Source organism: Bacillus cereus group sp. RP32, assembly GCF_040459735.1.
Lineage (GTDB): Bacteria > Bacillota > Bacilli > Bacillales > Bacillaceae_G > Bacillus_A > Bacillus_A wiedmannii.
The window spans coordinates 4,815,001-4,872,671 of the sequence record NZ_JARVHO010000001.1; the positions used below are offsets into that span (position 1 = coordinate 4,815,001).

Consider the following 57,671-nt stretch of genomic DNA (forward strand, 5'->3'; position numbering starts at 1 on the left):
AATTAGGTTCTTCACTGAACGTTTTAAATCCTCCTGAACCTAACGTAATTCCCATATATAATAAAGAAAGAGGGAGACGTAAACGTCTCCCTCTTTCTTTATTATATATTACGCCTTATGACACTCTGGACAAACGCCATAAATTTCTAAGCGATGACTATTAATAACGAAGCCTGTCGTTTTCGCAGCTTCCTCTTCAAGTTGTTCCAAACCTCCATAAGGAAAATCAACAATCTTACCACATTTTTCGCAAATCACATGATAATGTTGACTTGTAACATAATCAAATCTACTTGAAGCGTCTCCATAAGTTAATTCCTTTACAAGTCCAACCTCTTTAAATACACGTAAGTTATTATAGACAGTTGCAACACTCATATTTGGAAACTTACCTTCTAATGCTTTATAAATGTCATCCGCTGTTGGGTGCGTCATAGATTCCACAAGGTACTCTAAAATAGCATGACGCTGTGGAGTAATGCGTACACCCGTATTTTTCAGCATTTCTAGCGCTTCTTTTAATTCTTCTTTGACCACCGTCATGCACCCCGATTCTATACGGATTATTATTTTATAATTCTTATAAAGAGTGTACTCCTTTTCTTATAAATCGTCAATATTTCTACTATAAGTATGTGGTTTATTTTTGTATATAGCCTTATTCTTATATATCCTTCCCCATTCTCTATACATTTACATAGAAAAAAAGTGCGACATAATCGCACTTGGAATACTATCATCTGAGGAGGTATGCCCTACACTTCACTTTATGTAAGACGATAAAATATGTATAGACACTCGCCTTACTTCTATATATTTTATCTCCACAATGAATTTACTTTATATAAGAAAGAACCTCTTCAGTATGTCCCTTCACTTTCACTTTACGCCACTCTTTTACAAGCTCACCGTCTTTATTAATAAGGAATGTAGAACGCTCGATTCCCATATACTCTTTTCCAAAGTTCTTTTTCAATTTCCAAACATCGTATAATTCCGCTACCTTATGATCTTCATCTACTAAAAGTACAAATGGAAGCTCATGCTTCTCAATGAATTTCAGATGTCTGTTCGCTGAATCAGGACTTACACCTAGAATAACTGTATCTTTCTCTTGAAATAATCCATACGCATCGCGAAAATCACATGCTTCAGTTGTACACCCTGGAGTCATATCTTTCGGATAAAAATATAGCACTACGTTTTTACCACGAAAATCAGTTAAGCGAACTTGTTCCCCGTTACTTCCCTCTAATGTAAATTCTGGAGCCATTTCTCCTACTGTGATCATTGTTATCACTCCTACTCTTTTCTTTTACTATATCAAATGCTATCTTATTTTTCATTGTCTATTACAGACCTCATTACAAAAGCAAACGGTAATGTATATCCAATTAGCGCTTCTGCAATCGCAATCCATCTCCCTATTCCAACCGGAGCTATATCACCGTACCCAACGGACAATAAAGTAACCGCGCTAAAATATAAGCAAATTTCTACAAGTTGAAAAGATTGGGCATGCAAGCTTTCTCCATCTTCCTTCAAAACTGCAAAACCCATTTCTTCTAATACAACATAACTTAACCCAAACGCAATCAATACCGTTGTATAAATTAAAAATAAGGAGGCTAAATTATAAAGCGAAAAGAAACGCCTAGAATCTGAATATGAACTCCATAACAATTGGACACTTCTCAAAATAGCAATTGCTGCAATTAATAGAATAAATCCCCATAACATGTCCTCCACCTCATTTTATATGTATGAGACAGCCATTGGATTTATCCCTTAGAAACAAACAAGCTTCTATAATTAATTCCCAGCACCACGGTACCTTTTTACTCCTTGATTCCAAAGAGTAATTGCAATCGTAAAACAGATAACACCAACGAGTGGTGTTGCAAATGCATAGCTATTCCACTCTGTTTTTCTTAAAAAGTATGCTGCTGGATACACTCCGACAAACGCAAATGGTAAAACAAACGTTAAAATGAAGCGAATCACACGGTTATAAATGTTAACAGGATAGCGACCATAGTTACCTATGTTATACATTAGCGGCATAATTGAACTTTTCGCATCCGACCAAAAACCAAGGCTCGCAAGCGTAACAAATATCCCTCCGTATACAAGTGCTCCTCCTCCTACCATCAGTAAGAATAAGAAGAAATCGTACCAGTAAAAAGATAATTGCAGCTCCACTGCTGCATATCCCATTACAATTATTCCTGTAATCGCTCCAATTAAAGATTCAAGTTCCATTCTTTCTAATATAATTTGAAATAAACTATGAATCGGTCTCGTTAATATACGATCCATTTCTCCTTTAATAATGTAACGATCATTAAAGTCCCATATGTTAAAGAAAGCTGAGAATATGGCAAACGGTACTAAAAAGAAACCATAAATAAAGATTACTTCTTCTCTACTCCAGCCCTTTAATGCTTGTGTATGCCCAAACACAACGAGAATAAAGATTAAATTAACAGCCTGTAGTGCTAAATCAGAAAGTAATCCAACGATAAAATCGCCCCGATACTCCAATTTTGTTTTTATATATTGGCTTGCATATTGCAAAAATAGGTTTATATATATCATCTCATCATCCCCCTTGTACAATTAGACGTTTTCTCGCCGTTCTCCACATGAGTACAATTGGAATAATAAGTACAATTGCCCAAATTACTTGGAATAATAATGCCTCATACAATTTACTTCCTTGTATACCTTCTGAAAAAATCATACTCGGAATATAACTAATAGCCTGAAACGGTAAAAATACCATTGCTTTTTGGGCCCATAACGGATAAAAACTAATTGGTAATAATAGACCTGAAAATAAATCAATAACAACACGTTTTGCATACATAATTCCACTATTATTAAATAGGAAGAACGTGAGCATTCCAGTCATTAAATTAATTTGTGTATTAATAATAAAACTAAATATTAAAGATAAGAAGAAATATAACCACGTTTGAAAATTCGTTGTAATTTGCAATGAAAATAATAAGGTAACGATAACCATACCTGGAATTGAAAAGAAAGCAAAACGAAATATTCCTTCACCAAGACCTTGCATCACTTTCATGCCTAAATAGTTATATGGACGAATGAGTTCTACTGCTACACGTCCTTCTTGAATCTCCATCGCAATTTCCCTGTCTATATTATTAAAATAAAAGGCACGTGCCATCCACGCAATTGCGATATAAGTAGTCATTTGCGAAATAGATAAACTTTCAATATTCTCTTTTCCACTATAAATTGCTTGCCATAAAAAATAATACGCACCGATATTAATTGTATAAATTAAAATCCCGCTATAATAGTTTGTACGATACGCAAGCATCATTAAAAAGCGAATCCGAATCATTTCAATGTACTTACCCATGTTTAATACCTTCTTCATAAATGTTACGAATAATTTCCTCTGTAGACACTTCGTTAATTTTTAAATCTTTAATTTGAAAGGCTTGTACTACTTTAGAAATAAGCATTGAAATGATAACTTCTTCATTCGGTATTTTTGCAACCCACGCGTTTTCCTCTTTCGCTTTCGACCAAACGACATGACTATCTGGCATAACCATTGATAAAGCCTGATAGGAAACTGGTGCAATAAATTGAAAATGTATTTCCTTCTCTGCTCCCCACTGCGTACGAAGATTATTTAAAGAACCGTCATACATAATATTTCCTTCATCCAGCATGATAACGCGCTCACATAAAGCTTCAATATCAGTAATATCATGGGTTGTTAATAAAATTGTTGTTTTGTAACGTTCATTCATTTCTTTTAAAAATTCACGTATTTTTAATTTCACAAGAACATCCAATCCAATTGTTGGTTCATCTAAAAATAATAACGGCGGATTATGAATTAATGCTGCCGCTAATTCACAACGCATCCTTTGACCTAGAGATAACTTTCGAACTGGCTTATCTAATAAAGGACCAATATCTAACGTTTCAATCACGTGTTCCATATGCTCTTTATACTGAGCATCTGATACACCGTACACTTTTTTTAATAAACGAAAAGATTCTTGTACAGCAATATCCCACCAAAGTTGTGAGCGTTGACCGAAAACAACACCAATTGTTCTTACGAATTCTTCTCTCTGCTTATGCGGGTTCATCCCATTTACTAAAATTTCTCCTGATGTCGGAGTCAAAATCCCCGTAAGCATTTTAATAGTTGTTGATTTACCAGCACCGTTCTCACCGATATATCCAACCATTTCACCTTGTTTCACATTAAAAGATACATCATTTACTGCTGGTACTATTTTATAATTACGATTTAATAAATCGCGAAAAGCACCCTTTAATCCCGGACGACTTGAATAGGCTGTAAACTCTTTACGTAACCCTTGTACCTCAATTACCGATTTCATAATCGGACCCCCTTCCTAAATGTCACAACGAATAGTTTACCCAACTGCCTTCTCTATCACAAACAATACGTCTTTTCGAAAAACATGTTAGAATAATACATAGATTTTTGTAAGGAGATGAATTGTAGTGAAATTCACAAAATCAGAAGCATTACATAAAGAAGCTTTAGAACATATCGTTGGCGGCGTTAATAGTCCTTCTCGTTCTTTTAAAGCAGTTGGCGGCGGCGCTCCTGTTGCTATGGAACGTGGAAAAGGTGCTTATTTCTGGGATGTAGACGGAAATAAATATATCGATTATTTAGCAGCATACGGTCCTATTATTACTGGACATGCTCACCCGCACATTACAAAAGCAATTACAACAGCTGCTGAAAATGGTGTACTTTACGGAACACCAACAGCACTAGAAGTAAAATTTGCAAAAATGTTAAAAGAAGCAATGCCTGCATTAGATAAAGTCCGCTTCGTAAACTCTGGTACTGAATCAGTAATGACAACAATTCGTGTCGCTCGTGCTTACACAGGGCGCACAAAAATTATGAAATTTGCTGGTTGTTACCACGGTCATTCTGATTTAGTACTTGTAGCAGCTGGATCTGGCCCTTCTACGCTAGGAACTCCTGACTCAGCCGGTGTACCACAAAGTATCGCTCAAGAAGTTATTACCGTTCCATTTAATAATGTAGAAACCTTAAAAGAAGCTTTAGATAAATGGGGACACGAAGTAGCAGCTATCCTTGTAGAACCGATTGTTGGAAACTTCGGTATTGTAGAGCCAAAACCTGGCTTCCTTGAGAAAGTGAATGAACTTGTTCACGAAGCTGGTGCACTAGTAATTTATGATGAAGTTATTACTGCTTTCCGCTTCATGTACGGTGGTGCTCAAGACTTACTTGGCGTAACACCAGACTTAACAGCGCTTGGTAAAGTTATTGGCGGCGGACTTCCGATCGGTGCTTATGGTGGTAAGAAAGAAATTATGGAACAAGTTGCCCCGCTCGGACCTGCATATCAAGCTGGTACAATGGCAGGAAATCCTGCTTCTATGGCATCCGGTATCGCTTGTCTAGAAGTTCTTCAACAAGAAGGTCTTTATGAGAAATTAGATGAACTTGGTGCGATGCTTGAAAAGGGAATTTTAGAGCAAGCTGCAAAACATAATATCGATATTACATTAAACCGACTAAAAGGTGCTTTAACTGTATACTTCACAACAAATACAATTGAAGATTACGATGCAGCACAAGATACAGACGGTGAAATGTTCGGTAAATTCTTCAAGCTTATGCTTCAAGAAGGAGTTAACTTAGCACCTTCTAAATACGAGGCATGGTTCTTAACGACAGAACATACAAAAGAAGATATTGAATATACAATTGAAGCTGTAGGCAGAGCATTCGCTGCTTTAGCGGATAATAAATAATCCCGCCATTAAAAGGAAAAACGAAAGCACATCTTTCTTTTTTCCTTTTTTCTATTTCATAAATCCCTTATTAATAGTATAATTATTCATAATTATCTATTTTATTTTTATTTTATATCCTTACTATCCTTGTATATAAGGCTGCTCACGCCTTAAATAGTAAGATTATTCAAACTTCAATAAGAGGGGGGATTGACGGATGCTCAATAAAACAAATACATGGACACCGTCTTTATTTCGAGATTATAAAAATGCAGAACATGATGCGTGTGGAATCGTTTCCGTTATGGAGAAACGAAAAGTTGCCACGAAAGAAAACATTGATCTTTGCATACAATCACTTGTCAAAATGAATCATCGAGCTGGTTTCATTAATGGTGAAGGAGATGGTATCGGAATTCACATTGATGTCCCAAAAGCACTTTGGAATGAAAAGCTGAAAAATAACGGATACAATCCAACGATTGTGGATCATCCCCACTTTATCGTTGGACATTTTTTTCTAAACAAAAACGCAAATATCGTTAATTTAAAAAATCATATTCGTACGCAATTAAATAACGAAAGTTTTACTATTATTTTTGAAAGTGATGATGTAATAAATTCCGATGCACTCGGTCCACTTGGTAAACAGGAAGAACCTTTATTTTGGCAAGTTGCTCTTATCGCAGAAAATAAAGTTGAAAATGTTGAGCAAACATTATTTTCAGTAACGATAAAAATAGAGGAAAACGAAGCGATTCATGTTGCTTCATTAAGTCGTGACCATGTTGTATATAAAGTTCTAGGCGCTGGGGATACACTTGTTGCCTATTACAATGATTTACAACATCCACTTATCGCTTCAACTATGACACTAGGACATAACCGCTATTCTACTAATACATTATCTAATTTTTTTCGTGTACAACCATTTAGCATTCTCGGACATAATGGTGAAATTAACACAATTGCAAAATTACGTGATCAAGCTGACATGATTCATGTTCCACTTACTGCTGGGGGCAGTGACTCCCAAGATTTAAACCGCACCTTAGAAACTCTACTTGTTCAATACGACTACAGTTTATTTGAAGCAATGGATATACTATTCCCACCAATTATTAATGAAATGAAACTATATGAACCGCATTTACAAGATTTATATACGTATATACGTGAAGCATGGGGCCATTTTGCGCAAGGTCCAGCTGGTATTATTTCACGTTATAAAGATGAGGCTGTTTTCAGCGTGGATTCCCTTGGACTACGACCAGTATGGAAAGTAGAGACAGCGAGTTCTTACGTTTTCTCTTCTGAACCTGGAGTTGTATCACCAACTGAATATGTAGCAGAACCAAAACCACTCGCTCCTGGAGAAAAAGTCGGTCTAAAGTGGAATGAACAAGATGAACTTGTACTCTACGAATACGATGACTACCAAACTCAAGTATATAACCGTTTTAAAAAGCGAGTTGATACTAAAGATTATCATTTAAACTTATCTATCCTTGAAACGAAAGAAATCCCAGGATTATGTGATTCTATACAAGTCGAAACGAAACAATACGTTGCTTTTGGGTGGGACCGAGAACATATTCAGCTTCTTGAACAGATGGCAACAAAAGGCGTTGAGCCAATTCGCTCACTTGGGCATGACTCACCACTTGCAGCACTCGATACTGATAGACGAAATATCGCTGATTTCATTAAGGAAAGTGTAGCCGTTGTTACAAATCCAGCAATCGATCGTGATCGAGAGGTCGAGCACTTCTCCACACGAACAATACTTGGAGAGCGCCCAAGTTTATTAAGCGGAGCTAAACGGCCATTTGTAGTTGAGATGCTTTCCCCCATTATTTTAGAAGGAAGTGTAGCACAATCTATTACAGAGGAATTACACACAATTACGTACGAACAACTTATACAGCTATTCAATACTCATAGCTCTATCGCTACAATCTCTGCTACATTCAGTCCGACAGAAACTTTACAATGCGCCTTAAATCGAATTAGTTCTGAAGCGATAAAGGCCGTGAACGATGGAGCTTCCCTACTATTAATAGACGATGCCAACGCTCATCTAAATGAACAGTTATGGATTGATCCGCATTTAGTTACCGCTAAAGTACATCAAGTATTAAGCGAAAATAAATTACGCCGAAACTGCTCTCTCGTTATACGTTCTGGTGCCCTTCGCTCTTTACATGATATCGTCACACTATATGGATTAGGAGCAGATGGTATGAATCCATATTTATTATTTGCAACCGTAAATGATGGAACAAAAACGCCAATTACGAATTTGTATAATGCTCTTAATAAAGGACTAGAAAAAGTCATTTCAACAATTGGAATTCATGAATTACGTGGTTACGGTCGCCTCTATTCTTCTATCGGATTACATGAGGAAATCGCAAATATATTACAAATCACGAATTTCTTCGGTTCAAACGATTTAGCTTTTTCGCTTGAATCACTTGCTGAAGATGCACAATTGCGAGCGGATGATTATAACAATCCTAAAGTTAGAATGCGAAAATCTTTTCATATATTCCCGCGAATTTGGAAAGCAATCGGCGATGTCGCAAAAGGAAATTCTTATGATGATTACCGTGACAAATTAAGTGAGTTAGAAGAAAATAATCCAATCGCGATTAGACATCTTGTTCAAACGAAAGAAACAAAACATGTCGTTCCGGCCGAAGAAGTATCCATCAGCATTCAAAATCATGATTTACCATTTATTATTAGTTCCATGTCATTCGGTTCTCAAAATGAAATTGCCTTTCGTGCATATGCAGAAGCGGCCGATCAGCTAAATATGATTAGCTTGAACGGTGAAGGCGGCGAAATTAAAGATATGATTGGAAAATATCCACATACACGTGGACAACAAGTTGCATCTGGGCGATTTGGTGTAAACGCCGAACTACTAAATTCATCAAACTTAATTGAAATAAAAATTGGGCAAGGCGCAAAGCCTGGTGAAGGCGGACATTTGCCTGGTTCAAAAGTAACAGCAAAAATCGCTGAAGCGCGTAATGCTACAATTGGCTCTGATTTAATTTCACCTTCTAACAACCATGATATTTATTCCATTGAAGACTTAGCTCAAATGATTACAGAAATTAAAACGGCTAATCAACTTGCGAAAGTAGCTGTAAAGGTCCCTGTCGTCCCTAATATTGGAACAATTGCTGTCGGTATCGCAAAGGCTGGTGCTGACTTTATTAACATTAGCGGATTTGATGGTGGTACAGGTGCCGCACGTATTCACGCATTGCAACATGTAGGCCTTCCTGTAGAAATTGGTGTGAAAGCCGCTCACAATGCTTTATTAGAAGCAAATATGAGGCAAAAGGTAGAAATTTGGGCTGACGGTGGTATTCGAAGTGTTAATGATGCCTTGAAAATCATGCTCCTTGGGGCAAACCGTATTGGATTTGGTACATTATCCATGATTGCAATCGGCTGTACAACTTGCCGCGGATGTCATCTAGATACTTGTCACGTTGGAATTGCAACACAAATTGAGTCTGAAGCTCAGGCGAAAGAACACGGATTACGCCGCTTCGTCCCGCGCGAATTAGAAAGTGCCGTTGCTGGATTATTACATTTATTCACCACTTTTGGCGTAGAACTAAAACGATTAACAGGAAATCTTGGTTATACAAATTTACAAGAAATTGTCGGACATTCCGATTTATTAGAACAAGTTCGAGGGGAAAATTTATTAGACTTATGTAATTTACTACAAACGATAGAAAACCCATCTGTTACAAAAACAGAATACGTACCGGAAAAACAATTTGAAACAGTTCATTCCCCTCATTCAAAAGAATTAGTAGGCGTTGGCGTAGAGCAACGCGTTATGGGTGGTCTAGAATCTTGCTATCGCGTTCGTAGTAAATTATATGAAGACACGAAGCTTGAACCACTTACATTAAAGTATACGAATGGCTCTATTCCTGGAAATGGATTAGGTGCTTACAATAGTGAGAACTTATTTATACACGTAAATGGCGGTGCACAAGATGGTATTGGTAAAACCTCCTTTGGTGGTGGTATTTATATAACGAAAGCAAAAGGAAAAGACGGCATATATTATAACGGTTCTGTAGGAAAAGGTTTTGGGTACGGTGCACAAAAAGGATCGCTATACGTTCAAGGTAACGCTGATGCTCGCGCTGGCATTCGCCTCTCTGGAGCAGACATGATAATTGGAGGGCGAATGACAAAGCCACTCCGTGAAAAAGAGCAAGGGAATATAGGTGTATACTCTAATATTAAAGGTTTCGCTTTTGAATATATGACAAATGGGCGAGCGCTTGTTTTAGGGGATCCTGGTCCATGGATTTGTGCTGGTATGACTGGTGGTGTTGTTTATTTACGTCATGATTCAAGCTCGGGTTTAACAGAACACGCCTTAAAAAGAAGAATCGCAAAAGGGGCAAATGTTACATTACAACCAATTAGTAAAAACGGCGTGCAAGATGTGACTGAGTTATTGTTAGATTACATTCGTGTATTAAATGAACATGAGCAATACGAGGAAGTTGCTTTATTAACACCGTTACTCGATGATATGCAGCAACAGTTTTTTGAAATTATCCCGAAAAAAGAGCAGGCTGATCCATCTATCTCAACAGAGTGATATACCAACTTTTCATTTTCAAGAAAAAATTGACGAAGTACACTTCTCATAGTAATCTATAGTAACAATTTGAAACCTGCTGAAATTCAGCAGGTTTTTTCACTAAAAATTGATGTTTAAAAAGAATTAGGAAAAAGTATAAAATGAATCTTAATTTCTTATTAACGTCACTAAAATATCACTTGCTAACATATTGTAATGAATGTATAGTATCATGTTGTACATTCATTATGACAAGAGAAAGGATCTTATTAAGGGTATGAAACTTGGTGCTCGCATTTTAAAAACGGGTATTGCCATCACATTAGCTTTATTTGCTTGTATTTTACTTCAATTACCGAGTCCAGTATTCGCGGGAATCTCAGCTATATTCGCTGTTCAACCGTCTGTATACCGCTCGTATTTAACAGCTCTTGAGCAAATTCAAGCAAACGTCATTGGTGCCGTATTCGCTATCGTATTTGCTACTGCTTTTGGACATAATCCTTTTATTATTGGATTAACATGTATATTAGTAATTGCGCTTACGTTACAATTACGATTAGAAAACACAATATCAATTGCTTTAGTAACAGTTATCGCCATTATGGAGTATCAGGGCGACGATTTCTTTAGTTTTGCCTTACTTCGCTTTGCGACGATTATGATTGGAATTATTGCGGCTTCACTTGTAAATTTAGTGTTTATGCCGCCAAAATACGAAACAAAACTATATCATCGTATCGTTGATAATACAGAAGAAATTGTAAAATGGATTCGAATGAATAGCAGGCAAGCTTCTGATTTTACAACGCTAAAAACTGATATTGATCGTATGAAAGAAAAGATGATCAAACTAAACCATTACTATTTGCTGTATAAAGAAGAAAGAAGCTACACGAAAAAAGTAAAGTTCGCAAAAATTCGTAAGCTCGTTTTATTCAGACAAATGTTAGCAACGACAAGCCGTGCTTTAAGTACGTTAAAATCATTACATCGTACTGAAAATGAACTGCGCTATATGCCAGAAGAATTTCAGGAATCTATCCAAAACGAACTTGACTCATTAACCCATTACCATGAACAAGTTTTATTAAAATTTATTGGTAAAGCAAAAAAACAACAATCCGTTGAAATGCTTGATGAAGTTGAAACAGGTAAACAAGAATTAATTGATATCTTTATGGATTATCAAAACAAGGACGATGAGGAAGCGTATAAAACATGGCTACACCTCTTCCCTCTTATTTCTGCCATTATTAACTATAGTGAAGAAGTAGAGCATTTAGATTTACTTGTGGATAGCTTCTACACATACCATAAACCAGAAGCAGAACTCCAAATCGAAGATAAAAAAGAAGACGAATAAAGAAAACAGCTCCTTTTACGCTAAAGGAGCTGTTTCTGTTATATGTTGAAGTTGATATAAATTGTAATAAAACCCTCTTTTTTTCATTAACTCTTCATGAGAACCTGTTTCTTTAATTTCACCATCTTCAATGTAAATAATCGTATCCACATGTGTAATCGTCGCCAATCGATGTGCGATTACGATCGTCGTCCGATCAGCAGCTAGCGTCTGAAGCGCCTGCTGAATATACCGTTCATTTTCTAAATCTAAAGCGGAAGTCGCCTCATCTAATATAAGTAACGATGGATTCTTTAGAAACACTCTTGCAATCGCTACACGTTGCCTTTGCCCACCAGATAACTTCACACCGCGTTCCCCAACGACAGTATCATAGCCATCAGGTAACTCTATAATAAAATCATGGATTTGCGCAGCTTTAGCAGCTGCAATCACTTCTTCCTCTGTAGCTTTCGGGTTTCCATATAAAATATTTGCCCCGATTGTATCACTAAATAACAAATTATCTTGCAGTACAATTCCAATATGACTACGTAAATTTCTCATATCATACTTTCTAACATCTATCCCATCTACATAAACTGCACCTGAAGAAACATCATAGAAACGTGGGATTAAGCTAGCAAGAGATGACTTCCCTCCCCCACTTGCTCCTACAAGTGCTACCTTCTCTCCTGGCAACATAGTTAACGAAAGGTTATGTAATATCTCTTTTTCATCCGAATTGTAACGAAAAGATACATTATCAAATATCACTTCACCACTTAATTTTGTCGTTTGTACCGCACTTGGCACATTGACAATATCGTATTTTTCATCTAACAATTCAAACACTCGATCCATCGATGCGAAAGACTGTGTTAATGTTGTAGAGGAATTGACAAGGCGGCGAAGCGGACTATACAAACTATCCATATATCCAACAAAGGCAACCATAGTCCCTAATGTTAACTGCCCCTGAATTACTTCATATGCTGCAAAACCGATCACCAGTAACGGGCCTAAATCGGTTAACGTATTCACTGCTGAAAATGTCCTTGCAGTCCAACTCGTATGCGTTAATGCTTTCGTCAAAAATTCATTATTTCTTTTTTCAAACTGCTTACCCTCATACTCTTCTAATGCAAAGCTACGTGTCACTTGCATCCCTTGAATACGTTCATGTAAATACCCTTGCATCGTCGCTAACGCTTGCGAACGCTCTTTCGTTAATTTTCGAAGACGCCCGAAAAAATATTTCACTGCCACTACATAAATAGGTAAAATTAATAACGCAACAAATGTTAATTTTATATTCATAGAAAACATAACAATAATAGCAATTGCAATTGTTGCAGTATCTAGCCAAACATTCATCAAACCAGTAATTACAAAATCCTTCGTTTGTTCTACATCATGGATTACACGTGAAATAAGCTCTCCTGTTTTTGTATTCGAATAATAGCGTAAACTCAACTTTTGTAAATGACCAAAAATATGTTTTCGTAAATCATATAGTATTGTATTTGCGATACGCTGCGCGAAATATTGACGATAATATTCAATTGGCGGTCTTACTACTGCAAAAATAAAAAAAGCAATCCCAACGGCTGTTACTAATTGGGATGTTTTATCTTGAAGTGACCCTCCCCCTTGAATTACATCATCGATAATATATTTTAATAACCACGGCATAATAAGCGGGATGCCGAATTTAACTAGACCAATCATAATTGTAATAGCAATAAGCCATCGATACGGTTTAACAAATTGCAAATATCTTTTTATACCTTGCACATAATCCCCCCTCTAATAGGACAAACCTGCCGGGAAATCCCCTGCAGGTTTGTTTTAATTTCTGTACATTAAATATCTTTCATACCACATATCTACGAAATCTGGCGCGAATGGCCCTTTTCTTTGATGAATCCATTGTGTTAATTGTGCTACATTTCGTTTTAAAATAGTATCAATAACAGGTGGATACTGCATAATTTGACTATGCTTTTCATACTCATCTTCATCTAAAAGCGTATATGTCATATCTGGATATACTTTAATATCTAAATCATAATCAATGTACTTTAATGCTTCAGAATCATATGCAAAAGGTGAGCCTAAATTACAATAATAATATACTCCCTCTTCCCTTAGCATCCCAATCACATTAAACCAATAGTTTGCATGAAAATAACAAATTGCTGGTTCACGAGTAATCCATGTTCGGCCATCTGATTCTGTCACTACTGTACGATCATTTGCTCCGATCACAAGGCTCTGTGTCCCTTTTAAAATTGTTGTCTCTTCCCACATTCTATGAATGGAGCCATTATGTTTATAACTATGTATTTGTACTTTTTCTCCTTCTTTGGGAAATCCCATATATGCTCCCTTCTTTCAACTGCAAATGCCCTTTGAGCTGCATTCACTTTTTTTCTATTATAACTTTTTTGTCGAAATTTTAAAACTAAAGCGACAAGACTCTATTTTTCACACTGAATACTATATCCCTAATCTTCTTAGGAGACGGGGCCTTCGCTGAATGATTTACAAACGAGGAAATAGAAATAGAAAAAGCCCTTCCTTATTTCTATCTAAAGAAGGACCTTTCACCGGAAGGTAACAACATGCCTTACCCTAAATTCGAAATCATTTTTTCAGTCTCAAAAGATTGAATCACACTATTTGTTTGCTCTTCAAATTTCTCATGTAACAGTTTTAACGCTAATTCTGTTCTATATATTTCTTGGCGGATAAAATGTAATTCCTTTTTATCGCACGTATCCTTTTCGCTCATTTCAATTTGCTGATACTTCTCTAGATGAGCTTGTAACTTTAACAACTCATCCATCGTTTCCAATTGCTCTCCTACCAACTTATCAAAGTCGTTCATTACTTACCCCCTTTTGGACTTATTTATCAGTTATTCTTCCTCATTACATATTTCTCATCTTTAACTTCCTTCTCCTTTGACTACATTTGTTGACTTATTAGAAGTTATGTCGTTCACTTTATTTTCATTACTATGACCCAGGCAAAAAGAAAACACTTCTCTCGAATTAGAGAAGTGTTTTTCTTTCATTACTGATTTGAACTAGAAGATTGTGATTGTTTTGCAGCTGATTGTGCATTTTGTTTTTTCACAGCATGCACATCTGTTTCAGTTGCGAATTCTGTACCATAACTAGCGTTTGCACTTTGTGCACCAGAAGCTTGTGCTTTCTTTGCTTCTGATTGTGCATTTGCTTGTTTTACTGCTTGTACATTTGTTTCAGTCGCGAACTCTGTACCATAACTAGCATTTGTACTTTGAATGCTAGCACCAGAAGTTGCCTTGTTATAACCTTGTTGTTTTTTACTCATCTTTCTCACCTCCACAACCAATAATGTAACCAATTCACTTAGAAGTTATCCGTGATTTTCTTTTTTTAATCTCCGTATATATCTCTTATCACTCATTCAAACTATAGGAAATGGAGGTGGAAATATGTATATAGGACGCGATATGACTGAACTAACGATGGTGTCAAAAAATGAGTGGAAAGAAGATGAATTAGCTTATTTTCATCACTCATTACAACAGATTTTGCCGTATTTAAATGCAGAAGGTCAAAGTATCTATAAAGAAATTGTAGTAGAAATTGAATCAAGAGGTGGCTTACAACAAGGTGAAGCTAATTGGACTCATGGGACAAAAATTTCTTACGATTAAAAAAGTGTTCCCAATCTAGGGAACACTTTTTTAATTTATTGCATTGTAATTTTCTCAACGCAATTCTCATAAATCGTACGATGCGATTTCGAGAATGGTAACTGCTCAAATGCTTCTTTCGATACAAATTTCAATGTATCTGTTTCAACAATATCACCAGTTACTTTTCCGTAAAATACGAATATATCCCAAGTGCGATGTGTAAATGTATGTTGTACATTCATTGCGTATTCTTCAATAGAAATCGAGAGCTCAAATTTTTCTTTCATATAATCTGTAAGCTGCTCTTTCTGATTCCGAATCCCTTCCCCAAGTTCAGCATTTGGAAACTCCCACATGTTAGCTAATAACCCGGTACTTGGGCGTTTATTAATGACGTAACGACCATCTTCTGTTTGAAGTACCCCTGCAACAATCGGTACCATTGTAGGAGCCTTCGCTTTACTTTTTACTGGTAACTCCTTTTGAACACCTTCAGCATATCCTCGACAATGTTCACGTACAGGACAAAGTAAGCAAGATGGATTTTTTGGAATACAAATTAGTGCACCTAATTCCATCAAACCTTGATTAAAATAAGATGGATTTTCAGCCGAAATAATTTCACGTACAATCTCTTCAAACACTTTTCTAGTTTTTGGTTTTGCAATGTCATCCCATACTGATAAAATGCGAGATAATACACGCATAACATTTCCGTCAACTGCCGGCTCTGGTATACCATATGCGATACTTAAAATAGCACCTTTTGTATAGGGGCCAACTCCTTTTAATTTTTCAATTTTCTTTACATCACTTGGTACTATCCCGCCGTATACTTCTTTCACTTCTTTTACAGCCGCATGTAAATTTCGTGCTCTAGAATAATATCCTAAACCTTCCCATGCTTTTAACACTTCTTCATCACCAGCATTTGCCAAAGCTTCTAGAGTAGGAAACTTCTCCATAAAATTCGCGTAATATGGTTTTACAGCTTCTACCCTTGTTTGCTGCAACATAATTTCCGAAACCCAGACGCGGTATGGATCTTTATTTTTACGCCACGGTAAGTCGCGTTGCTCTTTTTCAAACCAACCAATTAAATCATTTTGAAACTGCTCTATGTTAAAATTATTTAATATTTCAAGTGTCAAACTTGATCCCCCTCATTTTTTTGCATATAAGTACTATTATAAAGATTTTAGGAAAAAATTTAAGTAAGATGACATAGGAAATAGAAGGCAAAGGACTTGAGGTATCGAATAAAAAGAGTTACATTAATAAAAAACGGAGGTGGATTTCTATGGACACAGCCACTCACCTTGTTATGGGCGTTACTCTAGGCAGTTTGGCAACGTTAGATCCAGCCATAGCACAAAGTGATATTGGGCCACAAGCAGTTATGCTTGCTACAATTGCCGGTTCCAATATTCCTGACATCGATACAGTTTTAAAATTGCGTAATAACGCTAAATATATAAGAAATCATCGCGGGATTACTCATTCCATTCCTGCAGTGATTCTTTGGTCACTCCTTATAAGTGGCATCTCTTTCGCCTTCTTTTCAGACGCTCCATATTTGCATCTACTACTTTGGTCATTTATTGCCGTCTTTCTTCATGTCTTTGTAGATATTTTCAACGCCTACGGTACACAGGCATTACGGCCCTTCACAAAAAAATGGGTAGCGCTCGGCATCATTAATACATTTGATACCGTCATTTTCTTTATCCACCTACTCGCGATTGCTTGTATGCTTGTAGGTTCCCATAAAGGGTATACTGCCTTAGCAGCGTATATATTGATGATTATTTACTATATCGGACGGATTATGATGCATAGAAACATACGTAGCGTCGTATATAAACGTTTCAATCATGTGGAGAAAATAATCATTTCCCCTTCTTACAGATTTTATCATTACCATTTAGCAATCGTTACAACTGATTATTACTACGTTGCTAGATGGCATCGTGGTAACATCATGATATATGATAAGTTCGACCGGGTACCGTTCCCAGATAATGCTATTATGCGCGCAGCTAAACAAGATGAAAACATCTCAGCATTTCTATCTTTCTCCCCTGTGTATCGCTGGGACATTTTCGATTATGATCATTATTACGAAGTTCGCTTCATTGATTTGCGCTATCGCAGTAAAGATTATTATCCATTCGTTGCAATCGTTCAACTCGACCACAATTTAAATATTATTAGTTCCTATACAGGATGGATTTTTAGTGAAGAAAAACTTCGAAAAAAACTGGAATTACTTCCACATTAAAAAAAGCGACTTAAGTCGCTTTTTTTAATGTTTCAAATGATCTTCTTGATTGATTAAATGGCTATATTTCGGATTATTTGTACGCATTTCATGAAGGCGACCTCCATGATTATTAATCCATGTTCGTACCACTTGTTCAGTCATTTCATCACCTTGATAACGACCTGATTTAGCATAAGTTGTTTGAAAGTCTTCCCACAATAATTCAACCCACGCACGAGCTTGTGCGTAAGAAAGTTTGTCATTTTTGTCTAACAATTCTTTTGTTAATGTTTCGTGAATATCATTCATGTTCTATTCTCCTTTTACCTATTTATTCCCTTAATTTCTAAAGGATAGTTTCCTCTATTTTGCACATTCTATAAGTGATACTTCTTAAAGAGGTATCAACTGATGATGAGGAGGGCGTTCGCAATGGGTAAACAAGCCGAATTTTGGTCTGAGTCAAAAAACAACAGCAAAATCGATGGTCAGCCGAAAGCGAAATCACGCTTCGCTTCGAAACGACCTAACGGCACAATTAACACGCACCCACAAGAACGTATGCGTGCTGCAAATCAGCAGGAAGAATAGTTCAGGTACAACCTAAAAAATTAACTTCCTACACGAGGTGATAAAGATGAGCTACCGTGATCGCTTAGATAGTCGTTCTGAATTATTTAACCATACGTGGACTCGTCCGAAACATGCAAAAGCGCAAGTTAACGGACAGACGCAACAAACCCAGTCTCTCATTATACTGGCGAATGAATGTAAAAAACGCCAATTTTAGAATCTCCTATCTCCTGTAACGCCTACCAAAGATGAAAACCAGAGAGATATTCGCTCTCTGGTTTTCATTTTTCTTGCAATAAAGAAATTGGTATTCCAATCTCTTCATTATCATTTTGCTTATGTCCCCAAGCAAATACCCCGTTGAAATACGTAATTTCAAATAATATACCAGGTTCTTCTACTAATTCATATGTCTCACCAATATGGAATTTGTTTATATCAGTCATATAAGCACGAGCCATTGCCATCTTGCGCATTAATACATCGAACTCATTTACAATACCAAGCTGCTCTGCCTTTATTGCTTGCTCTTTCAAAACCCCAATTTCTTCCCTTAGCTCATGTGGTGTCATTTCACTGTAGCGCTTTGGCATATTCATCTTATTCCCCTCATCCCTCTTCACGTTTCATCTGCAAAAATATCTCTATCTCATCCATAGAGAACCCTTTGCGATATAACGCTTGTTTCATCTTATTTTCGAATGTCCATCCATCATACTTCTTATATTTCTCATAATATTTATTCCCATGATAGTGTAACGCTTCTTGTTGCTGTTCGTCATCTTTTTCGTCTTTCAATTCTTCCAAACAAATTTGAATCACATCTCTAGAATACCCTTTACGAACAAGCATTTCGTCTAACTTAAGCTTCATTTGTAAAAAGGAATGCTTTTGATAAGACCTTTTCTTCTTTTCTATAAGAAGTAAAGCATTCTCAATTTGCTTTTCCTTCGGATATTCTTGTAAACTATGTGTAATAATTAGATCCTGAACACCTTTATGTAATAACTCTCTTTTAATAACAGTCGGACCCTTTCGATTCACATTACTTTGCGTTCGCGTATATAAAACAGCGTACTCTTTATCATTAATATATCGATCATGTAATAATTTCGAAACGACTTCAGAGATGACGGCCTGTCCCACTTCTTTTTTTCGTAAATAGTCTTCTACTTCTTTTTTTGTTCTCATTTGATAGGATAGATAGGAAATTGCTTGTAAATATGCTTTTTGTACCTCTTCATTGTATAAAATATTCCCTAACGCTATTTCATCAATTTCTAACCCTTTTTGTAATCCATGTTTCATTAAGATTACTTGATCCACACTAAATCCGTATTCTTCACCTTGACCTTTATCAATATAAATATTAAATCGTTCTTTCGATCGTTTTTGCACTTCTATTTTTGTAATGACAGCCATACTCTCACCTCTCTATTATTTTAACATAGTCAAGGAACGTTTTTGCTTTTCAAGAATATATATAATGAGGAGGAAATAATTGTGAGAATCGCAATTTCTGGTGGTACCGGCTTTATCGGTAAATACCTTTCTACTTTTTTTATTCAAAAAGGATATAATGTTTACATTCTTACTCGAAACAAAACTACTGAAACTTCCCACCCTAACCTTCAGTATGTACAATGGACACCAGATTTACAAACCTTCCCCCTCTCTTCTATCGATGTAGTTATTAATCTAGCTGGAGAGTCTATTAATAGTAGATGGACAAAGAAACAAAAGGAATCCATTTTAAAAAGTCGAATTCAAATAACAAAAGGACTCATTAAACAATGGCAAACACTTGGTACAAAGCCAAATACATTTATTAACGCAAGTGCTATTGGATACTATGGAACGTCTGAAACTGAGTCTTTTACAGAACAGCATGAGATTCCTGGAAATGACTTTTTAGCAAATACAGTATATTCATGGGAACAAGAAGCATCTAAAGCACGTTCTCTTGGAATGCGAACAATCTACGCAAGACTTGGAGTTGTATTAGGCGCAGACGGAGGAGCTCTTCCCAAAATGCTACTCCCCTATCAATTCTATATTGGAGGTACAATTGGATCTGGAAACCAATGGTTATCATGGATTCATATAGACGATGTCGTTCGCCTAATTGATTTCATCATACACAAAGAAGAAATTGATGGCCCTTTTAACATTACAGCTCCCCTACCTATAAGAATGAAGGAATTTGGAGAAACCATTGCAACTATAATGAAAAAACCTCATTGGTTACCTGTCCCTTCATTTATGCTTCACACTTTATTAGGTGAGATGAGTATACTTGTACTCGAAGGACAACATGTATTACCTAGTAAAGCAATTGAACATGGGTATCAATACACATTTCCGGCAATAGACCATGCATTACAAAATATACTTTCGCATACAATGTAGTACTTCTAAAACACAGTTTTACAGGGTCCCCTTTCAAAACTTTCATTTTCTAGAATCCGGAGCATTATTACACAAATAACCTTTCAGTTACTTTCCCTTAAATTCCATTAACATTGTAAAGTAACAGAAATGAGGTACCTATGAAAACATTGCTCAAACAAGCCATTGTCTATCCTATTACATCCCAAAAATTTCAAGGGGATGTACTCGTTATAGGAGAAAGAATTGCCGAGGTCAAGCCTTCCATTCAACCTACTCAAGATATGACAGTTATAGACGCTCGTGCTCTTCATCTTTTACCTGGATTTATTGATGTCCATACTCATCTTGGTCTCTATGATGAAGGTACTGGTTGGGCTGGCAATGATGCAAATGAAACATCTGAAGTTTCAACACCACATATCCGTTCTTTGGACGGAATCCACCCTTTTGATATTGCATTTCAAGATGCTGTACAAAACGGAATCACAACTGTTCACGTTATGCCAGGAAGTCAAAACATTATCGGTGGTACGACTTGTGTAATAAAAACAGCTGGAACTTGTATTGATCATATGATTATTCAAGAACCTGCCGGCTTAAAGATTGCCTTTGGAGAAAATCCTAAAAAGGTCCATAGTAATGGAACAAAAGAATCCATAACACGTATGGGAATTATGGGATTACTTCGGGAATCATTCTATGAAGCACAGCACTACGGGCATGAAGCTGATTTTCGAATGCTTCCTATCTTAAAAGCATTACGCCGCGAAATACCCGTACGTATCCACGCTCACCGAGCAGATGATATTAGTTCTGCTCTACGCTTTGCAACAGAGTTCAATCTCGATTTACGTATTGAACATTGTACAGAAGGACACTTTATTGTTGAAGAACTTTCGAAACACAATTTGAAGGTTTCAGTTGGCCCCACTCTTACACGCCGTTCTAAAATCGAACTTAAAAACAAAACATGGGATACTTACCATATATTATCGAAAAATGGTGTGGAAGTTTCTATAACAACAGATCACCCTTATACACCAATTCAATATTTAAATATTTGTGCTGCTGTCGCAGTAAGAGAAGGATTAGACGAAAAAACTGCACTAGAAGGAATCACCATATTTCCAGCACGAAATTTACGTTTAGAGGATAGAATTGGAAGCATTGAGGTTGGAAAAGACGCTGATCTTGTGTTATGGACTCATCATCCTTTCCATTATTTAGCCAAGCCTGTACTAACCATGATTGATGGAAAAATAATTTACAAAAAAAATAAAAAAAACTAGTTTATTTTTTTGACTAGATAAAGTATTATACGATTATAAACTGAATGAAACCATAATCAATTTGTGTCGTGATTATCATTTTCAAATTGATGAATGGGGAAGGCAAATGGTGCGCCACCAGCGTTAGAAACTGGTTCTAGTGGGTTCGATTCCCACCCCGAAATTTTTTAAAGATTGATATAAAAATTTCGAGGGTGGGGTGTTTTTTCGTCATGCTACCCTCGTGTGAGGAGGAGTTAGTATGTTGAAAAAACGCGACTTACACGACAGCCACGTTCTATACGAGTTAATGGTGGACCCAGCTGTCTTCCCTTTTGTGCGTCAAAAGGCTTATTCTTATGAAGAGTATTTATTTTTAACGAAACAAACGATTGAAGCTGAAGAGCGTGGGGAATTAATTTCACGCACAATTTTAGATGAATGGGGTAACCCTATCGGAACAATTACTTTATTTGATGTGCAAGAAAAAGCCGGATTTCTCGGAACATGGCTTGGCAAACCCTATCATGGAAAAGGCTATAATAAATTGGCGAAAGATTCATTTTTTAGTGAACTTTTCTATGAATTAGATATTGAAACAATCTTTATGCGTATTCGTAAAATAAATATTCGTTCTATTAAAGCTGCCGAAAAACTACAATATGTAAATCTAGCAAACGAAACAAGAAAAGCCGTTTATGATGAAATTAACGCAAATGAAGAAGTATATAACTTATATGAAATCCCAAAAGATCAATATACACTTGCTACAATGCGAGATACAACGTTCCAAGATGCTCACCAATTAAAAGAAGCATAATCTAAATTTCCAGAAAAAATAATTAATCATTAACATTTTACCATATACGTATATCACCCTATGTCTTTGGAAACGATAGATAGTGACTTTAGGACACGAGGTGATTTGTAATGGATAAAAAGAAACGTGACAAAACAAAAAACACATTATCTAGTACACAAGAAGTTCTTTACCAACGAGAATTTCGCAAAGCAGATCGCGCAGCGGGTTATCGCTCGAAAAGTATTTAAAGTGAGAATGAATAATTAGAAGTTTTCCCCCCTAATTATTCATTCTCATTACATATTTTTTCTACGTGATAGAATAGACAAAAAGGTTCCTTATTTATAAGGAACCTTTTTTGTGTGGATAACGTTATCCACACAATTTATAGAATTGTGAATAAATTCAACAAATCCTTCACAAGTTTATATGTTGTAACGCATAGTAAATGTTAGAATTGTGGATAGTTTTCTAAAAATTGTGGACAATGTGGATATAGTTGTTAATATTCCGACTTTACTGTTTAATGAAAGCGTAATCTTCATGTGGATAAGTTACTACTTTATCTTATAAAACAATAAAGAACCCTCTTTAAACATATAAAAGAGGGTTTCATATTAAGTAAATAATTGTGCAAGAGCAGGTGATTTAATAGGTATATGATTCGGTTCTACATGATTTTCTGTCAAAATTGTATCCACAATATGACCAGCTGGCTCCGGACGATAAATGCTTTTCATCGCTTCTTTCATTTGAAGAAGCTTCATATCATCTTGTAATAACGCCTCTGTCTTTGCAAAAACCTCACTATCATCACGAATGACAACTGCAGCTCCTTTTCTTTCAAAGTACATCGCATTTTCATTTTCTTGCCCTGGAACAGGCTTATATAAAATGACAGGTACTTGCAATGCTGCCGCTTCACTTAACGTAATACCGCCTGGCTTCGTAATCATACAAGAAGTAACACGGAATAATTCATCAATATTTTCAACATAACCAAATACTTTTAATGCATCAGGATTTTTTTCCTGTACTCCTAATAAATCCTGTTTTAACGCTTCATTCTTTCCACAAACGACAACTACTTGTAAATCAGGTAATGACATAAATGATTGGCATAGTTCTTTTACACTTCCTAATACCCCATGAGCACCTGCTACAATTAGTAAAATCTTTTTATTCTTACATAACTGATATTTATTATATATAATGTCTGGATTGATCTTGAGCTCAAAACTACTACGAATCGGAATTCCAGTTTCAACAATTTGCTCCGAGGGCACACCAATATCAACCATAATTTTTTTCACGTGATCCGTTGCTACAAAATAACGATCTACTTCCCGATGAATCCATATTTTGTGCACACAAAAATCCGTTAATACGTTATAAACAGGAATTGAAATACCTGTTTGCTTTTTTAACTCTGGTACAGCTATGATCGGAAAAGTATTAATAACAATATCCGGTTTCTCTGCTTGTAAAAGTAATTTCAAACGTTTTCTTCCAAAATTCGCATACCAAGATGCTATTTTTTTATCATAAATTTTTTCTACGCCATAATAAAACAAGCGGTATAATTCTTTTCCTATTGTATAACTTTTTAAATATAAATATTTTGTAATATCGGTTATAACTGGATGTGATTCTCCGAACAAATCGCATACAATTACATCTTTAATTCCTTTTTGGCGAAATGTTTGTTCTAATGTTTTCGCTACTTGCACATGACCATTACCGTAATGTGCAGTTAATATTAAAACCTTGGGGTTTTTTATCAAACAAATCCACTCCTAGCTTATTGTTTCTCCATATTGCATATACGACAATAGGAAAAACATTTTCCTTAAAAATTACATAAACAGATTCTAATACTTCTCTTTCAGCTATGTACCTGTCGTGGATATGCAAAGCATATAAGATTGACCCCTTAATCCTATCTGTGCTCATATCTTTACATTATACTTTCCTATAAGAGCTTTCGCAATAACTTACAAATGTTCTCTATTCCATGATACTCACTCTTTTACTTCTTAATTCTTTTTACTATTTTGATTTCCCTTTACAATTATGTAAATTTCTCCACTTATTCCTTACAAAAATATGGATATTCTATTTTTAGTATACTCTTTTCTATATACATACTCTAGGTTTTATTGTAAAGAAAGCAAAAAGCCTAATCCAATATTTGGATTAGACTGCTTGTAAAATATGTCTTGCTTGCTCTACATTTTTTTCAGTAGGTGGTTCTACATTCGCGAGTGGATACTTATGCCCAAGTGCCTCCCATTTATATACACCAAGCTTATGATATGGTAGCACTTCCACCTTCTGAACATTAGACAGGCTTTGAATAAAGCTAGATAATTTTTGTAGATCCTCTTCATTATCCGTAACACCAGGAACTAATACGTGTCTTACCCAAATTGGTTTATTTTTATCCGATAAATAACGAGCAAATTGTAAAATATGTTCATTTGGTTTCCCTGTTAATTTACGGTGTTTCTTTGAATCAATATGTTTCAAATCCAATAAAACTAAATCTGTGTAATCCATTAAAATATCTAGCTTATTTTGGAATTCTGGTTCTTCAGAATAACAACCACCCGAAGAATCAATTGTTGTATGAATTCCAACTTCCTTACATTTCTTAAATAATTCAATTAAGAAATCTAGCTGTAATAATGGTTCACCACCACTAACTGTTATACCGCCTCCAGAAGCTTCAATAAAAGGAAGGTAACATGTCACATCCTGCATTACTTCTTCAACTGTTATTTCTTTTCCTTTACCGATCTCCCACGTATCAGCATTATGACAGTATTGACAACGTAATAAACACCCTTGTGTAAATATGACATAACGAATTCCTGGGCCATCAACAGTACCACAAGACTCTACAGAATGAATTCTTCCTTTTATCATGTTACTTCCTCCTTTATTGAAGCAGCCCCCCTCTGCTATTTATAAAAAGCAGAGGGACACTTTTTCACTTACATACTTTCATGCATTGTACGATTAATTACATCGATTTGTTGTTCACGAGTTAATTTAATAAAGTTTACAGCGTAACCAGATACGCGAATTGTTAATTGTGGATATTTCTCAGGATGTTCCATCGCATCCATTAATGTTTCACGATTAAATACGTTAATATTTAAGTGATGGCCTTCTTTTACTGCATAACCATCAAGCATTGATACTAAGTTACGTACTTGTACATCATCTTCTTTACCAAGTGCTTTTGGAATAATAGAGAATGTATTAGAAATACCATCTTGTGCATCTTCATATGGTAATTTAGCTACAGATAATAATGAAGCTAATGCACCTTTTGTATCACGACCATGCATTGGGTTCGCACCTGGTGCAAATGGTTCTCCAGTACGGCGACCATCTGGAGTGTTACCAGTTTTCTTACCGTATACAACGTTAGATGTGATTGTTAAGATCGACATTGTATGAACAGAATTTCTGTATGTTTTATGTTTACGAAGTTTATTCATAAATGTTTTTACAAGATTTACAGCGATTTCATCTACACGGTCATCATTGTTACCGTATTTAGGGAAATCTCCTTCGATTTCAAAGTCAACTGCAATACCGTTTTCATCACGAATTGGTTTTACTTTTGCGTGTTTAATTGCACTTAAAGAGTCTGCTACTACAGATAGACCCGCGATACCTGTTGCCATTGTACGAAGAACATTTGTATCATGAAGTGCCATTTCAATACGTTCGTAGCTATATTTATCATGCATGTAATGAATAACATTTAATGTGTTTAAATATAGACCTGCTAACCATTCCATTGTCATATCAAACTTACGCATAACTTCTTCATAATCTAATACTTCAGAAGTAATCGGTGCGTACTCAGGACCAACTTGTGCTTTAGATTTTTCATCTTTACCACCGTTAATCGCATATAGTAATGCTTTTGCTAAGTTTGCACGTGCGCCGAAGAACTGCATTTGTTTACCAATTCTCATTGCAGATACACAACAAGCAATTCCGTAGTCATCGCCGTAGTCAGCACGCATAATGTCATCATTTTCATATTGAATTGCTGATGTTTTAATAGACATTTTCGCACAGTAGTTTTTAAAGTTCTGCGGTAATTGTTTAGACCAAAGAACTGTTAAGTTTGGTTCTGGAGCTGGTCCTAAATTATCTAGTGTATGCAAGAAGCGGAATGAGTTCTTTGTTACTAATGGACGACCATCTAATGCCATACCACCGATAGACTCAGTTACCCAAGTTGGGTCACCAGAGAATAATTCATTATAATCAGGTGTTCTTGCAAATTTCACAAGACGTAATTTCATAATGAAGTGATCCACAATTTCTTGTACTTCTTCTTCTGTTAAAGTACCATTTGCTAAATCTCTTTCAATATAAATATCTAAGAATGTAGAAGTACGTCCAAGACTCATCGCAGCTCCGTTTTGCTCTTTAATTGCTGCAAGATATGCGAAGTATAACCATTGGAATGCTTCTTGCGTGTTTGTTGCTGGCTTAGAAATATCAAAGCCATGAGAAGCGGCCATTTGTTTTAACTCTTGAAGTGCACGCATTTGCTCAGATAACTCTTCGCGTAAACGCATTGTATCTTCGCTCATTACACCGCCAGTTAAATTTAAATCAGCCTTTTTCGCTTCAATTAAATGATCAATACCATATAATGCTACGCGTCGGTAGTCACCGATAATACGTCCACGTCCGTATGCATCCGGAAGACCAGTAATTACACCTGATTTACGTGCATCTCTCATTTCTGGTGTATAAGCGTCGAATACACCTTGGTTATGAGTTTTTCTCCAATCTCTAAAAATACGACTAAGTTCTTTATCCATTTCGTATCCATAAGATTCACAAGCTTGTTCTGCCATACGAATACCACCATATGGTTGTAAAGAACGTTTAAATGGTTTTTCAGTTTGGAAACCGACTACTTTTTCAATATCTTTATTTAAATATCCTGGTTCATGTGATGTAATAGAAGAAACAATTTTTGTATCCATATCAAGAACGCCACCGTTTTCACGTTCTTTCGTTGTTAAATCCATTACTTGATCCCAAAGTTGTTTCGTTGATTCAGTTGCTCCCGCTAAGAAAGATTCATCCCCTTCGAAAACGTTTACATTATTTAAAATGAAATCGCGAACATCAATCTCTGCTTTCCATTTTTCACCTTTAAAGTTTTCCCATGCGTTTTTAACATTTTCTAATACTTGAGTCATCCTAATCTCCTCCATTTTTGATTAGTACAGGACTAAGATTTTTTATATAACAGCTTACACACTTAGAATACTACTTTTTGGCGAAAGTGAACGAAATAGTTGTGACATGTTTGTGAAATGTTGAGCAAACTACTATATCCATAGTGTTAACTTCACTTAAAAGTCTTTATAATTAGCCCTTCCCTTAATTGTATTTTTTTGGTATCCTTATATACGAGTCCTATTTTGTAATATAAGAACAATACCTATTGTAGAGCTGTAATACTCTTATCTCCTAATCTGTTATAGTTTTTATAACAGAACAAAAAAGTGTACATATGTTGTACACTTTTTTGTTACTACTCTAAAACATCTCTTTTTCTATTCCCATCATAGAATCCACCACGATTGCCTTCTAATACAATTAATTGCTCTAATCCTTCTATATGATCACCTATAATTCGCAAAACAGCTGGAGGATGACCTATTTTTGCAAAATGTTCACTGGGACGAATACGGTTCATCTTATCGACCTCTACACGACTTACACATGCAATCTCGAATCCCGACAGAATCGCTTTCACTTGCGCTACACAAGGTGACAGTAAAGATCTATAACCGATTTCTTTCAAGCACTTACGGCTAAACGCATTCGGTACAGCGATAAGAGAGCCTGCTCCTAGATCCTTTCTATCACAAGCTAAATTTAATGCATATTTAAATGCAGTTACAAGATGAAGCGGTACTCTGAAATCTAAATAATGATTTAAATCATTCAATGCGACATCCATTCCATCTGCAATAGCTTTTGCGAAAGGATATAACTCCCTAGCCGGAATAACAAAATCACCGTCTATAAACAGTACAATATCCCCTTTTGCAAAGTAAGTTCCAAGTGAACGCCCTACATCGTTTCCAAGTGCTTGTTTATATACAATTGTTGTTGCTCCCTTTTCTTTTGCAATCGTTGCCGTTTGATCAGACGAACCATTTACAACAACGATAATTTCAAAAGGTTCAATTTTGCGGAGCTCTTCTATAACGTTTCCAATCGTCTTCTCTTCATTTTGTACAGGAATGACGACCGATAATTGCTTTCCTTTATACAATTTAGATGTAACGCCCCATCCTTGATAAAAATCTTCGAAATCTAAAGTATGATAGACACTATCTCTTTTCCTATTTCCATCACAATACCCTCCGCGCCCATCACTCTCTACTATCCGCTCCGCTACAGCTTCTATATGATCACCTATCATCCGTTTTTCAGATTGAGATAGACCCGTGCCATACGCAGCATGCTCGGTCGGTCGAAATTTATTTGGCGTAATAACGTCAATTGCACAATGCCGACTAATTCTCCATTCGCTTTGAACTAGGCGTAAATGAGCGACAATAGGATTAATAAAACATTCATACCCGATGCTTTGAACGACTTCTTTCGTCAGCGCATGAGGTGCATCTAATAAGGAATCAATTTTTAATTCTTCGCGCTCTAACATTGCATTTAATATTTGGCGCCATACTGTCACGGCGTGCGGTTTTTGTTTCTTTAAAAATAATGCGTCCAAATTATTTAAAACGATGTCGGCCTGATCATGTAAAATCGGATTAAGGAATAATTGTAATTTTGAAGTTTGAATAGCAAAATCTCCATCTATAAATAGTAATACATCACCTATCGCGTGTTTTGCGCCAATCGCGCGGCCAACATCGTTCCCTAGTAGCTCTGTATGCTTGATTACTTTACACCCTAAACGATCAGCAACCTCTTCTGTACCATCGTTACAACCGTTTGCTACTACAATAATCTCTATTGGATTTAATCCTTTTGCCGATTGGATAACATCTGAAATCGTTTCAGCTTCATTACATACAGGTATAATGACCGATAGTGACTTAGCCATTATTTTCTTCACGGAACCACTTAATAGTTTCTTTCAATCCTTCTTCCCATGTTACTTCTGCTTGAAACTGAACAAGTTCTCTTAATTTCGCAACATCTGGTCTTCTATTTGGAATTTCTTCAAAGCCATGTGGGTACACCTCTTCAAAAGGAACTTGAACAATCTTTGAAGAGGATTTCGTTAGCTTTTTAATTACTTCTGCCACTTCTTTTATACTCTTTTCATTGTCAGAACCTATGTTAATAATTTCACCATTTACCTTCTCATCCATTGCTCGAATCGTTGCTTCTACCGCATCACTTACATACGTAAAGCAACGTGTCTGCTCTCCATCTCCATATACGAGAATGTCTTCTCCTTGTAAAGCTGCACTAATAAACCGTGGGATTACCCCTGCATACGGACCATCTTTCGCTCTTGGACCATAAATATTAAAATAACGAACAATCGTGACAGGTAAACCTTCTAATGCGTACCCTAAACATAATGTTTCTTCTAACGTCTTACAAATTGCATAACTCCAACGTATTTTTGAAGTGGCCCCGTATAATCGATCCCCCTCTTCAGAGAAGGGTGGTTTTGCCTTACCATATACTTCTGAAGTAGAAGCAAAGACTACTTTTTTCTTTTCTTTTAGCGCTGCTTGTAAAATGTTTCTCGTTCCATCAAAATTCGTTTCAATAAGTTCTATACTCTTTTCCATTGTCGTTTTCACACCTAAAATTGCTGCTAAATGAAACACTACATCATGTTGATTTACTAATTCATAAATAGAATTTTTATCTAAAACACTTATTGGAATAACCCGAATTTCTTTCATTAACTCATCATGATATTTATTTTTTCCTTTATAGAAGTTATCAACGATCGTGACCACATAACCTCTTTTCACCAGCTCTTCAGCTAAATGTGATCCAATAAATCCTGCTCCACCTGTAATTAAACATTTCTTACTCATACACTCACCTTCTTTATAATTCCACGTGTATCTATTACTCGCTTCATTCCTTTAAAAAACTTCCAATCGATATTAGAGTGATCAGTTAAAATTAAAATACAACCCGCTTGTTTCATGACTTGTTCATCCAAAGAAACAGATTGGTACACCTTATCTCCAAATTTTGCAGAAGAAATATATGGGTCGTGATATTCGATTTCATATCCTTCTTTTATTAACAATTCAATAATTGGTAAAGCCGGTGATTCTCTCAAATCATTTACATCTTTCTTATACGCAATCCCTACAATTAAAACTGATGCAGGTGATTGCACCATGCCTTTTACTTTCCGGACTATTCTCTCTGGCATTTCTTCATTAATTACATGTGCAGCTTCAATTAATTGACTAATTTCCCCATTCCTTTTTATTCTCCATTGGAAATATAAAGGATCTACTGGAATACAATGTCCTCCTATTCCTGGTCCTGGCCAATATGGGGTAAATCCAAACGGTTTTGTAGATGCGGCTTCAAGCGCCTCATAAAAATCAATTCCTAAACTTTCACATAGTGTGTTTAACTCATTTACTAAGGAAATATTGACTAGGCGCTGAATATTTTCAAATAACTTACACATTTCCGCTACTTTCGGAGAGCTAACAGGAACGATTACATCGAAGATCGTGCTATATAAATCCTGTACTTTTTGTTTGCACTGCTCTGTTTGTCCACTAATAACCTTTGGAATAGCTTGAACTGAATATTGACTATTTGCTGGATCAATTCTCTCAGGAGAATATCCGATATAGAAATCTTCTCCTACCTTTTGGCCGCCTTGAGAAACAATCGGAATAATAACTTCCTCGAGTGTACCTGGATATGTGGAGCTTTCAAAAATGAAGGTTTGTCCTTTTTGAAGATTTTGTTGTATATAATGTGAGGCTGAAATGAGGGCACTTAAGTCTGGTTCTCTTTGTTCATTAATTGGAGTCGGGACAGTGACAATAACATAATCACTATTTTGAAAATCAGCAATGCCTTGATCCGGTGTATTTACTATTAATTTTTTTTTCGTCAATAAACTTTGTAACTCTTTAGAAGAAACATCCGGAATATAACTTTCCCCTTTTATAATTGATTCTATTTTTCTAATATCTTTATCTAACCCAAGTACTGTATGCCCTCTTTCCGCAAAATGGACTGCTAAAGGAAGGCCAACATACCCTAACCCAATAATAGCTACTTTACTACTATTCATTTGTATTCTCTTCTTCCCTTCTCAATTGTTGAATTATATCTCTATCTCTATCTCCATCCGTAAAACCACCGCGTTCGTCCGTACATTGTAATAAATACGCAATCGCCTCAATTTGATCACCGAAAATACGATCAAATGCTGAAATACGCCCATTTACAAATTCGTGTTGCTCTGGACGTACTCGATTTGTTTTTATAACATCTACTAACTCTACTGCTGTAACAGAGAATCCTTCTAAAATAGCTTTCATCTGAGCTAATGGAGGGATCACAAGAGAATCATAACCAATTTTCTCTATTACTTTTTTATGCATAGCGTGTGGTACTGCTGTTAATGAGTTATTCCATAAATCTGGTCGCTTCGCTATCAAATTCACAAAATATTTTCCCATGCTAATTGGATCTGCTGGATGAAACATATCTAATAAACACTGTAAATCATTTAATGCCACATCACTTCCATCTTCAATAGCACGCAAAAATAGAATTAAATTTGTTGCTGGAATAACAAAATCACTATCAACAAATAAGCAAATATCTGCCGTAGCATACATGGCCCCTATCGCCCGTGCTACATTATGCCCAAGCGCTTCCTCCAACTCAACAACAATAACATTCTCTAGCTTTACTTGTTTAATGGTCTTTACAGCAGCTCCATTCGCAACAACTATAATTTCATCTACATCTGCTTTTTTCACTTCTTGTATAACAGACCTTATAGTTGTTTTCTCTTCTGATACCGGGATAATGGCACTATATTTCGCTTTTTTTCTTTGTAATAAAACTGGTTTATACTTTTCTACAAACTCCCTATCTTTATTGCCCTCTGAAAAACCACCGCGATTACCGTATGTTTCGATTACGTATTGTAAAGCTCGCAAATGATCACCCATAATACGACTAGTCGCTTTCGGATAAGGAGAGCCAGGTGATGTGCCCGTATGGACAGGACGAACTTTATTTGTGTAAATGACATCAACTGAAGCCATATCAGAAATATCTACTCCTCTAGACATCGCCATCGCTTGAAATAGTGCTGGATCCGCTAAATTCCACCACCCTAGTTTTTCAATTACTTCACGACTTATCGCATGTGGTATCGCAATTAAAGATCCTACAACAAACTCTTTTTTGTTCAAATAACGGTTTAACATATATTTTCCAACCGTCGTATAATGCGGTCTCATCTTCAAATAAACGGACCATGTTAAATTATTTAAAACAATCTCATGTCCTTGCTGTATTCCTTTAATAAAATTGTATAATTCTTCACTTTTCATGACGATATCGCCATCTAAAAATAAAACAATTTCACCTTTTGCTTCTCTAGCACCAATTGCCCGTCCCACATCATTACCAAGAGAATATCTATAATAAATCACACGGCAATTATGCTGTAACGCTATTTCTTTCGTACCATCTGTCGATCCATTATCTACTATGATAATTTCATATGGTTCCAACTTCCTTACTTCTACTAAAACTTTTGATAAAGTACTTGCTTCATTATGCACTGGAATAACAACTGACACTCTCATACTTGTATCACGCTTACCCTTCCAAGCGAACATAAGCAATAATCGGAATACGTACAACTACATCTTCTGGTGGTCCATAAGAAGGAGAAGTACGAACAATTACTGCCCCATCCGTCACAGATAAAAGAACGCCTGCAATGATTTCTACAGCTGTCACAACTTGCACTAGTTCACCAACATGGTTACGTAATTCATCAGTAAATAACATATATAACTCTCCTTTCTTACGCTTCTTTAATTGATATAATACTTGTAAATGGTAATAAAACTTCTGTTCCTATTCCTTCTTGCAGTGTTAAGAAATCATCACCAACTGCTACAATCACACCCGTTAACTGTCCAATTGTCACAGTAATCTCTACGTTTTTACCCAAATACTGCTCTGCAATTTCTTTAAAAGGTGATGTATTACATTCTTTTAAAATGTTACAAATAATAGATTGAAATCTACTTGATTCAATAACTTCTTCCGTAGCTTGCTTAGAGTTTCTTTGAATAAATCTCGCGAAGTTTTGTGAAAATAAAAGTCTCTCCACAGCAGGCAATAACTTATTATCTAAAAAATAATCTAATTGTCTATTAAACAATCTCGATAGCTTTTTCCAATACTTACCGAACAAACACATACACTTCTCCTCCTATTATTTTTAAAGTATAAAAACACATCCATACATCTTAATGTATACAGAGCAGGCTTTTTTTGTGATAGGTAAGGCATACATTTTTCAAAGAAACCATCTTTTCTAGTCACACAAAAAAGATAGATGGTATCCCATCTATCTTTATGTATATTTTAATTTTTAATTGTAACAATGGCAGCTGCACTATAATAAACCGCTCGTGGTAATTCTGCCTGTTCACTTATAGAAGCTGTAACAAGTGAACCACCACTTGCCGAGAAATACTTAACAGCTTCTATAGGAATACCATCTTCTTTTACATCAATATGCGTTCCATCTCGCCAATCTATTTTCTGCATTGTTGCTGAAAAATCGCCAGCCACTTTACCAATTTCTTCACCATCCATCCCTAAAAAGGTCCATTCCCACTTTGTTAAACTTAGTACTTGTTTCAACTCTCCAATTTTCTTTCCATCTATATTAGAAAAAGTATAGAAGTTTCGTACTCCCATCTCCTTTTGAACACGCAACAATCTTTCTCCCGAGTGATTATATAAATAAAATTGTTGCTTATGTAGTCCCTTTAAAAGAAAAGAAAGTACAACTTGCCATACACGTTGAATAACAAAATCATACTCTTCTTTTAAAAACCCTAATGCACTGCCATCTAATCCAAAGTACGTTATTACTTGAAATATCCCTACCTCTTTACGAACAACAAATTTTTGTTGTTCGAATAATTCGGAATTCTCTATATTATAAATTTCCTTTTTAAGTATTTTTGATCTTCGTTTTTCCATAAAGCTATATATGAATAATCCAAATGCCGGTATTACAACACTTATTAATTTCAAAATTTCTTTCTCCGAAGTGAATAGCGTCCCTTTTTTATATTCCATCACTAATACAATTGTGACAATAACCCATACAATAATAGATACAAAAAAAATGCGTTTTGCATTACGTGCGTGATGCCTATCTATACTCATACTCCTTCCCCTTTTCCATTTATCCCGCTATTCGCCGGGCAGTAAAACCCCCACTTCAAAATTCAGCAAAAGCAAAGAAGTTAGGTGGGGGATCGACTGCCCGTAAAAGCCCGATTGGTGAGGGCTAATAATCAGTGGGGGATGAAGAATCCCCCACTGATTAAAGTTTCACTTTATTTCATTATCCCATTGCCCCCTACACTTCCTCAATAAAAAAAGACTATCCAAAAGGATAGCCTCTTACACTTCAATATTTCGCAACATCGTATAAATGTCGTTATTCACTTTACCAAACGATTTAATGTTGTTTTGAATGTTAGATAATAAAACGACATACACACTTCCGTTTTTACTAAATCCATTTAAGCAATTCCATCCTGGCATTACACCGTGATTTGAATAACTGCCCGGGTCTACATACCAACCAAATCCGTAATCTTTTTTTCCGCCTGTAAACATTTGATCATAGCTCTCTTTTGAAATCAGCTTTCCAGAGAAGAGTGCTTCATTAAATAAATATAAATCATGTGCACTTGTATATATATCACCACAACCATATAGTTGTGACATACTTGGAATATTAGGTGTTGTCATATTGTTATTTACTATTTTATAACCTGTTGATGGGAACCTTGTTTGCTCTAACGCTTTACCGAAACCAGAATGTTTCATACCCGCAGTAGCAAAAATATGTTGTTTAATATAGTCTTCTAACGGTTGTCCACTTACCTTCTCAGCGATATAGGCGAGTATCGAATAGTTCGAATCGGAATATTTCCATTTCTCTCCTGGGCTCCCAACACGCTTTTGCTTTCCTATTCGTTTTATCAGTTCTTCATGAGAAATATCCTCTGTTCCTTGCTCATACTCTGGAATTCCTGATGTATGTGTTAGTAAATGCTTTAACTGAATCCCATTACCTTGAGGGAAATCTGGAATATACTTTGCAACCGTATCCTCTACATTTAATTTATTTTGATCCTTTAATTGCATAATAGCAGTCGCTACAAATGCCTTTGAAATAGAACCAATATAAAAAGTTGTCTCTGAATTATTCGGTACTTGTTTCTCTTTGTTCGCCATACCGTATCCTTTATTCAAAAGAACTTTTCCGTTCTTCACAATAACAGCTGTCCCGCTAAATCCTGCGTTTTGTAAATATTGATCTAATTGAGCGTTTTCATTAATTTCTTGAGGTGGTCCCTCAGCAGGCTTTTCCACAGCTTGTGCTTGCTTCACTTGTTCTTCTTGTTCTTCCTGCTCTTTTTGTTTTTGTGCTTCTTGTTTCTTTTTTTCTTCTTTCTTTTTCAGCTCTTCTTGTTTCTTCATTTCTGCCGCTGCTTTTAAAGTTTCTTCTTTCTTATTATGCGCAACAATTTTTGTATACATGAAATATACAAGTGAAAATAGTAAGACGAGAATGATTGTTCTTTTTATGTATACAATCGGCCGACGTGCTTTCCCATTCGCATTATTTTTTTCCTGATCCATGATTGCTTTTTTCCCCTTACTCACCAATAATTTACTTCCTCTACTAAAGATTTATTTTAGCAGATTATGGATACTCTATTCTATATCATCCCTACTTTATCACGCACTACACATATTACCAACCTATATGTATAAAAAAGAAAAAGAAAATTTACAAAAGTAAGATTCCCGTTAAATCGTTAACATAAAAAAGAGGATATCCTCTAAAAAAATTGATGTTATCAATCTTTTGGGATATCCTCTTATCTCATTATTTATACGTGTTTTTTCATATCATCGGCAACAGATTCAACATTTGTACCTACGATAACTTGGACACTCGTGTTACTTAATTTCATAACACCTTTTGCACCAGCACGTTTTAATGCTGCTTCGTTTACTTGACCAGCATCTTTCACTTGTAAGCGTAGACGTGTTGCACAGTTATCAATAACTGTTAAGTTTTCTTTTCCACCTAAAGCTGCTACGTAAGTTTCACCAATTGAACCTGCAACAGGTGCGTCACCCTCTTCAGCTAGCTCGTCGTCATCTTCGCGACCAGGAGTTTTTAGATCGAACTTCTTAATTAAGAAGTAAAATACAACGAAATAAATTACTGCGTAAATTAAACCGACTCCCGCGAGTAATACTGGTTTTGTTGCAATACCGAAGTTTAAGAAGTAATCGATTGCACCGGCACTAAATGTGAAACCATCGTGAATGCCAAGAGTTGTTGTAATAAATAGAGACAGACCTGTTAATACAGCATGAATACCATATAATACTGGTGATAAGAACATGAATGAGAATTCAATTGGTTCTGTAATACCAGTTAAGAATGAAGTTAATGCTAGACCACCTAACATACCTGTAACCATTTTACGTTTTTCTGGTTTAGCAGCCGCAATCATTGCGAAACATGCTGCTGGTAAACCGAACATCATAACTGGGAAGAAACCAGTCATAAACATACCCGCTGTTTTATCTCCTGCAAGGAAGCGAGCAATATCACCATTTACAACATTACCTGCTGCATTTGTAAAGTCACCAAGTACGAACCAGAAGTATGTGTTCATTACGTGGTGTAAACCGATTGGAATTAATAGACGGTTTAATAAACCAAATAGACCTGAACCAACTGCCCCTAAATTAACAATTCCATGAGCTAATGCATCGATAGCATTTTGAATTGCTGGCCAAATTTGTGCGAATAGAATTCCTAATAGTAACATCACAACCGATGTAACAATCGGAACGAAACGTTTTCCAGCAAAGAACCCTAACCATTCTGGAAGTTTAATCTTATGGAATTTATTATAAAGAAGTCCTGCTATAACACCGACAATAATACCACCTAAAACTTTCATATCCACTTTAGTCGATAATTCGGCTGCCTTAGATACCTGTGTCATTGTATCTGCAAGCTTAGATGGATCTACATTAGCGCTATTACCTATTAAATCTTGAACTTTGCCTAATTTATCTTGTAATTCTACAGTAGAATATCCCTTACTAAGTGCATCAATACTGTTTTTCATAACTAGATAACCAATTGCACCTGCAAGACCTGCTGCACCACTACCATCAACAGACAAACCGATTGCAATACCAATTGCAAAAATAAGTGCTAAATTATCAAAAACTGCTGCACCGGCCTGTGCCATAACAGGAATATCAAATACATCTGGTTGTCCTAGACGAAGCAATAATCCTGCTGCTGGTAGCACTGCGATTGGAAGCATTAACGCTTTACCAATACGTTGTAGAAACTGCAACATTTTAATTCCCCCTAATTCAATTTATGAAATCGTTATCATTATAAGTACGCCTTAGAAAACGCTTTCTATTTACATAACCATAATAACATATAGTTGTATAGATGTGTAGTTTTTATTTTTGAATTTTTTATGGATAAATCTCCTATTTCCAAACTGTTATATAAAAGGAAAATTCTCCTTTTTTAATATAGAATACTCGAAACGAAATACCTACTATAGAACATGTAACTTTCGTTTTATCATTCCACCTTTTCATGTTATTATTTATTTCCGAGCATATCGGGAAAAGTAAACGTAGTTAATTCGAAATAGGAGCGTTGGTACTATGCAGTGCATTGAAACAAACAACTTACAACAGTTGTTAGAACAAGTAAAACCATATACGAAAAAAGGAAAGCTTGCTACTTATATCCCCGAACTAGGAAATGCAAATCCAGACGATTTAGGGATTGCCATTTTCCATAAAGAAACAGAATATATCCATGCTGGCAACTCACAAACACTATTTACTCTTCAAAGTATTTCAAAAGTAATTACACTTGCACTTGCCCTTTTAGATCGTGGTGAAGAATATGTATTTTCTAAAGTTGGAATGGAACCAACTGGTGATCCATTCAACTCTATTATTAAATTAGAAACAACAAGTCCATCCAAACCACTTAATCCAATGATTAATGCGGGAGCACTAGCTATTACAAGCATGTTAACAGGAAAAGATAATGAAAAAAAAATGGAGCGCATCCTTCATTTTGTACGTGAAATAACAGATAATCCTACCATTAATTATTCTTCTAAAGTTGCCAATTCAGAATTAGAGACAGCTTACTTAAACCGTTCACTTTGTTACTATATGAAACAAAACGGAATTATCGATTGTGACATCGAAGAACTTATGGATTTATACACTCGACAATGTGCAGTTGAAGTAAACTGTATCGATTTAGCACGTATCGGCTTAATTTTTGCGATGGATGGATATGATCCATATAAGAAAAAACAAATTATCCCTAAACATATTACAAAAATCTGTAAAACATTTATGGTTACATGTGGTATGTATAACGAGTCTGGTGAATTTGCGATCCGCGTTGGTATCCCCGCAAAAAGCGGCGTAGCTGGTGGCATTTTCGGCTGCGTAAAAGGAGAAATGGGAATTGGCATTTTCGGACCGGCTTTAGATGCAAACGGAAATAGTATCGCTGGTTTTAAAATTCTTGAACTTCTTTCTGCTCAAGAAGGTTGGAGCATTTTTTAATTCAGAGTTATCCTGCTATACTAGCAGGATTTTTTTCATTTCATAAAAACCTCAACTTTATCCGCTATCCATCCCCTTACAAAACAGTACTAAAAGTTTCTCTATATCATGCATATTTGCTCCCCCCTCCTGAATAATATAGTACAACCTAGCGCTATATGTGGAGGTGTGAAAGATGAAACTAATATTTCAAATGGAAAAACAGCCTGTTCTTGAAAAAACGATTCTTCTTTTTATATTGAGTATTGTAGAAAGCTTGAAGTTAAAAGTGGTTTCACTCGATGAAGCTCACCGATACATATTCAATTTAGAAGTACTTGAACTACTAATGGATCGGAACATCGATGATCAAGTACTTGAACTTATTCATTTCGGAATGGGACTTGAAGACATTCATCATGTGCTTCCTGAAGAACTTGAACATACTATCGAAGAATTAAAGTGGCTCTGTATTCAAGTTTTAAGTGAGTACAGTATGCATGAAGAATCGGAACAACTAATTGAAGATATACGTTGAAAAAGCACCAATGTAGGTGCTTTTAATGTTTTTTTAAACTATTTTTATACGCCTCAATATTTACTGGTAGCTCTTCCTCTTCTAAAGTATGTTCATTTACATCTTTATGAATAAACGCACCTTTAGGCGGTTGATGGTCATGCCCTTTTTTCTTATGATCAAATGCTTTTCCGCGTCCCATACGGATCACCCTTTCTTTAAAAGAAATCCGTATTAGTATGGAGAAAAGTACGTCGATATATGCAATCCTTTGCCATATTTCCAAGGAAATACTCGAACATTGTTTTCTGTTCTCCTCACAATAACTGATCTATCCCAATAAGAATTAATAGCACGCCCGCAATAACAGTAGCCCATTTCCCTAAGTATTCTGCTAAAAATCGTTTTCCTACATAAGCAAAACCACTAATACAAATAAAACTAAACACCCCAGAAATAGTTGCTGTAAGCCACAGATTCAAGTTTGTTACCCCAGCGTCAAATCCACCTGCAATATTATTAATAGACAACGCAACCCCTAAAACAATTGCTTCTGAAAAACTAATTGTTTTAGAACCATCAAAATCTGCTTTTTCTGGATCACGTAAAATGCCCATAAGTACATTACCATCTTTAGAACCTACAGTATTTCTTTGCCCCAAGAAAGGCTGGCACAAAATAAACACACCGATTATACCTAAAACGATTGCTCCAATTAGGTTTGCAGTAAACTCTGAAATAAATAACGCTATCCAGTTCCCAAAAAAGCCAGCTAATAAAGTAAATAAAAAACCAAAAAATGCGATGATAAAATTGTTAAGCCACGAAATTCGAATTTTACGAATGCCATATGCAATCCCAACACCTGCATTATCTAAATTAGAAGCAATACCGATTAAAAAAATTGAAAATAGACCTGCCGTACTCATAAACAGCCACCCCTTTTTCTCACTTTTCAATGTATATTATGAAAATGTTGAGCAACTGTGCCTGTCTGTTTCATATACATGTAAGAAATGCTCAACATTTTTTCAACAATAAAAAAGGAGTGCCTTCACTATGCCTAAAGAAAACCCAAATGAGCGGCTTAGTACATTAATAAAAAAACTTTTAAAAGAACGTGCCTTATCCATGCGTCAATTAGGAATGCATACAAATATTGATCCCGCAACAATCTCAAGAATTATGAATGGTAAACAACCGCCAAAACAAAAACATCTACAAAAATTTGCAGAATGTTTGCAAGTTCCACCCCAATTGTTATTTGATGAAATGTATCCTGATTCTCCTCACATTAATAAAGAAAAGATGGATATGTACACATCTCTTGATACAATTCAGCAAACGCTGCAATCCTCTAACTTATTCGATTTTGACTATACAACAACTCGCGTAAAACAAGAACTTGAAAACTATGAACGCTATGCTCAGACAACAGAAGGTGAAAAACGTATTCATGAAAGTTTCGCGAGTAAATTAGAACAAATTGATAGCGCTGGTCCTTTTATTGAACAATTAACCGATATGTATCAACAATTTTGCAATGAAACTATCTCAAAAGAAGAGCGTGCAGTTCTTGGAGGCGCATTACTGTATTTCATTTTATCGACAGATATTATTCCCGACTATCTCTTTCCAATTGGCTATTTAGATGATGCAATTGCTGTTGAATTAGCGAAAGAAAAATTAATCGAACTAAAACGAAAAACATAGAAAAATAAAGAACTATTTCAGTTGTTTCTGTTCAACTCTGAAATAGTTCACTAAAAAATCGTACAAGTATACATACCTGTACGGTTTCAACACACTAATCTATTTTTTCGTGTGACACCATTCATATATAAATGCTGTTATTACTTTTGTAAATTCAATTAACTGTTCTACTTCAACTTTCTCATTTATTGAATGAGCTTCTTCTAATGTACCTGGTCCGTAAATAACAGCTGGAATATGAAATTCACTAAACCAACCACCATCCGTTACCGTTGCAGACATATCTAAAATTGCATTTTTAGATAGAATTGATTCGTGTACTGAGCTAAGAGTTTTTACTGCTTCATGTTCACTATCTACTTCTAAAGAAGGGAAAATTTCGCCACGATCCACAATCATTGATTCTCCGCCCCACTTAAATTGTGGTGGATTTTCACTTAACCATGGATCGGCAGCCGCTACTTTCTCAATATACTCTTCAATTTCTTTTATTATTTGTTCATGTGTTTCATTCGGATAGAAGTGCACCGTTATCCATAACCGGCACTCATCCGCAATAAATGCTGCATGCCGTCCGCCTTCAATAACAGCTGGGTTAATTGTTGTTGTTCCAGATGGATAACCTTCATATGTTTTCATAACTGCCCAATGACGCTCTAATTCTTGTAAACTTTGCACAATTTTCATCATTTTTTCAATCGCACTCGCTCCGAATAAACGTCCTCCAGCATGAATCATTTGCCTGCGTGTTGCATCATGAAACGTCTGGGGGCTTTTCACAGTAATCCATCCAGTAATTACGCCGCCCTGTCCTTGCATATGTAAATCACTTGTATCCACTACGACTGCAAAATCAGCATCATAACCTCTTTTGCAGCATTGAAGTGTACCTGCTTCTCCAACTTCTTCCCCAATTACTGATTGAAAGATTAAATCTCCAGGTAATTCAATGCCAGCTTCTTGTAACAGTTGAATAGCAAATAGTGCTCCAGCCAGTCCTCCTTTCATATCCGCCGCACCACGTCCAACTAACCAACCATCTTTTATAAATGGCTCAAACGGATTGGTTTCCCACGCTTCATCTACCGATACTTCTGCTACATCCACATGTCCATTAATAATAAGACTTTTATGTGTGTCACTTTCTAGCCCTTTTCTCACCCCAACAACGTTCGGGTCATTCGGATATACATCCCATTTATCAACACTAAAATTTCGTTTTCTTAGAAAATCTGCAACAAATTCTTGCGCCTCATTTGTGTTTCTCGCCGGCGGTGCTGGTGTTTCAAAACGAATTAAAGTCTTTGTAAGCTCCAGTAACTCATCTTTTCGTAAATCAATCTGTTCTAATAGCTGTGAAACTTCTTGATTCATCGCTAGTTCCCCTTTGCATACATAGTATGTTTCCAGCTTTATTGTCACAAAAAAAGAGACTGTTTACAATTTTACAGTCTCTTTTTTTAGCATAAGTTTCTAATATATTTACAAACTTTCTGCCTCTGTTGTATTCGTTTTTTCAATCTGTTCTACCTTACGTGCCTTATTTCTTGTCGCACGGTAAAACAGTAAACAAACAATCATAAATGGAATACCACAATATAATGCCATTCTTTGTTCTGGAATAAAAGCCATACCAACAATTACTGTTACATTTAATACTAACGCAAGCAGTGGTACGAATGGATACAGCGGTGTTTTAAATTTCAAGTCCTTCACATCCCCGCCCTGCTTAATGTATGACCTTCTAGCCAACAAGTTAGATAGAGCAATAGATGCCCAAACTAATATCGCCCCGAACCCGGCAATAGAAAGTAGCCATAAATAAACTGTATCTTCCGCATAAATACCTGATAGTAATGAAAGGCAACCTACAATTGTACTTACAATCAATGCATAAATAGGAACACCATTTTTAGATAACTTACCGAAAATTGGACTAATCATTCCTTGATTAGACATAGACCATAGCATACGAGAAGTTGCATATAACCCTGAATTCGCAACGGATAGAACCGCTGTAATAATAACGAAATTTATAATATCGGCTGCATAAGGAATACCAATTTTATCAAATACAACTACGAATGGACTTTCTATCACTCCCGCTTGCTGCCAAGGGAATAAGCCTGCAAGAATGAAAATAGATAATACAAAGAACACAAGTATACGCCAAACTGTATTATTAATTGCCTTCGGAATCGTTTTCTCTGGATTTTCACTCTCTCCAGCTGCAATACCAACTAGTTCCGTTCCTTGGAAGGAAAAATTAACTGCAATCATCGTAATTAAAATGGCTGATAATCCATTTGGAAACAACCCACCATAATCAGTAAAGCTAGAGAACATCGGTGCTGGTTCATTTCCTTTCATATCTAGAAAACCAAACATTGCTGCCCCACCTAAAATAATAAATGCAATGATTGTAATTACTTTAATACTTGCAAACCAAAATTCAACTTCTGCAAAACTTCTTGAAGATAACGCATTGATAGCAAAGAGAAGCACCGCAAACGCTACACACCAAATCCATGACGGTACATCAGGAAACCATCGTTTCATTAAAATACTAACTGCAATCAGTTCAATACCTATCGTAGCAGACCAGTTTAGCCATGACATCCAGCCGACTACATAACCCGCTGCAGGGGAAATGTGCTTTGTAGCATACGTTTGATAAGATCCTGCGTCAGGCATCGCAACAGCTAACTCTCCAAGACAGAGCATCGTTAAATACATAACAAATCCTCCAACAAGATACGCTACAATCGCTCCTCCAGGCCCAGCTTCATGAATTGTATACCCAGATCCTAAAAAAAGACCGGTACCAATAACTCCTCCAAGTGCAATCATAAAGATGTGCCTGCTTTTCAATTCCCTTTTTAACCCTTGGTTTTGATCCATCATATAAATCCCCCCTTTTCACTTTGGAAACCCATTTCATGTAAGCGTTCTTAAAAATGTTCATAATAAGAATAATTATTGAAAAGAGCAAAATACATAGTATCAATCACTACCTGTTATTAAAAGATCATCCCTCACTGTTATTAATAACTTTTTATCAGCGATAGCTTGTCCTTCTACTACTTCTAATGATTCGATATATCCACTGATTCCTACTTTAATTTCTACTTTCTGTTTATCTATTGTTTCAATTAACGCTAATTTCTCCCACTCGTATACGTAAGAACTTTCCGTAACAAATAACTTCTCTACTTTCCCGTAACAAGGACTATACACGCCTTCTATAACCATCTTCACTTTATAAACTCCTCCTTCTTATTAATCGGTACTGAAACGTTGCATATCCCTCCTTTAGAGATTTCAACTATTATTTATGCAAAATGCGTACCAATCTCCAATTCCTATTTAAAATGAAGGTTTCTCAAAAAAAAAATCTTCATAACCGCAAAATTTTTCTATCATTTGAGAAGTTTTAAAGGGAAAATAGCAAAAAAATTTTGCGATTTTATAAGAATTTTAATAAAATTATAAAAAGTCAGTCTTCATAGGGTGAAATGAGGAGAAGATAATCTATGCGTACAGAAGAAATTAATTTTAAACAGATCATTGAAATGAATATGCTATATGAAACTTTACTCAATGAGCTCGATATCGGGATTCATATTATTAATGAGGAAAGTAAAACGATTATCTATAACCGCAAAATGATGGAAATTGAATCAATGGAACGCTCAGATGTGCTATATAAAAGTCCTTTAGAAGTATTCGCATTTGAAGAAAATAAAAATAGTACTCTAATAGAGGCATTAAAATTAGGAAAAACAAACAAAAATATAAAACAAACGTATTTTAACAATAAAGGGCAAGAAATTACAACAATTAACAATACTTTCCCTATAATAGAAAACGGAAAAATTAAAGGCGCTATTGAAATTTCAACAGAGATTAGCCATTTCAAACAAACAATGAAAACGAACCTTTCTCGAAAACAAAATAATAAGTTTACCTTTGATCACATAATCGGTGATTCTAATGCTATTCAATCTGTCATTACAGAAGCAAAGAGAGTAATTCGTACATCCTCATCCATACTTCTCGTAGGAGAAACAGGGACCGGTAAAGAACTATTTGCACAAAGTATCCATAATGAAAGTCAACGTTCAACAAAACCATTTATTTCACAAAACTGTGCCGCTATACCTGATACACTCATGGAAAGCTTATTATTTGGTACGAACCGAGGTGCATTTACAGGAGCTATCGATAAAGCTGGTTTATTTGAAGAAGCAAATGGAGGAACTTTGTTATTAGATGAGATCAACTCATTAAGTCCAGCACTTCAAGCGAAGTTACTACGAGCTATACAAGAAAAAACAATACGAAGAATCGGAGGCACACAAGAAAAAGAAATTGATGTTCGTATTATAGCAACTATTAATGAAGATCCTCTTGAAGCTATTACACATAATCGATTACGGGAAGACTTATATTACCGATTAAGCGTCGTTACTTTATGTCTCCCGCCTTTACGTGAACGAAAAGAAGATATTCCTGAGCTTGTGCAGCACTTTATCGAAAAGTACAACATTCAATTTGGACTTGGCGTAACGGATCTAGATGTACATGTAAGAGAATTCTTGTATGCATATGATTGGCCTGGAAACGTACGAGAATTGGAACATATCATTGAAGGTTCGATGAATTTAGTTGAAGATGAAAATATCATTACAGCGTTTCATCTTCCCACTCGCTTTCGTGAACAAATAAAAAAAGAATTCAATATGCAACCTTCCCTAACTAATAACGAGGATGATGCACCTAAAACGTTAAAGCACACAATAGAGACAATGGAGAAGAACTACATCAATCAAATTCTGACAGAGTATCACGGTAATATCTCACAGGCTGCAAAGTTTTTAGGATTAAGTAGGCAAAACTTACAATATCGAATTAAAAAATTGCATTTACACATATGAAATGAAACTTTAATCAAATGTAGGATGAATCCGCTTCCAAGTGCAAATAAAAATTGGGAAAATATGCTACAATAAACATATAACATACTAGAAAGGAACGATATATATGAGTAATGATAACAAATTAAAGTTATTACAATACTTAGCCTTCTTCCCTATCCTTGTATGTATGATGTTACTAGTTGATATGAATGCTTATCCTTATGCAAAACTATTAGCAACAATTAGCGGCTCCTTTGCAGCTATTATGCTTGCTGCTTTTTGGAATTTGAAGATACGTATGAAGAAAGAAAAATCTTCTTAATGCCAAAACAATAAAAAAATCGAGCTTACACAGCTCGATTTTTTTATTGTTTATTAAAATTCAACATTCTCCAAATACAAACCACTCGCCTCAGCAAGACAATTAATTTGATTACGTTGTTTTTCCTCTAAAATATTTGGGATTGCGTCCGCATCTAATTGTCCTAATCCAACTTCAATTAATGCTCCAACAATTTTTCGTACCATGTTATGAAGGAATCCGTTACCACTTACTCTAATTTGTACAAATCCTGCTTCTTCCATCACTTCAAGTGTATATACTTCTCGAACCATAGACTTTTTCTTGGATTTCGCATTTGAAAAAGCAGTAAAGTCATGTGAACCAACTAAATGTTTCGCAGCTTCTTTCATGCTCTTCACATTTAATTTTTTATTCACATGCATGCTGTATTTACGCATAAATGGATTTGTATGCTCTTCATTCCAAATTTTATAAAGATATGTTTTTGCTTTAGAATTGTAACGAGCATGGAAGCGATCTTGTACTTCTTCTACATTCGTAATGCTAATATCGTTGGGTAAATGTTGATTTAAATATTTTTTCACTTTATGTTCCACTAACTTCTCATCACTTTGAAAATTAGCAACTTGATTCAAAGCATGTACACCCGCATCTGTTCTACTACAACCGATAATTTCAATTTCTTTTCCGATCATTTCAGATATGACACTCTCGATTTTTCCTTGAATTGTATTATCGTTATTACCGAGACGTTGCCATCCTTTAAAACGTGCACCATCGTACTGAATCGTTAATTTATAATTATTCATTTTACTCTCCTTCATAGAAAATATTCCCTCATATCGTGAGGGAATATGAATAAACTTTACTTTCTAACAAGCTTCACTACATTTTCTACATGGGCTGTATGTGGGAACATATCAACTGGTTGTACATATTCCACTTCATAACTCTTCATTAATGCTTGTACATCACGTGCTAATGAAGAAGGATTACAAGATACGTAAACAACTTGTTTTGGTTTCACTTTTAAAATTGTTTCCAGTAATTTATCATCGCAACCTGTACGAGGTGGATCGACAACAATTACATCTGGACGCCATCCTTCTTTTACCCATTTCGGTAACCATTGTTCAGCTTTACCTGCTTCATATTTTGTATTTGTAAATCCGTGACGCTTCGCATTTTTTCTTGCATCTTCAATCGCTTCTGGAATTACATCCATACCACGTACTTCCGCTGCATCATTTGCAAGCCAAAGACCGATTGTACCAACACCACAATACGCATCTACAATTTTCTCATCGCCTGTTAAAGCAGCTGCTTTTTTCGCTTCATCGTATAAAACAACTGTTTGTTCTGGATTTAACTGGAAGAATGCACGTGCTGATAATTCAAATGATAAATCACCTAGTGTTTCTTGAATTACTTCTTTTCCAGCTAATTTAAATGTTTTATCACCGAAAATAACAGATGTTTTACGCCAGTTTACGTTTTGCATAATTGATTTAACAGCTGGCATCTGTTTTTGTACTTCTGCGATAAATTGATCTTTATTTGGTAATTCTTCTTTTGTTGTAATAAGTGTAACTTGTACTTCCCCTGTTTGAACTGCAGTACGTGTAACAATTGTGCGTACTAAACCTTTTTGTTTTTTCTCATTGTAAATAGAAACATTTAATTTTTCTAATATACGTCTTACAACTTTTGTCGCTTCATTCGTTGCTTTATGTTGAATCATACAGTGAGCAATATCAATTAACTGATGTGAGTTTTGCTTATACAGCCCTGTAATAACCTTTTCGTCTTTACGTCCCACTTGTAATTGACTCTTATTACGATAATGCCATGGGTTTTCCATACCAAGCGTTGGACGAATTTTTTCTTCCAAACTGTTGTTCATATACTTCTCAAATGCTTGTACAACGATATCACGCTTTTGATTTAATTGTTCTTTATAATCTAAATGTTGCAGCTGACAACCGCCACACTCTTCATATACTGGACATGGTGCTTTCACACGATGTGATGAAGCTTTACGAACTTTTTTCACTTTCGCTTCAGCGAAGCCACGCTGAATTTTCGTTGTTTCAGCAACAACTTCTTCTCCTGGTAATGCCCCTGGAATGAAAACAACTTGTCTCTTAAAATAACCAACGCCTTCTCCGTTAATCCCAAGACGTTTAATTGTCACAGGAAACGTTTGACCAACTTCCAACTTACTCTCATGTTGCTTTTGTATCATTATTACACCTCTACTCTATACTTTTCCATAAATATAACGCTGCATAACTGCAGTATGGTTCACACTCTTGTTTCACTTTTTCTAAAAATGCATCATCAGGTTTATCATCTAATTGAAATACACCTTGCACTGCACGCTGAATCCCAATGTCCGATTTCGGAAACATATTTTTCCGTCCAAGCCCAAACATTAAAAAATTTTGCACTGTCCATGTACCAATCCCCCTAATTGGTAACAATTGTGCGGAAACCTCTTCATCCGCCCTGGTTTCTATACTCGCTAAATTTAATGTACCGCTGACAATACTTCGACCTAACCCTACTATATATTCCGCCTTTCGCTGACTAAACTTCTGCTCTCTCAATTCCTCTATTGAAATATTTGCTACTATTTCTGGAGTGGGGAAAAAGAATACACCGTTCTTCTCTGTTCCATATCGTTTCACAAACTGTTCTGTTAACACAGTAGCAAATTTCAAATTTATTTGTTGATGAATGATACAGCGAAGAAGACCAGCAAAATAATCAAACTCTAAAATAATTGGAGTATAAGCATATGTTTCAAATAGTGGACGTAATGATGTGTTTAAAAAATGTTTTTGTATATCTTGAAACGGTTCATTCCAATGAAAAATGGCCCTCATTCGTTTCATGACTTTCTCTTGATCTCCTGCCTGACTAGAGATCCAAAACTGTGGATTTTGAACAGTACCAATCCCTTGCAAGCGAACAACAATCTGTTCCTCGTCTATACAAAGCGGGACATAAATGACTTTCTCATCTAATTGAATGACGTTAAGAGGATCAAAAGATAAACGTTTTAATACCTCTTCAAAATGATACGGATACTCTAACGTAACATGTTCGCTCCACATACGTTTCCCCATCCTTTTTACACATCATTATAGCATGAGAAAACCGCAAGCATACATGCTTACGGTTGATTGCTTTTTACTAAGTCATCTAGACTTTTAAAATGATACCCTTTCTCGCGCAAATCATCAATGATTTTCGCAAGTGCTTCTGCATTATCTTTTGATATTGCATGAAGTAATAAAACAGATCCTGGATGAATCATCGTCATTACATTATTATGTGCATATTGCCATCCTCTTTGCTCGTCCACTTTCCAATCCAAAAATGCAAGTGACCAAAATACATTATAATAGCCCATTTCTTTCGTAAGAGCCAACGTTCTTTCACTAAATACGCCGCGCGGCGGACGTACATATTTTACTTCTTTTTGCCCAGTTACTTTTTTAATCTCTTCCGTTACACTCGTTAATTCTTCACGAAGTTTCGCATCATTTACCGTTGTAAAATCAGGATGACTCCACGAATGATTTCCAATAATATGTCCTTCATTCTTCATTCTTAATAACAAATCTTTTTGTGTTTTAATATAATGACCCGTTACAAAGAAAGTTGCCGGTACTTTTTTCTCTTTTAATACATCTAAGATTTTCCCTGTGTATCCATTCTCGTACCCATTATCGAATGTTAAATAAATATCTTTTCTCTTTGTATCCCCTAAATAAAACCCACCATTTTTTTGTAGTAAATCTGTGTATAACTTTCCTGCATCTGGTACTGTTTCATTTTTAGGACGCGGGATTCCCCAGTTATGTGGAGTATTTGTATAAGCTAATGCTGAAACTGGAACAAGTGCCATCATAATTGAAAAAATGAGACCGATATATAACCATTTATATTTCATAAATAGTCTCCTTTCCATATATAATCGTACTTGTAGTTTCTGTTGCCGTGCATTCTTTCATGCTGAACATGTTTTTCTATATATACCAAAAAAATGCATCTCGAATCATTCGAGATGCATTTTTGTTTACTTAAATACTGGCTCTTTAAAGCTAGCTAATTTTTCAAGTGATGTTTTATCAACATCTGCATGTAAGCTATTACCATGAGAATCCATCGTTACAACTGCTTTAAATCCTTCGATACGTAAATGCCACATTGCCTCTGGAATACCAAATTGTAAGAAATCAACATCTTTTACTTCTTTAATACATTCGGCATAATATTGCGCTGCACCGCCAATTGCATTTAAATATACACCACCGTGCTCTTCTAAAGCCGCTAATGTTTTTGCACCCATACCACCTTTTCCAATGACAGCGCGAATACCGAATTTCTTCATAATATCGCCTTGGTACGGTTCTTCACGAATACTTGTCGTTGGACCTGCCGCTTTAATTTGCCAGTTTTCATTTTCATCTTTCACGACAACTGGACCACAGTGATAAATAACTTGTCCTTTTAAATCTACTGGACAATCGTTATCCATTAAATGCTTATGGATTGCGTCACGACCTGTATACATCATGCCATTAATTGTTACAACATCACCAACGCGAAGTTCACGAATTTGCTCTTCTGTAATTGGTGCTTGTAATACAATCTCACGTTGATCTGTTTTTTCTTGCGCTTCTTGCTGAAGTGTATCCTCACCTTCTTGATATAGCCAATCCATAATTTCACCTGTTTCAGGATGGATTGTTACGCCAAGGCGGCGATATGCCCAGCAATTATACGCAACAGATACGTAGAAACTAGCTGGCAGACGATTATACACGCCAATTTTACAACCAAGTAAAGTTGTTTCTCCGCCAAATCCCATCGTACCAATGCCAAGCTTATTCGCATTTTCTAATACGTACTCTTCAAGTTTTTGTAACTCTGGTAATGGATTGACATCATCTAATGTACGGAATAATTGATTTTTTGCTAATTCGTAACCTGATGTGCGGTCTCCCCCGATACCAACACCAATTACACCTGCACTACAGCCTTGACCTTGCGCTTGATATACAGCATGAAGAAGGCATTTACGAATCCCTTCTAAATCACGGCCAGCGCGTCCAAGTCCTTCTAATTCACACGGTAAGCTATACTGAATATTTTTATTCTCACAGCCACCACCCTTTAGAATTAAACGTGCATCAATATAATCTTTTCCCCATTGTTCAAACTTAATAACCGGTGTACCTGGTCCTAAATTATTTCCACTATTGTCTCCAAAAAGAGAATCAACAGAATTGGGACGAAGTTTACCATCTTTTGTCGCCCGCTCAAGCGCATTATAGATAGCTTCCTTCAAATGTAATTGATTCACACCAACTGGTGTATAAATTTTAAACGTTGGCATCCCTGTATCTTGGCAAATTGGCGAGATGTTATCATCAGCCATTTTAATATTATTCGTAATTGTGCCAAGTGCCATCGCAGAACGAGTCCCTGCATTTTCTCGTTCTTTCGCTTGTTGAATCGCACGACGAACATCTTTCGGTAAGTTCGTTGACGTTTCAACAATTAGTTGATACATGCTTTCTTGAAGCTTTTCCATTGTTACTTCCCCCTCAATTGTGAACGCTACCAAAACGTTATGAGCTGAAAATTCCATCGTTATGCTCTTCAGCTTTTTATTTGTTTCACGCTATTAAAGCATAAATGAAATTTTTCACAACTTGATTATACCTTTTTTTCTACCGTCCTTCTATTATCCATACAGAAAAAGGCTGCCAATTTTGCATTGGCAGCCTTTTTAATATATTATTCGTCTTTTTTAAATTGCTCACATTTTAATTCTAATTCATCTAACATCGCAAGAAGACGATCTACATCTTCTAACTCTACTTCTTCAGGTTCAATTGTATCAATTACTTCAATGAACATATTTAAACGTTCTTTTAAATATACTAGTTGTGAATCTTTATCTTCAATTGCTTTTCCCATGAAGGCACTCTCCTTTTAATTCGAGATGCTTTTATTATACCGCAAAAATGATTGCTATGGGCATGAAATTTCATCAATTTTGTCACAGCCATTCATTCAAATGTAAGCCCTCTCTCTTTTTTCACAAAAAAGTTTCACTTTATAAAAAGTACATATTCTTCTATTATAGAGAATGGACAAATTGTTATTTCAATAGTCAAAGGAGTATTTCATATGACGATATCACAAAAAATGAAGCCGATTACTCCTTCTTACGATCCATGGGAAGCGTATATGGACCTTGAAGAGTACGGCAAACTACTATTAACAAACGTTGAGTTTACAACGACAACGTTATGCAATATGCGTTGCGAGCATTGTGCTGTTGGTTACACATTACAGCCGAAAGATCCAAATCCGCTTCCTATGGAACTTTTATTAAAACGATTAGATGAGATTCCTCATTTACGTTCTTTAAGTATTACTGGCGGAGAACCAATGCTTTCAAAGAAATCCGTCGACAACTATGTAACACCACTCTTAAAATACGCTCATGAACGAGGCGTTCGCACTCAAATCAACTCAAACTTAACTATAGATTTAGCACGTTATGAACAAATTATTCCTTATTTAGACGTATTGCATATATCTCATAACTGGGGAACAATTGATGACTTCGTTGAAGGTGGATTTGCAATGATGGAACGTAAACCTACTTATGAACAACGTGCAAAATTATTTGAACGAATGATTACAAATAGTAAAGCTCTATCAGATGCAGGTGTACTCGTATCAGCCGAAACGATGTTAAACAAAAGGACTCTACCGCATATTGAACATATTCATCGTCAAATTGTCGAAGAGATGGGCTGTAAACGTCATGAAGTTCATCCAATGTATCCAAGTGACTTCGCGAGTAATCTAGAGATCTTAACAAAAGCTGAAATTCGCGATGCAATTGAGCATTTACTAGAAATTCGCGATGAAAATGTATGGATGTTATTTGGAACTTTACCTTTCTACGCTTGTAGCGATGACGAGCGAGACATCGCCACATTTAAGAAATTACAAGAAAGCAAAAATGTAACAGTTCGTAACGATCCAGATGGTCGTTCTCGTTTAAACGTCAACATTTTCGATGGAAATATTATTGTAACTGATTTCGGTGACGTTCCTCTTCTAGGTAACGTACAAACAAACACACTACAAGAAGCGTATGACAAATGGAGTGCTTCAAAAACAGCACAATCATTAAGCTGTCACTGTCCTGCAGTAAAATGCCTTGGGCCAAATGTTCTTGTAAAAAATAGCTACTATCCGACAGAAGACTTCTTATCAAAAACAGCAAACATAACATTTTAAAGTTCAATTTTAATCAGTAGGGGTTTTGTTCATTCCCCACTGATTATTAGTTGAACCAATTGCCCACAAATAGCGGGATAAATAAAAACGTCAGCTTATAAGCTGACGTTTTTTCATATTATTGCGAGTGAGAAGAAGAAATGAATTTAAAATACAAATGATCGTGAATTGGAATAGCAGCTCCGATTCCTTGTGAGGTAATATTTTTTACTACAAGCCTCTTTTGATTTCCTTTTAACACAAGGTACACTTCTCCAAATGTTACTTTTCCTTTTTCATTTACTGCTGGTGTATAAGCGTATAAATATCCAAGTTGACTCGGACTAATATTATACACACGCTCATGTCCAGTACCATAACCAATGGTCGTTTTAAATGAAAGTGGCAATTGTACTTTTTCAAGTGCTTTGAGAAGCATCATTTTTTTCACATCCGCAGTATTTTTCATATCTGCTGTTAAATCACCTTCAACCGTCTTTTGCGTTTCTTGCTTATAGCGTAGCGGATATAAGCGATCTCCTCCGCGATTATCGTACACATTGCGATTTACTTGTTTATATTCCCAATTAATCGATGTATCAACCGATTCATAATTTAAAGCCCATTGACCTAAATAAATCTTCGCTCGGTACCCTACCGCAAGCGGCGCATTCGAAATTGTCGTTTCATTAAACATTCGAATTAAGTCCGGATTTTCAATTTTAATATTTGCTGTTTTCAATAGTTCTTGAGCAAACTTACTCGGTTGTAAGCGCGGCAAATCTTGCGCATCATTTGGAAACGTATTGTCTTTAGAAATATTTAAAACAGATGAAGGCATTTTTGTTTCTACCGTTGTCTTTGCAAAACTCATGTTAGGAAATAATAGAATAAACGAGACCATAGTTGAAAGACATATGCTGTATACTCGTTTCACCTGTCTGGCTCCTTCCTACGTAAAGGTATATACTACTTTGTTTATTGTTTTCTCTGAGCACAATTGTTATGCCTATTTTTCATAATAAATAAAAACCAATTCCCATAATGACATACGCTGCTAATAACGTACCGCCTTCAAACCAATTTGTATCTCCATCATTTGAAATCGCAATCGTTAAGAAAACAGCTGTAATCATAGAAACAAGTTCTGGTATTGTAAATACTAAAGGCATCCTTTGTGCAAAGAACATAGAAAGCAGTACTAATACAGGAGCAACAAACATGGCTATTTGTAACGTAGAACCGACTGCAATTTCAACTGCAATATTTACTTTATTTTTATACGCCATAATAATTGCAGATGCATGCTCTGCTGCATTCCCAACAATTGCAACGATAATAACCCCTATAAATAATTCTGACCAGCCAAACGACTTTGCAACTGTCTCAAATGTATGCACGAGCGCCTCTGATACATAAGCGACCGCAATTGTTGCTATTGCTAAAATGAGTAGTGCTTTCCCTTTCGACCACTCTGGTTCTTCCTCATGAGCGACTTCATCACTTTTATGTTGATATACGCCACGATGCGTAACTAACTTAAATAGCAATGCAGCAAGGTACATAATAATCATAATGATAGAAATACCGATACTTAATTGATATGTCTTTCCAGCGTCCATCTTCATTGAAAAAATCTCTGGAATAACAAAAGCTACTACTACAGCAAAGATTAATAAAGCTGAATTATGCCTTGCATCATACACATTAAAACTTTGTCTTTTGTATTTAAGCCCTCCTACAAAGAAGGATAGCCCTCCTACTAATAATAAATTCCCAAGTACAGAACCCGTTAAAGAAGCTAATACAACCTCAATTAATCCCGCCTGAAGTGCAAAAATCGAAATAATCAGTTCAACAGCATTACCGAAAGTAGCATTTAATAATCCGCCTATTCTAGGTCCAGAGACAATCGCCAAACTTTCTGTCGCTCTCCCCATAAAACCCGCTAATGCGATAATAGTAATACAATACACAGCGAACATAATTGTTTGAGGCCAATGAAGCATTTTTCCAAGTACAGAAAGTGGTACCCCGATCAGCGCTACTATAAGAAATATTTTATTAAACATGCTTTTCATCCTTCCATCGTATGTATTTCTCCTCGATATTATTATTATTCTTCTCCTAACTTGTCCGATTTCATCACAATTACGTTTAAAAAATCGGATTGAAGAAAACAGTATGAAAGATATTTAAATTATCTTGTTTAAACAGAGAAAACAATAAATTATGAACAGGGGCTAAAAGCATGCATTTAAAAGAAAAAATTGAAACTATTATTTGCGGTCAACGAACTGGTGTATTATCTACTGTACGTGAAAATAAACCTCATAGTACCTTTATGATGTTTTTCCACGAAGATTTTGTGTTATATGTTGCAACAGATCGAAAATCAAAAAAGATAACAGATATTGAAAACAATCCAAATGTCCATGTACTACTTGGACGAGAAGGAAAAAAATTAGATGAAGATTATATTGAAGTTGAAGGCTTAGCTTCAATCGAGGAAGATTCCACATTAAAAAACAAGTTTTGGAATAATAGCTTAAAACGTTGGTTACTTGGTCCTGAAGACCCTAATTACGTATTAATAAAAATCAATCCCGACACAATTTATTACATCGATGGTGCTGGTACGACGGAGCCCGAGTTTTTACGACTATAAAATAAAACAAGCCCCCTTTAGGTGGGCTTGTTTTGTCGAAAAGTTCTTCTGAAAAAAACAATAAAATAGGTGGAACTTTCTAAAGATTCTGTTATATAATAGCAGTAACTTAAATAAACTGTATTAAAACAGATTGAGAGGAGAAATAAAATTGATGAAAAGAGAAGAACGCAAAAACATGATTGAGTTTATTGAAAAGAAAAAAGGGATTGAGCGTGACGAATTATTGTTTATGACAGACGATGAAGTAGAACATATTTATAATGTAACGTACTTTTTGTATGAAGAAATTGCAGAGTAGTATAATAATCCCCACCTTATTAAAAATATAAGGTGGGGATTATTTCGTTATTTATTCCGCTATTTGCGGGGCGGTAAAATCCCACTGATTAAAGTTTCGTGTTATACGTGAGAATGGTTTTCATGTATAATAATGTAAGATTGGAGGAATTTTACTATGAGTTCATGGCTCTTATTCGCACTATTATCGGCAATTG

At 35.7% G+C, this 57,671-nt stretch carries 60 protein-coding genes (1 of these 60 running past the window's edge); 20 read left to right on the plus strand and 40 right to left on the minus strand.

Annotated elements, in window-relative coordinates:
- Positions 1–108: 108 nt before the first annotated feature.
- The 6 genes from perR to QCI46_RS24815 all read right to left on the minus strand — a co-directional run bounded on the left by perR (position 109) and on the right by QCI46_RS24815 (position 4,400).
- Positions 109–537 (minus strand): peroxide-responsive transcriptional repressor PerR, encoded by a 429-nt coding sequence (gene perR / locus QCI46_RS24790; RefSeq protein WP_000237831.1) that lies wholly within the window; start codon positions 535–537, stop codon positions 109–111.
- Between the two features lie 298 nt (positions 538–835).
- On the minus strand, positions 836–1,291 hold the full coding sequence (bcp, locus tag QCI46_RS24795; protein WP_327987752.1) for a thioredoxin-dependent thiol peroxidase: 456 nt from the start codon (positions 1,289–1,291) through the stop codon (positions 836–838).
- 44 nt (positions 1,292–1,335) lie between these two features.
- Positions 1,336–1,740, minus strand: a complete 405-nt coding sequence (locus QCI46_RS24800; RefSeq protein ID WP_327987751.1) for a potassium channel family protein — start codon at positions 1,738–1,740, stop codon at positions 1,336–1,338.
- Positions 1,741–1,812: 72 nt separating this feature from the next.
- Positions 1,813–2,598, minus strand: coding sequence for an ABC transporter permease (locus QCI46_RS24805; protein WP_000639386.1), 786 nt, complete (start codon positions 2,596–2,598; stop codon positions 1,813–1,815).
- Between the two features lie 4 nt (positions 2,599–2,602).
- Positions 2,603–3,394: an ABC transporter permease gene (locus tag QCI46_RS24810; RefSeq protein WP_000521523.1), complete on the minus strand. Its 792-nt coding sequence runs from the start codon at positions 3,392–3,394 to the stop codon at positions 2,603–2,605.
- Complete coding sequence (locus QCI46_RS24815) at positions 3,387–4,400, minus strand: ABC transporter ATP-binding protein (RefSeq protein ID WP_000843640.1); 1,014 nt, start codon at positions 4,398–4,400, stop codon at positions 3,387–3,389. Before QCI46_RS24815 ends, QCI46_RS24810 begins: the two co-directional genes overlap by 8 nt.
- Before the next feature lie 127 nt (positions 4,401–4,527).
- On the opposite strand from QCI46_RS24815, the gene hemL reads away from it, so the two are divergent.
- The 3 genes from hemL to QCI46_RS24830 all read left to right on the plus strand — a co-directional run bounded on the left by hemL (position 4,528) and on the right by QCI46_RS24830 (position 11,810).
- Positions 4,528–5,826 carry a glutamate-1-semialdehyde-2,1-aminomutase gene (hemL, locus tag QCI46_RS24820; protein ID WP_000673249.1) on the plus strand — a complete coding sequence of 433 codons (1,299 nt, stop codon included), beginning with the start codon at positions 4,528–4,530 and terminating at the stop codon, positions 5,824–5,826.
- A gap of 199 nt (positions 5,827–6,025) precedes the next feature.
- The gene (locus tag QCI46_RS24825) at positions 6,026–10,462 is read left to right on the plus strand and encodes a glutamate synthase-related protein (RefSeq protein WP_353841657.1); all 4,437 of its coding nucleotides are present in this window, start codon (positions 6,026–6,028) and stop codon (positions 10,460–10,462) included.
- Between the two features lie 259 nt (positions 10,463–10,721).
- The gene (locus QCI46_RS24830) at positions 10,722–11,810 is read left to right on the plus strand and encodes an aromatic acid exporter family protein (RefSeq protein ID WP_000765792.1); all 1,089 of its coding nucleotides are present in this window, start codon (positions 10,722–10,724) and stop codon (positions 11,808–11,810) included.
- A gap of 15 nt (positions 11,811–11,825) precedes the next feature.
- On the opposite strand, the gene QCI46_RS24835 is transcribed toward QCI46_RS24830, so the two are convergent.
- The 4 genes from QCI46_RS24835 to QCI46_RS24850 all read right to left on the minus strand — a co-directional run bounded on the left by QCI46_RS24835 (position 11,826) and on the right by QCI46_RS24850 (position 15,152).
- Positions 11,826–13,586: an ABC transporter ATP-binding protein gene (locus QCI46_RS24835; protein WP_327960583.1), complete on the minus strand. Its 1,761-nt coding sequence runs from the start codon at positions 13,584–13,586 to the stop codon at positions 11,826–11,828.
- A 54-nt stretch (positions 13,587–13,640) separates the two neighbouring features.
- On the minus strand, positions 13,641–14,171 hold the full coding sequence (gene ntdP / locus QCI46_RS24840) for a nucleoside tri-diphosphate phosphatase (RefSeq protein ID WP_000506626.1): 531 nt from the start codon (positions 14,169–14,171) through the stop codon (positions 13,641–13,643).
- Positions 14,172–14,421: 250 nt separating this feature from the next.
- Complete coding sequence (locus tag QCI46_RS24845) at positions 14,422–14,682, minus strand: YgaB family protein (protein ID WP_000997582.1); 261 nt, start codon at positions 14,680–14,682, stop codon at positions 14,422–14,424.
- A gap of 188 nt (positions 14,683–14,870) precedes the next feature.
- Positions 14,871–15,152 carry a gamma-type small acid-soluble spore protein gene (locus QCI46_RS24850; protein WP_000039039.1) on the minus strand — a complete coding sequence of 94 codons (282 nt, stop codon included), beginning with the start codon at positions 15,150–15,152 and terminating at the stop codon, positions 14,871–14,873.
- Between the two features lie 124 nt (positions 15,153–15,276).
- Here QCI46_RS24850 and QCI46_RS24855 point away from each other — a divergent pair, with 124 nt between their 5' ends.
- Positions 15,277–15,501: a hypothetical protein gene (locus QCI46_RS24855; RefSeq protein WP_048542097.1), complete on the plus strand. Its 225-nt coding sequence runs from the start codon at positions 15,277–15,279 to the stop codon at positions 15,499–15,501.
- A 35-nt stretch (positions 15,502–15,536) separates the two neighbouring features.
- On the opposite strand, the gene mutY is transcribed toward QCI46_RS24855, so the two are convergent.
- Positions 15,537–16,634 (minus strand): A/G-specific adenine glycosylase, encoded by a 1,098-nt coding sequence (mutY, locus tag QCI46_RS24860; RefSeq protein ID WP_353841658.1) that lies wholly within the window; start codon positions 16,632–16,634, stop codon positions 15,537–15,539.
- 149 nt (positions 16,635–16,783) lie between these two features.
- On the opposite strand from mutY, the gene QCI46_RS24865 reads away from it, so the two are divergent.
- The gene (locus QCI46_RS24865) at positions 16,784–17,764 is read left to right on the plus strand and encodes a metal-dependent hydrolase (protein WP_353841659.1); all 981 of its coding nucleotides are present in this window, start codon (positions 16,784–16,786) and stop codon (positions 17,762–17,764) included.
- Positions 17,765–17,788: 24 nt separating this feature from the next.
- Here QCI46_RS24865 and QCI46_RS24870 read toward each other — a convergent pair whose 3' ends face one another.
- A complete protein-coding gene (locus QCI46_RS24870; protein ID WP_000997857.1) occupies positions 17,789–18,055 on the minus strand; it encodes a YfhJ family protein in 267 nt (88 codons plus the stop codon).
- 123 nt (positions 18,056–18,178) lie between these two features.
- On the opposite strand from QCI46_RS24870, the gene QCI46_RS24875 reads away from it, so the two are divergent.
- Both QCI46_RS24875 and QCI46_RS24880 read left to right on the plus strand, forming a co-directional pair.
- Positions 18,179–18,337: a small, acid-soluble spore protein K gene (locus QCI46_RS24875; RefSeq protein WP_000517891.1), complete on the plus strand. Its 159-nt coding sequence runs from the start codon at positions 18,179–18,181 to the stop codon at positions 18,335–18,337.
- A 46-nt stretch (positions 18,338–18,383) separates the two neighbouring features.
- Entirely contained in the window at positions 18,384–18,536 is a 153-nt protein-coding gene (locus tag QCI46_RS24880) for a YpzG family protein (RefSeq protein ID WP_000122093.1), read from the plus strand.
- Between the two features lie 64 nt (positions 18,537–18,600).
- On the opposite strand, the gene QCI46_RS24885 is transcribed toward QCI46_RS24880, so the two are convergent.
- Both QCI46_RS24885 and recX read right to left on the minus strand, forming a co-directional pair.
- Positions 18,601–18,918, minus strand: coding sequence for a YfhH family protein (locus QCI46_RS24885; RefSeq protein ID WP_001057030.1), 318 nt, complete (start codon positions 18,916–18,918; stop codon positions 18,601–18,603).
- A 10-nt stretch (positions 18,919–18,928) separates the two neighbouring features.
- Positions 18,929–19,741, minus strand: a complete 813-nt coding sequence (gene recX, locus QCI46_RS24890) for a recombination regulator RecX (RefSeq protein WP_353841660.1) — start codon at positions 19,739–19,741, stop codon at positions 18,929–18,931.
- 81 nt (positions 19,742–19,822) lie between these two features.
- Here recX and QCI46_RS24895 point away from each other — a divergent pair, with 81 nt between their 5' ends.
- The 4 genes from QCI46_RS24895 to QCI46_RS24910 all read left to right on the plus strand — a co-directional run bounded on the left by QCI46_RS24895 (position 19,823) and on the right by QCI46_RS24910 (position 23,028).
- Positions 19,823–20,728 (plus strand): TIGR01777 family oxidoreductase, encoded by a 906-nt coding sequence (locus tag QCI46_RS24895; RefSeq protein WP_353841661.1) that lies wholly within the window; start codon positions 19,823–19,825, stop codon positions 20,726–20,728.
- 140 nt (positions 20,729–20,868) lie between these two features.
- The gene (locus QCI46_RS24900) at positions 20,869–21,999 is read left to right on the plus strand and encodes an amidohydrolase (RefSeq protein WP_353841662.1); all 1,131 of its coding nucleotides are present in this window, start codon (positions 20,869–20,871) and stop codon (positions 21,997–21,999) included.
- Between the two features lie 241 nt (positions 22,000–22,240).
- Positions 22,241–22,798, plus strand: a complete 558-nt coding sequence (locus tag QCI46_RS24905) for a GNAT family N-acetyltransferase (protein ID WP_000914737.1) — start codon at positions 22,241–22,243, stop codon at positions 22,796–22,798.
- Positions 22,799–22,908: 110 nt separating this feature from the next.
- Positions 22,909–23,028, plus strand: a complete 120-nt coding sequence (locus QCI46_RS24910) for a YfhE family protein (protein ID WP_000358487.1) — start codon at positions 22,909–22,911, stop codon at positions 23,026–23,028.
- A gap of 369 nt (positions 23,029–23,397) precedes the next feature.
- Here QCI46_RS24910 and QCI46_RS24915 read toward each other — a convergent pair whose 3' ends face one another.
- The 13 genes from QCI46_RS24915 to QCI46_RS24975 form a co-directional block, all read right to left on the minus strand.
- Positions 23,398–24,564: a diglucosyl diacylglycerol synthase gene (locus QCI46_RS24915; protein ID WP_000594705.1), complete on the minus strand. Its 1,167-nt coding sequence runs from the start codon at positions 24,562–24,564 to the stop codon at positions 23,398–23,400.
- A gap of 412 nt (positions 24,565–24,976) precedes the next feature.
- A complete protein-coding gene (gene pflA, locus QCI46_RS24920) occupies positions 24,977–25,708 on the minus strand; it encodes a pyruvate formate-lyase-activating protein (RefSeq protein WP_000589742.1) in 732 nt (243 codons plus the stop codon).
- Between the two features lie 68 nt (positions 25,709–25,776).
- Complete coding sequence (gene pflB / locus QCI46_RS24925) at positions 25,777–28,026, minus strand: formate C-acetyltransferase (protein WP_353841663.1); 2,250 nt, start codon at positions 28,024–28,026, stop codon at positions 25,777–25,779.
- Positions 28,027–28,364: 338 nt separating this feature from the next.
- A complete protein-coding gene (locus tag QCI46_RS24930) occupies positions 28,365–29,912 on the minus strand; it encodes a glycosyltransferase family 2 protein (protein WP_353841930.1) in 1,548 nt (515 codons plus the stop codon).
- Positions 29,905–30,870: an NAD-dependent epimerase/dehydratase family protein gene (locus QCI46_RS24935; RefSeq protein WP_327960591.1), complete on the minus strand. Its 966-nt coding sequence runs from the start codon at positions 30,868–30,870 to the stop codon at positions 29,905–29,907. The genes QCI46_RS24930 and QCI46_RS24935 overlap by 8 nt, the downstream gene beginning before the upstream one ends.
- Positions 30,867–32,108 (minus strand): nucleotide sugar dehydrogenase, encoded by a 1,242-nt coding sequence (locus QCI46_RS24940; RefSeq protein WP_353841664.1) that lies wholly within the window; start codon positions 32,106–32,108, stop codon positions 30,867–30,869. Before QCI46_RS24940 ends, QCI46_RS24935 begins: the two co-directional genes overlap by 4 nt.
- Positions 32,101–33,645, minus strand: a complete 1,545-nt coding sequence (locus tag QCI46_RS24945; RefSeq protein WP_353841665.1) for a glycosyltransferase family 2 protein — start codon at positions 33,643–33,645, stop codon at positions 32,101–32,103. Before QCI46_RS24945 ends, QCI46_RS24940 begins: the two co-directional genes overlap by 8 nt.
- A gap of 13 nt (positions 33,646–33,658) precedes the next feature.
- On the minus strand, positions 33,659–33,853 hold the full coding sequence (locus QCI46_RS24950) for an LSm family protein (protein WP_000899469.1): 195 nt from the start codon (positions 33,851–33,853) through the stop codon (positions 33,659–33,661).
- A 16-nt stretch (positions 33,854–33,869) separates the two neighbouring features.
- Positions 33,870–34,271 carry an LSm family protein gene (locus QCI46_RS24955; protein WP_353841666.1) on the minus strand — a complete coding sequence of 134 codons (402 nt, stop codon included), beginning with the start codon at positions 34,269–34,271 and terminating at the stop codon, positions 33,870–33,872.
- Positions 34,272–34,438: 167 nt separating this feature from the next.
- The gene (locus tag QCI46_RS24960; RefSeq protein ID WP_353841667.1) at positions 34,439–35,254 is read right to left on the minus strand and encodes a sugar ABC transporter ATP-binding protein; all 816 of its coding nucleotides are present in this window, start codon (positions 35,252–35,254) and stop codon (positions 34,439–34,441) included.
- Between the two features lie 240 nt (positions 35,255–35,494).
- Positions 35,495–36,745, minus strand: coding sequence for a serine hydrolase domain-containing protein (locus QCI46_RS24965; RefSeq protein ID WP_353841668.1), 1,251 nt, complete (start codon positions 36,743–36,745; stop codon positions 35,495–35,497).
- A 254-nt stretch (positions 36,746–36,999) separates the two neighbouring features.
- On the minus strand, positions 37,000–38,502 hold the full coding sequence (gene nagE / locus QCI46_RS24970) for an N-acetylglucosamine-specific PTS transporter subunit IIBC (RefSeq protein WP_048567302.1): 1,503 nt from the start codon (positions 38,500–38,502) through the stop codon (positions 37,000–37,002).
- A gap of 142 nt (positions 38,503–38,644) precedes the next feature.
- Positions 38,645–38,758, minus strand: coding sequence for a transcriptional regulator (locus tag QCI46_RS24975; RefSeq protein ID WP_074651593.1), 114 nt, complete (start codon positions 38,756–38,758; stop codon positions 38,645–38,647).
- A gap of 69 nt (positions 38,759–38,827) precedes the next feature.
- Between QCI46_RS24975 and glsA the strand changes: the two genes are divergently transcribed.
- Together glsA and QCI46_RS24985 are read left to right on the plus strand one after the other, a co-directional pair.
- Positions 38,828–39,757: a glutaminase A gene (gene glsA / locus QCI46_RS24980; protein WP_001149862.1), complete on the plus strand. Its 930-nt coding sequence runs from the start codon at positions 38,828–38,830 to the stop codon at positions 39,755–39,757.
- Between the two features lie 175 nt (positions 39,758–39,932).
- A complete protein-coding gene (locus tag QCI46_RS24985; RefSeq protein ID WP_000766602.1) occupies positions 39,933–40,274 on the plus strand; it encodes a DUF3969 family protein in 342 nt (113 codons plus the stop codon).
- Positions 40,275–40,296: 22 nt separating this feature from the next.
- Here the strand turns inward: QCI46_RS24985 and QCI46_RS24990 are convergent, their stop codons facing one another.
- Together QCI46_RS24990 and QCI46_RS24995 are read right to left on the minus strand one after the other, a co-directional pair.
- A complete protein-coding gene (locus tag QCI46_RS24990) occupies positions 40,297–40,455 on the minus strand; it encodes a hypothetical protein (protein WP_000532409.1) in 159 nt (52 codons plus the stop codon).
- Positions 40,456–40,570: 115 nt separating this feature from the next.
- Positions 40,571–41,182: a manganese efflux pump gene (locus QCI46_RS24995; protein ID WP_000100745.1), complete on the minus strand. Its 612-nt coding sequence runs from the start codon at positions 41,180–41,182 to the stop codon at positions 40,571–40,573.
- Between the two features lie 130 nt (positions 41,183–41,312).
- On the opposite strand from QCI46_RS24995, the gene QCI46_RS25000 reads away from it, so the two are divergent.
- Positions 41,313–41,966 carry a DUF1232 domain-containing protein gene (locus QCI46_RS25000; RefSeq protein ID WP_098765561.1) on the plus strand — a complete coding sequence of 218 codons (654 nt, stop codon included), beginning with the start codon at positions 41,313–41,315 and terminating at the stop codon, positions 41,964–41,966.
- Positions 41,967–42,065: 99 nt separating this feature from the next.
- On the opposite strand, the gene QCI46_RS25005 is transcribed toward QCI46_RS25000, so the two are convergent.
- The 3 genes from QCI46_RS25005 to QCI46_RS25015 form a co-directional block, all read right to left on the minus strand.
- A complete protein-coding gene (locus QCI46_RS25005) occupies positions 42,066–43,388 on the minus strand; it encodes an acetylornithine deacetylase (protein ID WP_327960599.1) in 1,323 nt (440 codons plus the stop codon).
- Between the two features lie 60 nt (positions 43,389–43,448).
- Positions 43,449–44,870, minus strand: coding sequence for an amino acid permease (locus tag QCI46_RS25010; protein ID WP_353841669.1), 1,422 nt, complete (start codon positions 44,868–44,870; stop codon positions 43,449–43,451).
- Positions 44,871–44,969: 99 nt separating this feature from the next.
- A complete protein-coding gene (locus tag QCI46_RS25015; RefSeq protein WP_000784766.1) occupies positions 44,970–45,224 on the minus strand; it encodes a biotin/lipoyl-containing protein in 255 nt (84 codons plus the stop codon).
- A gap of 275 nt (positions 45,225–45,499) precedes the next feature.
- Here QCI46_RS25015 and QCI46_RS25020 point away from each other — a divergent pair, with 275 nt between their 5' ends.
- Positions 45,500–46,903: a sigma-54 interaction domain-containing protein gene (locus QCI46_RS25020; RefSeq protein ID WP_327960601.1), complete on the plus strand. Its 1,404-nt coding sequence runs from the start codon at positions 45,500–45,502 to the stop codon at positions 46,901–46,903.
- A gap of 106 nt (positions 46,904–47,009) precedes the next feature.
- Entirely contained in the window at positions 47,010–47,207 is a 198-nt protein-coding gene (locus QCI46_RS25025; protein ID WP_327960603.1) for a hypothetical protein, read from the plus strand.
- 53 nt (positions 47,208–47,260) lie between these two features.
- Here QCI46_RS25025 and truA read toward each other — a convergent pair whose 3' ends face one another.
- From truA to QCI46_RS25055, 6 genes are all read right to left on the minus strand, one after another.
- Positions 47,261–47,998 (minus strand): tRNA pseudouridine(38-40) synthase TruA, encoded by a 738-nt coding sequence (gene truA / locus QCI46_RS25030; RefSeq protein WP_048542121.1) that lies wholly within the window; start codon positions 47,996–47,998, stop codon positions 47,261–47,263.
- Between the two features lie 56 nt (positions 47,999–48,054).
- On the minus strand, positions 48,055–49,434 hold the full coding sequence (rlmD, locus tag QCI46_RS25035) for a 23S rRNA (uracil(1939)-C(5))-methyltransferase RlmD (protein ID WP_327960606.1): 1,380 nt from the start codon (positions 49,432–49,434) through the stop codon (positions 48,055–48,057).
- A gap of 10 nt (positions 49,435–49,444) precedes the next feature.
- Entirely contained in the window at positions 49,445–50,308 is an 864-nt protein-coding gene (locus QCI46_RS25040; RefSeq protein ID WP_327960608.1) for a DNA-3-methyladenine glycosylase family protein, read from the minus strand.
- Between the two features lie 59 nt (positions 50,309–50,367).
- The gene (gene pdaA / locus QCI46_RS25045; RefSeq protein ID WP_353841670.1) at positions 50,368–51,150 is read right to left on the minus strand and encodes a delta-lactam-biosynthetic de-N-acetylase; all 783 of its coding nucleotides are present in this window, start codon (positions 51,148–51,150) and stop codon (positions 50,368–50,370) included.
- Positions 51,151–51,276: 126 nt separating this feature from the next.
- Entirely contained in the window at positions 51,277–52,797 is a 1,521-nt protein-coding gene (fumA, locus tag QCI46_RS25050) for a class I fumarate hydratase (RefSeq protein ID WP_353841671.1), read from the minus strand.
- Positions 52,798–53,003: 206 nt separating this feature from the next.
- Complete coding sequence (locus QCI46_RS25055; protein WP_000513547.1) at positions 53,004–53,186, minus strand: SE1561 family protein; 183 nt, start codon at positions 53,184–53,186, stop codon at positions 53,004–53,006.
- Between the two features lie 213 nt (positions 53,187–53,399).
- Between QCI46_RS25055 and yfkAB the strand changes: the two genes are divergently transcribed.
- A complete protein-coding gene (gene yfkAB, locus QCI46_RS25060) occupies positions 53,400–54,527 on the plus strand; it encodes a radical SAM/CxCxxxxC motif protein YfkAB (RefSeq protein ID WP_000156029.1) in 1,128 nt (375 codons plus the stop codon).
- Between the two features lie 118 nt (positions 54,528–54,645).
- Here yfkAB and QCI46_RS25065 read toward each other — a convergent pair whose 3' ends face one another.
- On the minus strand, positions 54,646–55,443 hold the full coding sequence (locus QCI46_RS25065; protein ID WP_033662157.1) for a YfkD famly protein: 798 nt from the start codon (positions 55,441–55,443) through the stop codon (positions 54,646–54,648).
- 79 nt (positions 55,444–55,522) lie between these two features.
- Entirely contained in the window at positions 55,523–56,578 is a 1,056-nt protein-coding gene (gene cax / locus QCI46_RS25070) for a calcium/proton exchanger (RefSeq protein WP_327960612.1), read from the minus strand.
- Positions 56,579–56,757: 179 nt separating this feature from the next.
- Here cax and QCI46_RS25075 point away from each other — a divergent pair, with 179 nt between their 5' ends.
- The 3 genes from QCI46_RS25075 to QCI46_RS25085 all read left to right on the plus strand — a co-directional run.
- Positions 56,758–57,174: a pyridoxamine 5'-phosphate oxidase family protein gene (locus tag QCI46_RS25075; protein ID WP_000550224.1), complete on the plus strand. Its 417-nt coding sequence runs from the start codon at positions 56,758–56,760 to the stop codon at positions 57,172–57,174.
- Between the two features lie 154 nt (positions 57,175–57,328).
- Entirely contained in the window at positions 57,329–57,475 is a 147-nt protein-coding gene (locus QCI46_RS25080; protein WP_000817786.1) for a BH0509 family protein, read from the plus strand.
- 156 nt (positions 57,476–57,631) lie between these two features.
- Positions 57,632–57,671, plus strand: the 5' end (the start) of a protein-coding gene (locus tag QCI46_RS25085) for an EamA family transporter (RefSeq protein ID WP_000100306.1). Its footprint extends 389 nt past the window's final position; only the first 40 of its 429 coding nucleotides appear in the window; its start codon is at positions 57,632–57,634; its stop codon lies off the right edge, out of view.

Coding starts and splice junctions, on each gene's coding strand:
- QCI46_RS25040 (WP_327960608.1), bottom strand. CDS start 50,308: ATGTGGAGCGAACATGTTACGTTAGAGTATCCGTATCATTTTGAAGAG.
- QCI46_RS25000 (WP_098765561.1), top strand. CDS start 41,313: ATGCCTAAAGAAAACCCAAATGAGCGGCTTAGTACATTAATAAAAAAA.
- QCI46_RS24990 (WP_000532409.1), bottom strand. CDS start 40,455: ATGGGACGCGGAAAAGCATTTGATCATAAGAAAAAAGGGCATGACCAT.
- QCI46_RS24930 (WP_353841930.1), bottom strand. CDS start 29,912: ATGGCTAAGTCACTATCGGTCATTATACCTGTATGTAATGAAGCTGAA.
- fumA (WP_353841671.1), bottom strand. CDS start 52,797: ATGGAAAAGCTTCAAGAAAGCATGTATCAACTAATTGTTGAAACGTCA.
- QCI46_RS24945 (WP_353841665.1), bottom strand. CDS start 33,645: ATGAGAGTGTCAGTTGTTATTCCAGTGCATAATGAAGCAAGTACTTTA.
- QCI46_RS24885 (WP_001057030.1), bottom strand. CDS start 18,918: ATGAATATGCCAAAGCGCTACAGTGAAATGACACCACATGAGCTAAGG.
- pflA (WP_000589742.1), bottom strand. CDS start 25,708: ATGATAAAAGGAAGAATTCATTCTGTAGAGTCTTGTGGTACTGTTGAT.
- QCI46_RS25020 (WP_327960601.1), top strand. CDS start 45,500: ATGCGTACAGAAGAAATTAATTTTAAACAGATCATTGAAATGAATATG.
- QCI46_RS24830 (WP_000765792.1), top strand. CDS start 10,722: ATGAAACTTGGTGCTCGCATTTTAAAAACGGGTATTGCCATCACATTA.
- pflB (WP_353841663.1), bottom strand. CDS start 28,026: ATGACTCAAGTATTAGAAAATGTTAAAAACGCATGGGAAAACTTTAAA.
- QCI46_RS24910 (WP_000358487.1), top strand. CDS start 22,909: ATGGATAAAAAGAAACGTGACAAAACAAAAAACACATTATCTAGTACA.
- yfkAB (WP_000156029.1), top strand. CDS start 53,400: ATGACGATATCACAAAAAATGAAGCCGATTACTCCTTCTTACGATCCA.
- QCI46_RS24815 (WP_000843640.1), bottom strand. CDS start 4,400: ATGAAATCGGTAATTGAGGTACAAGGGTTACGTAAAGAGTTTACAGCC.
- cax (WP_327960612.1), bottom strand. CDS start 56,578: ATGTTTAATAAAATATTTCTTATAGTAGCGCTGATCGGGGTACCACTT.
- QCI46_RS24855 (WP_048542097.1), top strand. CDS start 15,277: ATGTATATAGGACGCGATATGACTGAACTAACGATGGTGTCAAAAAAT.
- QCI46_RS24865 (WP_353841659.1), top strand. CDS start 16,784: ATGGACACAGCCACTCACCTTGTTATGGGCGTTACTCTAGGCAGTTTG.
- QCI46_RS24935 (WP_327960591.1), bottom strand. CDS start 30,870: ATGAGTAAGAAATGTTTAATTACAGGTGGAGCAGGATTTATTGGATCA.
- QCI46_RS24900 (WP_353841662.1), top strand. CDS start 20,869: ATGAAAACATTGCTCAAACAAGCCATTGTCTATCCTATTACATCCCAA.
- QCI46_RS24805 (WP_000639386.1), bottom strand. CDS start 2,598: ATGATATATATAAACCTATTTTTGCAATATGCAAGCCAATATATAAAA.
- QCI46_RS24875 (WP_000517891.1), top strand. CDS start 18,179: ATGGGTAAACAAGCCGAATTTTGGTCTGAGTCAAAAAACAACAGCAAA.
- QCI46_RS25080 (WP_000817786.1), top strand. CDS start 57,329: ATGAAAAGAGAAGAACGCAAAAACATGATTGAGTTTATTGAAAAGAAA.
- QCI46_RS24880 (WP_000122093.1), top strand. CDS start 18,384: ATGAGCTACCGTGATCGCTTAGATAGTCGTTCTGAATTATTTAACCAT.
- QCI46_RS24940 (WP_353841664.1), bottom strand. CDS start 32,108: ATGAATAGTAGTAAAGTAGCTATTATTGGGTTAGGGTATGTTGGCCTT.
- ntdP (WP_000506626.1), bottom strand. CDS start 14,171: ATGGGATTTCCCAAAGAAGGAGAAAAAGTACAAATACATAGTTATAAA.
- glsA (WP_001149862.1), top strand. CDS start 38,828: ATGCAGTGCATTGAAACAAACAACTTACAACAGTTGTTAGAACAAGTA.
- QCI46_RS24905 (WP_000914737.1), top strand. CDS start 22,241: ATGTTGAAAAAACGCGACTTACACGACAGCCACGTTCTATACGAGTTA.
- QCI46_RS24825 (WP_353841657.1), top strand. CDS start 6,026: ATGCTCAATAAAACAAATACATGGACACCGTCTTTATTTCGAGATTAT.
- QCI46_RS24955 (WP_353841666.1), bottom strand. CDS start 34,271: ATGTGTTTGTTCGGTAAGTATTGGAAAAAGCTATCGAGATTGTTTAAT.
- rlmD (WP_327960606.1), bottom strand. CDS start 49,434: ATGATACAAAAGCAACATGAGAGTAAGTTGGAAGTTGGTCAAACGTTT.
- QCI46_RS24960 (WP_353841667.1), bottom strand. CDS start 35,254: ATGAGTATAGATAGGCATCACGCACGTAATGCAAAACGCATTTTTTTT.
- QCI46_RS24810 (WP_000521523.1), bottom strand. CDS start 3,394: ATGGGTAAGTACATTGAAATGATTCGGATTCGCTTTTTAATGATGCTT.
- QCI46_RS24995 (WP_000100745.1), bottom strand. CDS start 41,182: ATGAGTACGGCAGGTCTATTTTCAATTTTTTTAATCGGTATTGCTTCT.
- nagE (WP_048567302.1), bottom strand. CDS start 38,502: ATGTTGCAGTTTCTACAACGTATTGGTAAAGCGTTAATGCTTCCAATC.
- QCI46_RS25010 (WP_353841669.1), bottom strand. CDS start 44,870: ATGATGGATCAAAACCAAGGGTTAAAAAGGGAATTGAAAAGCAGGCAC.
- pdaA (WP_353841670.1), bottom strand. CDS start 51,150: ATGAAATATAAATGGTTATATATCGGTCTCATTTTTTCAATTATGATG.
- QCI46_RS24985 (WP_000766602.1), top strand. CDS start 39,933: ATGAAACTAATATTTCAAATGGAAAAACAGCCTGTTCTTGAAAAAACG.
- QCI46_RS25075 (WP_000550224.1), top strand. CDS start 56,758: ATGCATTTAAAAGAAAAAATTGAAACTATTATTTGCGGTCAACGAACT.
- QCI46_RS24850 (WP_000039039.1), bottom strand. CDS start 15,152: ATGAGTAAAAAACAACAAGGTTATAACAAGGCAACTTCTGGTGCTAGC.
- QCI46_RS24800 (WP_327987751.1), bottom strand. CDS start 1,740: ATGTTATGGGGATTTATTCTATTAATTGCAGCAATTGCTATTTTGAGA.
- QCI46_RS24975 (WP_074651593.1), bottom strand. CDS start 38,758: ATGAAAAGGTGGAATGATAAAACGAAAGTTACATGTTCTATAGTAGGT.
- QCI46_RS24870 (WP_000997857.1), bottom strand. CDS start 18,055: ATGAATGATATTCACGAAACATTAACAAAAGAATTGTTAGACAAAAAT.
- QCI46_RS24950 (WP_000899469.1), bottom strand. CDS start 33,853: ATGTTATTTACTGATGAATTACGTAACCATGTTGGTGAACTAGTGCAA.
- recX (WP_353841660.1), bottom strand. CDS start 19,741: ATGGCTGTCATTACAAAAATAGAAGTGCAAAAACGATCGAAAGAACGA.
- bcp (WP_327987752.1), bottom strand. CDS start 1,291: ATGATCACAGTAGGAGAAATGGCTCCAGAATTTACATTAGAGGGAAGT.
- QCI46_RS24845 (WP_000997582.1), bottom strand. CDS start 14,682: ATGAACGACTTTGATAAGTTGGTAGGAGAGCAATTGGAAACGATGGAT.
- QCI46_RS24965 (WP_353841668.1), bottom strand. CDS start 36,745: ATGGATCAGGAAAAAAATAATGCGAATGGGAAAGCACGTCGGCCGATT.
- truA (WP_048542121.1), bottom strand. CDS start 47,998: ATGAATAATTATAAATTAACGATTCAGTACGATGGTGCACGTTTTAAA.
- QCI46_RS25025 (WP_327960603.1), top strand. CDS start 47,010: ATGAGTAATGATAACAAATTAAAGTTATTACAATACTTAGCCTTCTTC.
- QCI46_RS25055 (WP_000513547.1), bottom strand. CDS start 53,186: ATGGGAAAAGCAATTGAAGATAAAGATTCACAACTAGTATATTTAAAA.